The sequence below is a fragment of the Curtobacterium sp. PhB115 genome (assembly GCF_003752025.1).
Taxonomy (GTDB): Bacteria; Actinomycetota; Actinomycetes; order Actinomycetales; family Microbacteriaceae; genus Curtobacterium.
In genome coordinates, this window is record NZ_RJKR01000009.1 from 1 (window position 1) to 56,666 (window position 56,666).

Consider the following 56,666-nt stretch of genomic DNA (forward strand, 5'->3'; position numbering starts at 1 on the left):
CCGGGGGGGGGGGGGGGGGGCCCGGGGGGGGCCCCCCCCCCCCGGGGGGGGGGGGGGGGGGGGGCCCCGGGGCCCCCCCGCCTCCCGTCCGTCGTCCGGGGTGCGTCGAGAGCCGCGACCGGCCTGGCCTGCCTGTCCGGCGGACATCCGCCAGAGGTCACGACATGCCGTGTGCGGAGCGGCGTGGTCGTCCGGCGGACATCCGCCAGTGGTCACGACATGCCGTGTGCGGAGCGGCGTGGTCGCACGAACCGTCGCTCCGGGGCCGGCCGAACGACGGAACGAGCGACCTCGGCGAACGCGAGCGGCGTGTCGTGCGACCTCGGCGAACGCGAGCGAGCGGGCGCGGGCGCGGGCGCAGGCGCAGGCGCGGAGCGCTACTCGGCGGCGGCGAGCAGGGCGTGCACGCGTGACACGCGCTCGAGCCACCACGCCGTCCGCTCCGGCGACGCGGCGTGACGTTCGAGCAACGCTGCGTCGACCTGCACGCGCCGCACGTCGATGCGTCCCTCGACGGGGAGCAGGGGGTCCGTGGTGACGTCGCCGGCGAACATCGCCGCCGTCCCGAGACCGGCCGCGTACCCCGGGGACATCGCCGCGGCCGCGAGGAACGCCCCCATCCCGAGCCCGACCGACGTGTCGAGCGCACTGGAGACCACGCACGGCAGCCCCGCGGCGGCGATGACCTCGCGGGCGGCCGTGATCCCGCCGAGCGGCTGCGCCTTCACGACGAGCACGTCCGCCGCACCGGCGCGTGCGACGGCCAGGGGATCGGAGGCCTTGCGGACGCTCTCGTCCGCGGCGATCCGGACGCCGAGCCCATCGATGCGGACTCGCAGCTCCGCGAGCTCGGGGACCGTCCGGCAGGGCTGTTCGGCGTACTGCAGGTCGAACGGGGCGAGCCGCTCGAGTGCCTCCACGGCGTGCTCGACGTCCCACAGGCCGTTCGCGTCCACCCGGACCGCTGCCGATGGACCCATCGCCCGCCGGACTGCGGCGACCCGGGCGACGTCGTCGTCGATCGTGGTGCCCGGTTCGGCCACCTTGACCTTGGCGGTCGTGCAGCCGGGGTACCGCTCGAGCAGTGCGGGGACGTCGTCCGGCGCGATCGCGGGCACCGTGGCGTTCACCGGGACCGAGTCCGAGGCCGGTGCGTGCTCCGTCCAGCCGAAGTCGACCGTGCCCCGGAGCCACGCGGCCGCCTCGGCGTCGTCGTACTCCACGAACGGCGAGAACTCCGTCCAGCCGGCGGGTCCGCGCAGGACGAGCGCCTCGCGGGTGGTGATGCCGCGGAACCGCACCCGCATCGGCAGGGCGACCACGTGCGCGTCGGAGAGGAGTTCGGCGAGGTCGGGGAGCACGCAGCCATCCTCCCAGCCGCACCCAGGGCACCTCACGGTTCCTCGGAGGGGACCGCCAGGGCAGGGCATTAGCATGCATCGGTCGGCCTCGGTCGGCAACGGGAACGACCGGAACGAGGGAGGCTCGGTGGCGCCGGAACCGCACCAGCGCGCGTCGCAGCGCGCGACGGCTCGTGCCGCCGCACCGTCGCAGCGCCCGACCGGCCCAGCACGCGCCGGTGGCCCGGGTCGTGACACCGACGAGTTCGCCCGGCTCATGCAGCGGAACACCGTGGACGTCCGGCAGACCGGCACCCGCAAGCGCCGCAACCCGGTGGTCGGCAAGATCGCCCTCGGCCTCGCGGTCGTCTCCGCCGCCGTCGATGCGAGTGCCTTCGCGGTGTTCATGGGCGGCGACACGAACTTCGCCTTCGGCATCTGCTTCGTCGTGGTCTTCCTGACGCTCATCGCCGCCGTGCTCGGCTTCGTCGCCGCCGTCGGTGCGTTCGGCCGCTGGTACGGGGCGATCGGGGTCGTCGTCGCGTTCTTCGCGAACCCGGTGATCCTCATCGTGATCCTGGTGTTCGTCGCGCCGGAGGTCCTGACCGACATGGGCGCCTGACGGCACCAGCACGGGCGCCTGACGGCACCAACACGGGTGCCTGACGGCACCAGCACGGGCGCCTGGCGGCGCAGCGGTACGTTGGGAGCATGGCTGCTCCCGTCTCCGACCTGTTCGACCCCGACGTCTGGACCGCGGCTCCGATCGCGGAGCAGTTCACCGACATCACGTACCACAAGCACGTCTCGAAGGGGATCGTGCGGGTCGCGTTCGACCGTCCTGAGGTGCGCAACGCCTTCCGCCCGCGTACGGTCGACGAGCTGTACCGCGCGCTCGACGACGCCCGCCAGGACCCCCGCGTCGGTGTCGTCCTGCTCACCGGCAACGGTCCGAGCCCGAAGGACGGCGGCTGGGCGTTCTGCTCCGGCGGCGACCAGCGCATCCGGGGCCGCAGCGGCTACCAGTACGTCGGTGACGAGGGCGCACCGCCCGAGGGCGTCGACCCGGCGGCGGCCCAGGCGTCGATGGGACGCCTGCACATCCTCGAGGTGCAGCGTCTCATCCGGATGATGCCGAAGGTCGTCGTCGCGGTCGTCCCGGGGTGGGCCGCTGGCGGTGGGCACTCGCTGCACGCGATCTGCGACCTCACCATCGCGAGCGCCGAGCACGGCAAGTTCAAGCAGACCGACGCCGACGTCGGCTCGTTCGACGGCGGGTACGGCAGCGCCTACTACGCCAAGCAGATCGGCCAGAAGCTCGCACGCGAGGTCTTCTTCCTCGCCGAGGAGTACTCCGCCCAACGTGCGTACGAGATGGGTGCCGTCAACAAGGTCGTGCCGCACGAGGACCTCGAGCGCGAAGCGATCCGCTGGGGAGAGACCATCCTCGGCAAGTCCCCGACGGCGATCCGGATGCTCAAGTACGCGTTCAACGCGGTCGACGACGGGATGGTCGGGCAGCAGGTGTTCGCGGGCGAGGCCACCCGCCTGGCGTACGGCACCGACGAAGCCGTCGAGGGCCGGGACTCCTTCCTCGAGAAGCGCGCCCCCGAGTGGTCCTCGTTCCCGTGGCACTACTGAGCACGGCGGTACCGGCATGACCCGTCCGCTGGTCGCGCTGGGCACGTCGGATCCGATCGCGGTGCTCCGCGGCCTGGAGGCAGCACTCGCCGGCGGTCCCGCGCTGCTCCCCGTCGCCGAGGGCGCGCCGGCGCTGCCGACCCCGCCACCGGCCGACGTCCGGCAGCGGGTCGCCCTGGTCGTGGAGACCAGCGGGTCGACCGGCACCGGCAAGCGGGTGGCGCTCTCGTCCGAGGCGCTGCTCGCGGGTGCCGCCGCCGCGGACGCCGCACTCGGCGGCCCCGGCGGGTGGGTCCTGGCGTTGCCGACGCACTACATCGCCGGCCTCAACGTCCTGACACGCTCGATCGCGGCCGGCACCACGCCGGTCGTGGTCGCCCCTGGGCACTTCGAGGCGGCGGCGTTCGCGGACGCCGCGGATCGGCTCGTCACCGGGCCGGGCGCGCCCCGCCGGTACACCTCGCTCGTCCCGGTGCAGCTCGCACGCGTCCTCGACGACGCCCGCGCGACCGCGGCCCTCGGGCGCTTCGACGCCGTCCTGGTCGGCGGTCAGGCCACCCCGGAGGCGCTCCGAGACCGAGCGGTCGCGGCGGGCGTGCGGATCGTGACGACGTACGGTGCGAGCGAGACGAGCGGCGGCTGCGTCTACGACGGCGTCCCGTTCGGCAGCGTCCGCGCCGAGGTCGTCGACGGCGAGCTGTTCCTCGCCGGGCCGATGCTCGCCGAGGGCTACCTCGGCGACGACGAGCGCACCGCGAGGACGTTCGTCGAGCGCGACGGACTCCGGTGGTACCGCACGGGCGATGCCGCGACCGTGGTCGACGGTGTCGTCCGGGTGATCGGACGGCTCGACGACGTGGTGATCTCCGGCGGCGAGAAGGTCCAGCTGGGCGCCGTCGAACGGCTCGTGCGGGAGCTGCCGGGCCACGCGGGCGCCGTCGTCACCCGGCGGGCGTCGGGGGAGTGGGGCGAGGTGCCCGTCGTCGTGACCGAGCACCCGCTCGACCTCGAGACCGCCCGCGCGCACGTCGGCTCGGCGCTCGGCCGTGCGGCTCGTCCCGCGGACGTGCTCGTGGTGGACCGACTGCCGATGCTCGCCTCCGGCAAACCCGACCGGCAGGCGATCCGGGCACTGGCCGAGGCCCCGCGTTCATAGGGGACTGCGAGCGGGCGGGCGCTCCGGCAGGAATATGATCGATGGTCGTGGCACGAACGAAGAACACGACGCACAAGCAGGGCCGCTCGGGCAACCCGGCGAAGGCCGCTGCCCCGGTCCGCACGAAGCGCAGGGCGACCGCGCGCGACTGGATCGGTGGCGCACGCCTCCGCACCCTGACGCTCGGGGTGGTCCCGGTCGTGCTCGGCACCGCCGTCGCCTTCGTGGACAGCGGCATCACCGGTGACTTCGGTGCGTTCCTGGCGCAGGACCGGCACCTCACCATCGCGCTGCTCGCCCTCGCGGTGGCGCTGTTCCTGCAGATCGGCGTGAACTACAGCAACGACTACTCCGACGGGGTCCGTGGCACCGACGAGTTCCGCGTCGGACCGGCACGACTCACCGGCGCCGGCCTCGCGAAGCCCCGGACCGTGCTCACCGTGGCGCTGACGTTCTTCGGGTTGGCTGCGGTCGCGGGGCTCGTCATCGTCGTGCTCACCCAGCTCTGGTGGCTGCTCCTCGTCGGTGCCGCCGCGATCGTCGCCGCGTGGTTCTACACCGGCGGCAAGAAGCCGTACGGCTACAACGCACTCGGCGAGGTCTTCGTCTTCGTGTTCTTCGGGCTCGTCGCCGTGCTCGGGACCCAGTTCGTGCTGATCGACGAGGTCACGATGAACGGCTGGGCCGCCGCCGTCGCCACCGGGTTCTTCGCCTGCGCGGTGCTCATGGTGAACAACATCCGCGACATCGACGAGGACCGTCTGGCCGGCAAGCGCACCCTCGCCGTGGTGGTCGGCCGACCGGTGGCCCGGGTGCTCTACGGCCTGTTCCTGCTGCTGCCCTACGTGGTGCTGCTCTGGTTCGTGCTGCTGTACTTCCGGACCGGCTTCACGTACTTCTCGCTGCTGCTGGCGCTGCCGGCACTGGCCATCGGCGTCTCGTCACGGAAGCCCCGTGAGCTCATCACGGCGCTGCAGCTGTCGTCGTTCGCCTCGCTCGCCTTCGGCGTCGTCCTCGGCATCACCCTGGCCGTCCAGCCGTAGCGGGCGGGTGCGCCGATGCCCGGTCAGGCCGGTGCCGGTCAGTCGGCGTCGGTGTCCCGGCGGGCAGCGTGCCGGTCGGCGTCCGACACCGGGCGCTTGACCGTCGTGTCGTCGGCGTCCGAATCGGCGGCGTCGACGAAGTCGTCCTCGAAGTCGGTGTCGGCGTCCCGCTCGGGGCGACCCCGACGGTTCGCGAGGCTCGTCGCCACCTGCGTGCGGAGCCGCGCGAGCGCGATGTAGGACACGAGCAGCCCGACCAGGGCCGCGACGATCGTCGCCCAGTACCAGGGCATCGGTGTCAAGACCAAGAGGAGCACGAGCGCAGCCGCGAAGATGCCGAGCCGGGCGAGGGTGTACAGGAGCCACGCTTTCACCCGGCAAGTCTACGGACGGCCGACCGGCAGGGTCATCACAGGGTCGCGACCTAGACTCCGGGGCATGGTCCGCTTGTGGTTGATCGTCGTCGTCGCCGCTGTCGCCTTCACGGTGTACGCGGCCATCGACGCGGCGACGATGCCCCGCGAACGTGTCCGATCCCTCAGGCGCGGCATCTGGGTGCTGCTCGTCATCGTCCTCCCCGTGCTCGGCGGCGTGCTCTGGTTCCTGCTCGGACGAGCACCGGCGACTCCGGGCTCGGGCGCCCGGTACCGTGGACCCGAAGACGACCCGGACTTCCTCGGTGGCACACCAGCACCGGGAGACTCCCGCACGGACAAGGACCAGGACGACGCCACCCTCCGAGACCTCGAAGACCAGTTCCACGACCGAGACGACGACGGCCGCACCGATCGCTGACGGTCCGGCCGGATCGGGCAGCCCGGCCACCGACGCCGCACTGGCGCTCCTGCAGGAGCTCGTACGCGCCGGCGTCACCGACGTCGTCGTCAGCCCGGGCTCGCGCTCGCAGGCCCTCGCGCTCGCAGCCGTGGCCCTCGAGCGCGCCGGCGGCCTCACCGTGCACGTCCGCATCGACGAACGGACCGCCGGGTTCTTCGCCCTCGGACTCGCGGTCGAGACGCAGCGCCCCGCCGCCGTCGTGACGACCTCGGGCACCGCCGTGGCGAACCTGCACCCCGCCGTGCTCGAAGCACACCACTCCGGCGTGCCGATGATCGTCCTGAGCGCCGACCGGCCCGACGAACTCCGCGGCATCGGGAGCAACCAGACCACCGTGCAGCCGGGCATGTTCGGCCACGCGGTCGCCTTCGTCCGTGACGTCGAGGCACCCTCGACGCACGGGACCGACGACTCGGTCCGCTCCACGCTCCGCGACCTCGCCCGACAGGCCGTCGCGGCCGCCGCCGGTCACTCCGGGCAGCCCGGGCCCGCACAGCTCAACGTCGCGTTCCGTGAGCCCCTGTCCGCCGGACTCGCCGCCGACCGGGTGCACGGCGTCCCCGACGACGAGGTCGACCTCGCGTTCGCCACCCGTCGTGCGCACGGTGGGCTGCCGGTGGCCGAACTCGCCCCGGACGACGAGCCCGGCACGGTCGTGATCGCCGGACACGACGCCGGCGAGGACGCCGAACGGATCGCGTGGGAGCTCGGTGCGCCGCTCCTGGCCGAGATCACGAGCGGTGCGCGTTTCGGCCGGAACCTGGTCGTGGCCTACCGCGAGCTCCTGCGCGACGCCGACTTCGGCGGGGCCGTCCGCCGAGCCGTGGTGCTCGGGCACCCGACGCTCAGCAGAGAGGTCCCGGCGCTCCTGCAGCGGCAGGGGCTCGAGACGATCGTCGTCCGCGGGCCGGCGGCCGATCCCTTCGACCCGGCCCGCGCCTCCCGGCAGTCCGAGACCACCTTCGTGTCCGACGTCCGCGTGACGGGCCGCACCCGGCCGGAACACCGCGCCTGGGTCGGACGGTGGGTCGGCGCCAGCCGCCTCCTGCTCGGGGACGGCGACGCCGGACCCGACCTCGACGCGAAGCGGTCCGCCGACCGTGCCGAGCGGAACAAGTTCCTGCGCGACGAGGTCGCACTCCGCCGCCGACCCGTCGACCGCGCCATGCTGTCCGACGCCGTGTGGGGCGTGACGTGGCCGCACGACCGTCTGGTGCTCGGCGCGTCGCAGATCATCCGCGTCGCGGACGGGCGAGTGCTCGGCAAGAAGCTGCGGGTGCACGCGAACCGTGGCCTGGCGGGCATCGACGGCACGGTCTCGACGGCGCTCGGCATCGCCGCCGCGCTCGAGCACTCGTCGGCGTCGGTCGGCACCACGCGCGTGCTCCTCGGGGACCTCACGCTGCTGCACGACCTCGGCGCGTTCGTCACCGGCACCGAGGAACGGACGCACCGGGTGCAGGTGATCGTCGGGAACGACGACGGCGGCGCGATCTTCCGCGGGCTCGAGGTCGCGAAGACGACACCGCCGGAGGACATGCGCCGGATGATGTCCACGCCGCAGCACGTCGACATCGAGCGCGTCGTGACCGGGCTCGGGTGGGAGTACCGACGGGCCGCGACGTGGGGCGACCTCGAGCGCGTGCTCACCGATCCGGCCGAACGGGTCGTGATCGAGGTGCCGCTGGCCGACTGACGCGCAGCGGCGTGTGCGTCAGGCCAGTGCGTCTCAGGTCAGTGCGCGTCAGGCCAGTGCGTCGCTGATCGGTCGGAACTTCAGCGCGGTCTCGGCGACCTCGCGTGCCGGGTCCGACCCGGCGACCACGCCGGCGCCCGCCCAGGCGCGGACGGTCCCGTCGTCGTCGATCCGGGCGCTCCGGAGCGCGAGCATCCACTCGCCGTCCCCGGTGGCGCTCATCCAGCCGACCGGCCCGGCGTACCGACCGCGGTCGACGCCCTCGAGCTCGGCGACGAGCCGGACCGCCACGTCGGTGGGGGTACCGGCGACGGCCGCGGTCGGGTGCAGGGCGTCCGCGACGTCGAGCGAGGTGGTGTCCGGCGGCAGGGTGGCCTGCACGTCGGTGGCGAGGTGCCAGAGGTTCGGCAGCTGCAACCGGAACGGCTCCGGGTCGGCGCGCAGCTCGGTGACGAGCGGGCGGAGCGAGGCGAGCAGGCTGTCGATCGCGAACGCGTGCTCCTCGACGTCCTTCGCGCTGGCGGCGAGGGCCTCGGCGGCGGCACGGTCGGACACCTCGTCGTCTCCGCGGGCCGCGCTGCCGGCGAGCACCCGCGCGGTCAGCCGCGTGCCGTCCGTCCGTGCGAGGGTCTCCGGGGTGGCACCGATGAGCCCGTCGACCGCGAACGTGACGCACTGCGGGTACGCGGCGGCGAGGTCGAGCAGCACGGCTCGTCGATCGGCGCCGGACGGCAGCGTGCCGACGAGGTCCCGGGCGAGCACCACCTTCTGCGCGCTCCCCGCCACGATGCGCCGCACGGCCTCGGCCACGTTCGCGGCGTACGTGTCCTCGTCGATGCGCCCCGGACGGAGCGCGACCGAGACGTGCGGGCCGATGTGCGGCACCGGCACGGAGGTCCGGCTGAACGCCAGCGGCTCGGCGCCGACGGTGGTGTCGACGGCGGTCAGCCACGCCTTGCCGCGGCGACGGCCGATCACGACCTGCGGCACGATGAGGACGCTCTCGTCGGCGGAGTCGTCGGCGAACGCGAACGACCCGAACGCGACGAGGCCGGAACCGCGCAGCTGCACGGGGTCGTCGACGACGGCGGACTCGACGACGGCGCGCCAGGTGGCTGCTGCGTCGCGCATCCGGTCGGGGCCGGTGAAGGTGAACCGGAGCGCCTCACCGATCCCGATGATGCCGTCGCCGTTGCGGACGAACGCGAGGGGACGGTCGCGGAGGGTGTGGCGGAGGACGGTTCCCGGGTCGTCGAGGATCCGGGTGGAGACCGTCAGCGGGGGAGCCGCCGTGGTGGTTCGGGTCACGTCCCCGATGCTACGCGCGGTCGGCGGAGCGCCCGGCCCGACGCCCGTCGCACGGACCGTCGCTGCGAGTCCGGTGAACGTACGGTCGGGACCTCTAGGATTGGTCGGGTGAGCAGAGCGGACCTGAACAAGCGGCCGGACGAGGTGGCGGCGATGTTCGACGACGTCGCGGCCAAGTACGACCTCACGAACGACATCCTCTCGGCGGGCAACGCCCCGCTGTGGCGTGTCGCGACGGTCCGCGCGGTCGATCCCCAACCCGGCGAGAAGGTGCTCGACATCGCCGCCGGCACGGGGACGAGCGCCGCCGCGTTCGCGAAGAAGGGCGCAGAGGTCACCGCGCTCGACCTGTCCGCCGGCATGATCGCCGTCGGTCGTGAGCGCCACCCCGAGATCACCTTCGTCGAGGGCGACGCCGAACACCTGCCCTTCGACGACGACACGTTCGACGCCGTCACGATCTCGTTCGGGCTGCGCAACGTCAACGACCCGAAGCAGGCGCTCGCCGAGATGCTCCGCGTCCTGAAGCCCGGCGGCCGGGTCGTCATCTGCGAGTTCTCGACGCCGCCGCGGGCACTGCTCCGCTTCGGCTACGGCACGTACCTCAAGCGGGTTCTCCCGGGCATCGCGCGGCTGTCGAGCAGCAACCCCGCCGCGTACCGCTACCTGGCCGAGTCCATCGACGCGTGGCCGGACCAGCAGGTCCTCACCCAGTGGCTCCGCGGGGTCGGTTTCTCCGTGGTCGCCTACCGCAACCTCACGGCCGGTATCGTCGCACTGCACCGAGGCCGGAAGCCCGTCGCGGGCACCGTCCGCGAATCCGCAGCTCGACGGGCGAAGGCCCGCCGTGACCACCAGACGACCGGCGAGCAGCCGCGCGTCGCACCGGCCGACGACTGACCGGTCACCATCCCCCGAAGACGGAGCAGCACTTGAATCCGAGCGTCCCGGTCGCACGTCGCGCGCCGAGCCTCCGCGCCTCGTTGGGCATCGGCGAGCGGTTGTTCGCCACCCCTGCCGACCGTCGCTTCATCTCGGCCGTCGACGACGGCCTCGAGCTCGTCGAACAGGGGCTCGAGGACGCCATGCGGTCCACGGACACCCTGGCCGACACCACGAGCCGCTACCTGCTCTCCGCGGGCGGCAAGCGGATCCGTCCGACGCTGACGCTGCTCATCGCGCAGCTCGGCGACGGCGTGACCGACGCCGTGGTGAAGGCCGCGGTCAGCATCGAGACGACACACCTGGCGTCGCTGTACCACGACGACGTCATGGACGAGGCGCCCGTCCGCCGCGGGGTCCCCGCCGCGCAGATCACGTACGGCAACAACGTCGCGATCCTCACCGGCGACCTGCTCTTCGCCCGGGCCAGCCTGATCACCGCCGACCTCGGCACCGAGGGCATCCGGATGCAGGCCGAGACCTTCCAGCGCCTCTGCATGGGGCAGCTGCACGAGACGACCGGTCCGCAGCCCGACGACGACCCGGTGCAGCACTACATCCAGGTGCTCAGCGACAAGACCGGTTCGCTCATCGCGACCGCTGCCCGCGCCGGCGTGATGTTCTCCGGCGCGGACCGCTCCTACCTCGACGCCGTCGGCACCTTCGGTGAGAAGGTCGGCGTGGCCTTCCAGCTCGTCGACGACGTCATCGACCTCGCGCCGGCGACGGACAAGACCGGCAAGATCGCCGGCAACGACCTCCGCGCCGGGGTGGACACCCTGCCCGTCCTGCTCCTCCGCCGCCTCGCCACCAGCGACCCGGCGGCACAGGACCTCGTCGAGCGCATCGAACGCGACGTCAACGGCGCCCCGGACGACGCGGTCGGTTCCGTGCCGTACCAATCGGCGGTGGCGGCGCTCCGCGAGCACGAGGCCACCGCGGCCACCCGTGCCGTGGCGGTCCGCTGGGCCCGTGAGGCCGTCGACGCCCTCGCACCGCTGCCCGACGGCACCGTGAAACGGGCGTTGACCCGGTTCGCCGACTCCGTCGTCGACCGCAGCCGCTGAGCACACCCCGCCGCGGTCGGTCCGACGGCCACCGCGCGGGACGCACCACCGGGAGCACCCCACCCGAACGAAACTGGAGACGATCAGTGCCCACCCTCCGAGTCGCCATCGTCGGCGCCGGCCCCGCCGGCATCTACGCCGCGGACATCCTGCTGCGCGAGGCCCACGGCCACGACGTGTCGATCGACCTGTTCGAGCAGCTCCCCGCGCCGTACGGGCTGGTCCGGTACGGCGTCGCGCCGGACCACCCCCGCATCAAGGGCATCGTGAACGCCTTGCGCGACGTGCTCGACCGCGGTGTCGTCCGACTGTTCGGCAACGTGCGCTTCGGTGAGGACATCACCCTCGAGGACCTCAAGAAGCACTACCACGCGGTGGTCTTCTCGACCGGCGCCATCAAGGACGCCGACCTCGACATCCCCGGTGTCGACCTGGACGGCTCGTACGGTGCGGCGGAGTTCGTCAGCTGGTTCGACGGCCACCCGGACGTCCCGCGAACCTGGCCGCTCACCGCGGAGAGCATCGCGGTCATCGGCGTCGGCAACGTGGCACTCGACGTCTCCCGCATCCTCGCCAAGCACCCGGAGGACCTGCTGTCCACCGAGGTCCCGGCGAACGTCTACGAAGGCCTCAAGGCCTCCCCGGTCACCGACGTCCACGTCTTCGGTCGTCGCGGTCCGGCGCAGGTGAAGTTCACGCCGCTCGAGCTCCGCGAGCTGGGCGAGGTCCGCGACGTCGACATGATCGTCTACGACGAGGACTTCGACCACGACGAGGCGTCGAAGAACGCCATCGCCACGAACAAGCAGGTCATGGTGATCAACCGGGTGCTCGAGCAGTGGCGCACCCGCGAGACGGGTCGGGCGAGCCGCCGACTGCACCTGCACTTCTACGCGAAGCCCACCGAGTTCGTCGGTGACGAGGACGGCAAGCTGACCGCGATCCGGTACGAGCGGACCCGTCCGAACGGTGAGGGCGGCGTCGAGGGCACGGGCGAGATCCGGGAGATCCCGATCCAGGCCGCGTACCGCGCCGTCGGCTACTTCGGCTCGCCACTGCCCGGTGTGCCGTTCGACGAGCGGCACGGCGTGATCCCGAACCACGAGGGTCAGGTCCTCGACGACGACAACCAGCAGATCCCCGGCGTCTACGCCACCGGCTGGATCAAGCGCGGGCCGGTCGGGCTGATCGGACACACCAAGTCCGACGCCATGGAGACCGTGCAGCACATCGTCAACGACCAGGCGAGCTGGTGGAGCCCGGAGGACCCGTCCGAGGGTGCGATCCCGGCACTGCTCCGGGAGCGCGGGGTCGACTACACCGACCTCGACGGCTGGCACGCCCTCGACACCCACGAGCTCGCACTCGGTGCCGCCGAGGGTCGCGAGCGCATCAAGGTGGTGCCCCGCGACGAGATGATCGACGTGTCACTCGGACGCGTCGACGCCCCGACCAGCTGACGACCATGACCGACACGCGCCCCGTCCCGCCCACAGCGGCGCGGGGCGCGTCCGCGTCGGGGCCGCGGTTGCAGGGAGTGGACGTCGCCAGGGCCCTCGCGCTCCTCGGCATGATGGCGGCGCACATCGGCGGCATCGCGGACACCCTCGACTGGTCCGACCCCGCGACGTGGACAGCCGTCGCGCACGGCCGTCCGTCGACGCTGTTCGCGGTCCTCGCCGGTGTCTCGATCGGGTTGACGAGCGGACGCACCGACCCGCCGGGTCCGCCGACGATCGGTCGGCTGCGCGCGCGGCTCGCGATCCGGGCGGCGGCGGTGATCGCCATCGGGTTCGTGCTGATCGCGCTCGACACCCCGGTGTACGTGATCCTGCCGACGTACGGTGCGCTCTTCCTGCTGGTGATCCCGGTGCTGCGGTTCCGGTCCGTGCCGTTGCTCGCCATCGCCGCGTCGTGCGCGGTGCTGTCGCCGATCGTCGCGGTGGCGATCGCACCGGCGTACGCCGACGCGGGCATGGTCAGCGTGCAGCTCGGTCTGGTGTACCCCGTCGTCACCTTCCTGGCGTACGTCCTGGTCGGACTCGCGGTCGTCAGGGCCGGCCTGGGTCGGGGTCGGCAGATCGCGCTCCTCGCGTCCGGCGCAGTGGTCGCCACCACCGCGTACGTGGTCGGCTCGGTCCTCGCCCCGCTGCCGGACGACGCCGCGTTCGCGTTTCCGGGCGTGCCGTACGCGGGAGAGGGCTCGACGCCCGCCCAGGCCCTCGCGCAGCTCTTCCTCTCGCCGCGCGACCACTCGTCGTCGATCGTCGACGTCGCCGGGAGCGCCGGGGTCGCCGTCGCCGTCATCGCGCTGTGCACGCTCGTGTTCGACGGGCGCGGACGGGTCGCGGAGCGCATCGCGTTCCCGCTCGCCGCGGTCGGTTCGATGCCCCTGACGATCTACTCGGGGCACCTCGTCGTGATCGCGATGCTGCGGGAGTACCCGGGCTCCGCGGTGGCGTGGTGTTGGTTCGCGCTCGGCTCGATCGTGTTCGCGATGCTCTGGCGGAGGTTCCTCGGGCGGGGCCCGCTGGAACGCGCGGTCGGTGCCCTCGCGGCCCTGGTGCCGGTCCGCTGACAGGCGGGACGACCTGCGGGGCCGACCCGCGCCTCCCGGGCCGGATCGGGGCGCTACTGCAGCGCTGCCGTCAGCCGCGCGACGTTGTCGAGCACCTGCGATCGCCGCGGCCGGTCGAGCCACGCGTCGAGCGTGAGCTCGAAGCTGTGCTCCTTGTAGGCGTCCTGCACCTCGCGCAGGGCGTCGACGAAGCGGCGACCACGGACCATCACCGAGACCTCGAGGTTGAGGCTGAAGGACCGCATGTCCATGTTGCTCGACCCGATCACCGACACCTCGTCGTCGATCGTGAAGTGCTTCGCGTGCAGGATCGTCGGCGCCCGGTACAGCCAGATCTTCACGCCGGCTCGGAGGAGCCCCTCGTAGTAGGAGCGCTGCGCGTGCCACGTCATCGCGTGGTCGCCCATCTCGCCGACGAACAGCTCGACCTCGACCCCGCGCTGCGCGGTCGTGGTGATCGCGTAGAGCATCGAGTCGTCGGGGACGAAGTACGGCGACGTGATCGACACCTTCTCCTGTGCCGAGTAGAGCAGCGCGTTGAACAGGCGGAGGTTGTTCTCACCGTCGAAGCCCGGCCCGGACGGCACCACCTGGCAGTCCAGGGCATCGCCCCGGTCGGCTCGCTGCACCGGATCGCTCTCGCGGAGCAGCAGCTCGTCGGTCTCGCTGTACCAGTCGGTCACGAACAGGGCGTTGAGGCCGGCGACGACCGGGCCCTCGAACCGGGCGAACAAGTCCTTGTAGGCCATGCCCTTGTCGATGTGCGACTTCAGGTCGTACGACTTGTCGATCAGGTTCTGCGAGCCGGTGAACGCCACCGAGCCGTCGATGACCATGATCTTCCGGTGGTTGCGGAGGTCCGGGCGCTGGAACTTCCCCTGCAACGGCAGCAGGGGGAGCATCAGGTGCCACTCGATGCCCGCACGGTCCATGAACGCGAGCGTGTCCTTGTACCCGGGGTACCCGCGGCTGGCCCAGTGGTCGAGCAGCAGACGGACCGTGACACCACGGGACTGCGCCCGGGCGAGCGCCTCGAAGAACGGTCGCGTGGTGTCGTCGAGCGTCGCGATGTAGAACTCGACGTGCACGAAGCGACGGGAGCCGTCGATCGCACGGGCCATCTCGGCGATGGACTCGTCGTAGTCGGGGTAGAGCTCGGCCGAGTTGCCACCGACCAGGGGCATCGCGCCGAGCTCGCGGTTCAGCTTGGTGATGCTCTCGAGCCACGTCGGCCACGGGTGGTCGCGGCGGACCCGCTCGATCCCCTCGGTCTGCTCGAGGATGTACGCGTTGATCTCGGTCTGCTTCTCACGCCGGGCGTGCGGCAGCTTCGTCGACCCGATGACCAGGAAGACGATGAAGCCGATGTAGGGGATGAGGAAGATCGCGAGCAACCACGCGGTCGCCGTCTGGGGCTTCCGGTTGATCGGGACGTAGATGATCGAGAAGACGCGGATCGCCAGGTCCAGCAGGACCAGGAAGACGGTGACCGCGACGGTGAGCCAGTGCTCCACGGGCGTCAGCGGAAGTTGATGAACTGCAGCGGGACGTCGAACTCTTCACCCTTGAGGAGCTGGATCGTGTTCTGGAGGTCGTCGCGGCTCTTCGAGGAGACCCGCAGCTCGTCGCCCTGGATCTGGCTCTTCACCGTCTTCGGGGCGTTCGCACGGAGGAACGCGCCGATCTTCTTCGCGACGTCCTGTTCGATGCCGTTCTTGAACTTCACCTCGATGCGGTACTCCTTGCCCGAGGGGTACGGGTCGCCCGCGTCGAGGCTCTTCAAGCTGATGTTGCGCTTGATCGCCTTGCTCTGCAGGACGTCGAGGACGGCCTTGGCGCGCTCTTCCGAGTTCGCCTTGATCAGGACGTCGTCACCGCTGAACGCGACCGAAGCGTCGGCACCCTTGAAGTCGTACCGCTGTTCGATCTCCTTGGAGGCCTGGTTGAGGGCGTTCTCCGCCTCCATCTTGTCGACCTTGCTGACCACGTCGAAGGAGCTGTCTGCCATGCCGGACAGCCTATCGGCGCTCGGGAGGCCCGGTTCGGCCTCCAGGGACCGGCGCACGATGGTCACGACCACCGTCTCGGATCCGCTATGCTTTTGTGCGCGCCTTCGGTTGGTGATCACACCGGCTGGGTGCGCATGGCAAGTTACCCAAGCGGCCAAAGGGATCTGACTGTAAATCAGCCGGCGTAGCCTTCGGGGGTTCGAATCCCTCACTTGCCACCACCTGGAAGCCCCGTCCGACCCGGACGGGGCTTTCGTCGTCCCTGGCAGGATCGGTGCATGGCATCCGACCTCACACCGTCCCAGTTCGCCGACCTCGCCGAGACGATCGCGCGGGAAGCGGCCGTGCTCGCCGCACGACGACGGGCCGAGGGAGTCGAGGTCGCCGACCGGAAGTCGAGCATCGTCGACGTGGTCACGGCGGCGGACCGCGAGGTCGAGGCGCTCATCCGAGCCCGGATCGCCGAGGCCCGACCGGACGACGCCTTCCACGGCGAGGAGTCCGGCTCCGCATCGGGCGGCTCGGGGATCACCTGGGTCGTGGACCCGATCGACGGCACGGTCAACTACCTCTACGGCAGTCCCGACTACGGCGTGAGCATCGGCGTCGTGCGGGGTTCGTCGGACCCGACGTCGTGGGAAGCGGTCGCCGGCGTCGTCGTGGCCCCGGCGACCACGACCGTGTACCGCGCCGCGGTCGGCCAGGGGGCGACCCGCGACGGCGTCCCGCTGACCGTGAGCGCACCGGCGTCGCTCGCCGAGACCCTCGTGGCCACGGGCTTCGGCTACACCGCCGACCGGCGTCGCGAGCAGGTCGCGGTGCTGGCGGGACTCATCGGCGAGGTCCGGGACATCCGTCGCGGGGGAGCGGCGTCGCTCGACTGCTGTGGGGTCGGCGCGGGCGTGGTCGACGCCTACTACGAGCGGGGGATCAACCCCTGGGACATGGCCGGCGGCTCGGTCGTCGCGCAGGAGGCCGGCGCCGCGATCCGGATCTGGGAGGCCGGCGGCACGCGGTCCTTCCTGTTCGCGAGCCCGGCGGTGGCGGACGAGCTCGAGGCCCTCGTCCGACGGCTGGAGCGCGACACCCTCGCCGACTGAGGACCTCGCCCCCTCGGTCTGGGGGTGCCGGGTGGACATGACCACGACTGGCGGCGTGCGATGTCGTTTGCTACCGTTCTCGGGTCCCGTTATCTGCTCGTTACCAAGAGCGGCCCACCTTCCCCGATCAGGATCGCCACCGCACGCATGCCCCACACCCCACTGCAGTCCGTTCCCACCGACGGTTCCGTCGACGCACCGACCCCGGTCGTCCACCTGACCCGACGCGCACGGATCGAGGCGGAGCGTTCGGCTGCGAAGGGTGCGGTCCTGACCGAGACGGCAGCGCAGGACGGGCTGGCCACCCCGGTGACCCCGGCCGCTCCGGTGTCCCCGATCGACCTCGCCCCGGCATCACCGGTCCGGCCTTCCTCGCGCATCGCGACCCCGCCGGCTCCCACCTCGCCGGTCGTCCGATCGAGCGCGCCGACGACGGCCGCCGCACCCGTTGCACCACAGGCTGCGCAGACCCGTCGCGTCATCGGTCAGATCCCCGCTTCCCGTCGTCGCAGCGGCCGTCCGGCGCCCACGGTCCACGTCGACCGCGCGACGCGCCACATCGCCGCCGCACCCTTCCGGACCGCGACGGCAGCAGGCGCCACGCCGGCAGCGCGCACCACGGTCGCGCGGAGCTCGTCGTTCGGTCGTGCCGCATCGCGCGTGACCGCCGTGGGTGCCCTGCTCTTCGTCGCCGGACTCGTCGTCTCGACCTCGCTCCCCGCACAGGCGCTCTGGGTGCCCGAGACCGGCTCGACCGCCGCGCGCTCCACCGTGGCCGGAGCCACGCAGTCGATGAGCGTCGGAGCCGCAGCCGACGGCTCCACCACCCGCGACGCGTACACGGTGTCCGATGCCACGCAGTACAAGAACGTCGACGCCTCGAGCTTCACGAACGACCCGGCCGGCACCATCCAGTGGCCGTTCCTGACCGGTGTCCCGATCACCTCGGGCTTCGGCGGCCGCCAGGTCGCGGGCTGCTCGTTCTGCTCCACGAACCACATGGGCGTCGACTTCGCCCCGGGCGAGGGCACCCCGATCCGCGTCATCGCCGCCGGCACCGTCATCAAGGTGCAGGCGAACGACGGCGGCTTCGGCAACGACGTCTGGGTGCAGCACGACGTGGACGGCAAGCAGTTCGTCAGCGTCTACGGCCACATGGAGGACAACTCCTTCAAGGTGGTCACCGGTCAGCAGATCGAGGTCGGCGACGAGCTCGGTCTCGTGGGCAGCACGGGCAACTCCACGGGCCCGCACCTGCACCTCGAAGTGCACGTCGACGGGGTCCCGGTGGACCCGCTGGCGTGGCTCGAAGCGAACGCGAACTAGCGGTCCGCGGCGCGGCACGCCCGGGCGTCTCGTCCGGTTCCGGAGCAGCGTCGGAGGTCTGCTATCCTCGTGTGGTGCCGTTCGCGGCACATCGCCCCGATAGCTCAGTGGTAGAGCACCTCCATGGTAAGGAGGGGGTCGTCAGTTCAATCCTGACTCGGGGCTCCGACCCGGTGCGCGTGTCGCTCCGGATCTCTGGCGGGGTAGCTCAGTTGGTTAGAGCACACGACTCATAATCGTGGGGTCGCGGGTTCAAGTCCCGCCCTCGCTACAGCAAGCCCGGCGATCTGTTCGCCGGGCTTTCGTCGTTCCCGGGCTGTGTCTGTTTCGGGCCGTGTCTGTTTCGGGCCGTGTCGTTCCCGGGCTGTGGCGCTTTCGGGCCGTGTCGGTTTTGGGCTGCACGCCCCGCCCCTCCCGCGCCCGTCGCGCATCGCATGACCACAGCGCGTTTGCGCCGCGCACTTGCGTTGTGTGGACGAGCTTGCGTTCTGCGGCGGTCACCTGCGGGCCGGGAGGCGCGTGTCGGGCGTGCGCCGTGCCTCCAGTCCGTCCCGTGGCCGCGTCGCGGTCGGGGGTCGGGACGCGCGCGTCCGCCGCGCGTCCCGACCGCGTCAGGATCAACGCTGCGCGCGCCCGTCCGTCCGCGCCTGCAGCACCCCGGCGGCCCGCAGCGCCCGCTCGAGCGCACTCGTCACCTCGTGCCACGCAGCACGCCGCCGCGTCGCACCGATGCTCCCGCCCGAAACGGCCGTGCCGTGCCCGGAGTGCCGCAACGTGATCGTGGTCGACGTCCCCGTGACGGTCGTCGAGAGCTCGTACCGCCGGAACTCCCGCGACGGGTGCACGAGCGCCCCGAGCAGGATCGTGAGCAGGCGGTTGCCGGTCGTCGCGGTCAGTGTGCCGCCGGTCGACTCGACGTGGTGGCCCGCCTGGCGGAGCGCCGCGCCGGCCACCTCCATCGCGGTGCAGCGATCGCCCGTGTGCACGGCGAACTCGGTCGTGGCGTCCATCGTTCCTCCCCATCCCCGGAGTGCGGTCCCGATTCCCCCGAACCGAGTCGGACCAGGTTAGCCGATGCATTCTCATGAACAACAGACCCCCGGACGGGCGTCGGTAGACTGCCGACGTGTCAGTGAACCCCGAGCTCGTCGGCAGGACGTTCCCGCCGGCCCAGCCCTACCTGGTCGGTCGCGAGAAGGTGCGCGAGTTCTCGCGCGCGGTGTTCGCGACGAACCCCGTGCACCACGAACCCGAGGCCGCGCGCGCCGCCGGGTACGCCGACGTCGTGGCGCCGCCGACCTTCGCGGTCGTCGTGCAGGAAGCCACGCTCGCCCAGCTCCTCGCCGAGCCGGACGCCGGCATCGACTTCTCCCGCGTCGTGCACGGTGAGCAGGCGTTCACCTACGACCGCCCGATCGTCGCCGGGGACGAACTCACCGCGACCCTCACGGTCACGAGCGTGAAGACCCTCGGCGGCAACGCCATGGTCACGGCCCAGAGCACCATGAACGACGCAGCGGGGGAGCACGTCGTCACGGCGACGTCGACCCTCGTGGTCCGAGGAGACGACGCATGACCGCCGCACCCGCACCCACCACCGCGATCGAGGTCGGCACCGTCGTCGCCGAGCGCGAGGTGCACGTCACCCGCGACTCGCTCGTCCGCTACGCGGGCGCCTCGGGCGACTTCAACCCGATCCACTACCGCGACGACGTCGCCGCCTCGGTCGGCCTGCCCGGTGTGCTCGCCCACGGCATGCTCACCATGGGCATCGCCGTCCAGCCGGTGTCCGAGTGGCTCGGCGACCGCGGCTGGGTCGCGGGCTACGGTGTCCGCTTCACCCGCCCCGTCGTCGTGGACCCGGAGCAGGGCGCGACCATCGGGATCGTCGCCAAGGTCGGCACCGTCGACGACGACGGCCGACCGAAGCGCATCGACCTCACCGTGACCGCCGGCGGGCAGACCGTGCTCGGCAAGGCGCAGGTCACGGTGGAATTCCGCTGACCGTGTCGGATCCGGTGCTCGCCGACCTCACGACGCTGCGCGTCGGGGGCCCCGCGACCCGGCTGCTCACGGCCACGACGACGGACGAGCTCGTCGCCCACACGCAGACCGCGTGGGACGACCACGAGTGGCTCGTCCTCGGCGGCGGCAGCAACCTCCTGGTCGCGGACAGCGGTTTCGACGGCACGGTCGTGCTGGTCCGGACGACGGGCGTCACGCACGAGACGGACGCCGACGGCGTCACCGTCCGCGTCGCGGCCGGCGAACCCTGGGACGCGTTCGTCGCGACGACCGTCCGGAACGGCTGGACCGGCCTGGAGGCCCTCAGCGGCATCCCGGGCACCGTCGGCGCCGCCCCCGTGCAGAACATCGGCGCCTACGGGGTCGAGCTCTCCGACGTGCTCACCAGCGTCGAGTTCCTCGATGCGGCCACGGGGGAGCGCACGTGGGTACCGGCGGCCGAGCTGGCGCTCGGCTACCGCACGTCGACCCTCAAGCACGGACGCCGCGGTGTCGTGCTGACGGTCGAGTTCCGGTTCGGCCTCGCCGGTGCGCAGGGCGTGCCGGTGCGGTACGCGCAACTGGCCGGGTCGCTCGGGGTCGAGCTCGGCGCCCTCGTGGCGCCGTCGACGGTCCGCGACGAAGTGCTCCGGCTCCGCGGCACGAAGGGCATGGTCCTCGACGCCGAGGACCCCGACACCTGGAGCGCCGGCTCGTTCTTCACGAACCCGATCGTCTCCCCGGCCTTCGCCGAGACACTGCCCGCCGATGCACCGCGGTGGCCGGCCGGCGCCGACGTGAAGCTCAGTGCGGCGTGGCTCATCGAGCAGGCGGGCGTGCACCGCGGGTACGCGCTCCCGGGCTCCCGCGCGTCGATCTCGTCGAAGCACACCCTCGCGCTGACGAACCGCGGCGGTGCGACCGCCGCGCAGGTGGCGGAGCTCGCACGCTTCGTGCAGGTGACCGTCCTGAACCGTTTCGGGGTCTCGCTCGTGCCGGAACCCGTCGTCGTCGGCGACCTGGTCGACTGACCCAGCCACGGGCCTCCAGGCAGTGAGGACGGGCCGCCTCGACGAGGCGGCCCGTCCTGCGGTCGTGACTAGCTGAAGAACGCCGCGAGGCGGGCGACGCCCTCGGCGATGTCGTCGTCGCCGAGGGCGTACGACAGGCGGAGGTAGCCCGAGGGACCGAAGGCCTCGCCCGGGACGACCGCGACCTCGGCGTGCTCGAGGATCAGGTCGGCGAGCTCGAGCGTCGTCGTCGGCGTCGAACCGGCCCACTCGCGACCGAGCAGCGCCGTGACGTCCGGGTAGACGTAGAACGCGCCCTGCGGGGTCGGGGTGACGACACCGGGGATGGCGTTGAGCCCGTCGACGATGGCCTTCCGGCGGCGGTCGAAGGCCTCGCGCATGGCGGCGACCGGCTCCTGCGGCCCGGTCAGGGCGGCGATCGCGGCGCGCTGGGACACGTTCGACACGTTGGACGACAGGTGCGACTGCAGGTTGGAGGCGGCCTTGACGGCGTCGGCCGGGCCGATGAACCACCCGACGCGCCAGCCGGTCATGGCGTAGGTCTTGGCGACCCCGTTGACCAGGATCGTGGTGTCGGCCAGGGCCGGTACGGCCTCGAGGATGCCGGTGAAGCGGACGCCGTCGTACACGAGGTCCTGGTAGATCTCGTCGCTGATCACCCAGATGCCGTGCTCGAGCGCCCACTCGCCGATGGCTCGGGTCTGCTCGGCCGTGTACACGGCGCCGGTCGGGTTCGAGGGGGAGCAGAACAGCAGCGCCTTCGTCGCCGGGGTGCGCGCGGCCTCGAGCTGCTCGACGGTGACGAGGTAGTCCTGGTCGCTGCCGGCGAAGACCTCGACCGGGACGCCGCCTGCGAGCCGGATGGCCTCGGGGTAGGTGGTCCAGTACGGGGCGGGGAGGATGACCTCGTCACCGGCGTCGACGATCGTCTGGAACGCCTGGTAGACGGCCTGCTTGCCGCCGTTCGTGACGATCACCTGCGACGGGTCGACGGTCGCGCCGGAGACCCGGGCGGTCTTCTCGGCGATGGCCTGCTTCAGCTCGGGCAGACCGGTGGCGGGCGTGTACCGGTGGTTCTTCGGGTCCTGCGCGGCCGCGACGGCGGCGTCGACCACGTGCTGCGGTGTCGCGAAGTCCGGCTCGCCCGCGGCGAAGGAGATGACCGGGCGACCGGCGGCCTTGAGCGCCTTCGCCTTCGCGTCGACCTTGAGCGTCGCGGACTCGGCGATCGCTGCGATCCGGGACGCGATGCGCGGGCGATCGGTCGTCGCGGCGGGGGTGGTTGCGGTGGACTCGGGGCCTGGGGCTGCGGTGCTCACGGGGCCAACCCTACCGGCGCGGCACGCCGTGGCGGCGGTCAAGTGGACACCGTGTGACGGACTCCCGTACACTCGACCACCGGAACACGGATCGGTGACGAACCGCGTCCCGAAGGGCGGTGGCTCAATTGGTAGAGCAGCGGTCTCCAAAACCGCAGGTTGCAGGTTCGAGTCCTGTCCGCCCTGCAAATCTGGAAGGGTAGAAGTTGGCGAGCAAAGACATGGAGACGACGGCGGACGACGTCGTCGCGAAGGCGAAGCAGGACCGGGCCGAGCGCCGTGGTCCGTTCGCTGCCATCGTCCTGTTCATCCGTCAGGTGCTCGGCGAACTCCGCAAGGTCGTGACCCCGACCCGCAAGGAACTCTTCAGCTACACGCTGGTCGTCCTCGTGTTCGTCGTCGTGATGATGATCCTGGTGTCGGTCCTCGACTTCGTGTTCGGTCTCGGCGTCGGCTACGTCTTCGGCAACGGCCCCACGGCCTGACCCTGACATCGGCTGCCCGGTGCGGCCGTGCCCACGAGTAGGGTCTCCCGAGACGGCGGCGATCGTGCGGTGACGCTCGTGACCAGGACCGTCCGCCAATCCGACCCGAACCACCGAACGGAAAGAATCGACTGTGTCTGACTACTCCCGCGACGACATCGACCTCGCGACGGCTGCCGAGCAGTCCTCCGAGGTCGAGGAGAACCAGGAAGGCGACGTCGAGACCGGCGAGGAGCGCTCCGCCGAGTCCGCTGAAGAGCGTGCCATCTCGGTCGAGGGCGACGACGACGAGTCGCTCGGCCTCAGCTCCGAGCCCGACGACGGCACCGTGGACGCCGGCCTCGACGAGGCACTGACCGCGCTGCAGGAGTCCCGCGACCCCGAGGCCGACGCCGTGGTCGACGACGCACTCGAGATCGACACCGCCGACGAGGCCGAGGCCGCCGTCGAGGCCGTCGAGGACGAGGAAGAAGTCGAGCTCGAGGAAGAAACCGCCGCCGAGGCGAACGAGCAGCTCGCCGCGGACGAGGCGCTCGACGCCGCCGAGGACGACGCCGACGAGGCCGAGGTCGACCCGTACGAGGCCTTCAAGGTCGAGCTGCGGATGAAGCCGGGCAAGTGGTACGTCATCCACTCCTACGCGGGCTTCGAGCGTCGCGTGAAGTCGAACATCGAGAACCGCATGGTCTCGATGTCGATGGAGGACTACATCTACCAGGTCGAGGTCCCGATGGAGGACGTCGTCGAGATCAAGAACGGGCAGCGCAAGCTGGTCACCCGCGTCCGGATCCCCTCGTACGTGCTCGTCCGCATGGACCTCAACGAGGACTCGTGGTCCGTCGTCCGCCACACCCCGGGTGTCACCGGGTTCGTCGGCAACGCCCACAACCCCACGCCGCTCCGCTTCGACGAGGCCTTCGGCATGCTCAAGTCCCTCGTGCAGGTCGCCGAGGCTGCTCCGACCAAGGGCGGCTCGAAGTCCGGCGGATCGCTGCAGGCACAGCCCGCGGCCGAGGTCGACTTCGAGATCGGCGAGACGATCACGATCAAGGAAGGCTCGTTCGCGGGCCTGCCGGGTTCGATCTCCGAGATCAAGCCGGAGAGCGGCAAGCTCACGGTCCTCGTCTCGCTGTTCGAGCGCGAGACCCCGGTCGAGCTCAGCTTCGACCAGGTCACCAAGCTGTAGCGCTCACCGAGATCGACTACACTCAAAGAGTTTGGGCCCGCGCGCTTCGTGCGTGCGCGCCTGCACCGCGGTCCGGAACGGCCGGTCCAGCGGGAGAGTGCACGGATCCCCGTGCGTTCGATTCCAGGAGGAAGACAAGTCATGGCACCGAAGAAGAAGGTCACGGGCCTGATCAAGCTGCAGATCAACGCGGGGGCCGCCAACCCGGCCCCGCCGATCGGTCCGGCACTCGGTCAGCACGGCGTCAACATCATGGAGTTCTGCAAGGCGTACAACGCCGCGACCGAGTCGCAGCGTGGCAACGTCGTGCCGGTCGAGATCACCGTCTACGAGGACCGTTCGTTCACGTTCGTCCTCAAGACCCCGCCGGCAGCTGAGCTCATCAAGAAGGCTGCGGGTGTGCAGAAGGGGTCGGCGACCCCGCACACGGTCAAGGTCGCGAAGATCTCGATGGACCAGGTCCGTCAGATCGCCGAGACCAAGCAGGCCGACCTGAACGCCAACGACATCGAGCAGGCCGCGAAGATCATCGCCGGCACCGCACGCTCGATGGGCATCACGGTCGAGGCCTAAGCACCGATCGGGCCCTCGGGCCCACCCCCGTACACCTTTCCGTGGGAGAGCCGCGCCGGCTCGTCAACCACGTATCTCGCAAGGAGACCACCATGGCGAAGAAGTCCAAGGCTTACGAAGCCGCGGCCGCGAAGATCGAGGCCGACAAGTTCTACACCCCGACCGAGGCCGTCGCCCTGGCCAAGGAGACCGGTTCGACCAAGACCGACTCCACGGTCGAGGTCGCGCTGAAGCTCGGCGTCGACCCGCGCAAGGCGGACCAGATGGTCCGTGGCACGGTCATCCTGCCGCACGGCACCGGCAAGACCGCCCGCGTCATCGTCTTCGCGACGGGTGCAGCGGCTGAGGCCGCGATCGCCGCCGGCGCCGACGAGGTCGGTGGCGACGAGCTCATCGCGAAGGTCGCCGAGGGCTACACCGCCTTCGACTCCGCCGTCGCGACGCCCGAGCTCATGGGCAAGGTCGGTCGTCTCGGCAAGGTGCTCGGCCCGCGTGGCCTCATGCCCAACCCGAAGACCGGCACCGTGACCCCGAACGTGGCGCAGGCCGTCAACGACATCAAGGGCGGCAAGATCGAGTTCCGCGTCGACAAGCACGCCAACGTGCACTTCGTCGTCGGCAAGGCCTCGTTCACCCCGGAGCAGCTCGACGAGAACATCTCGACCGCGCTCGAGGAGATCAACCGCCTCAAGCCGTCGTCCTCGAAGGGCCGTTACGTCATGAAGGGCGCCGTCTCGACGACCTTCGGCCCCGGCATCCCGCTGGACGTCAACAGCATCTGAGTCCTGTGACTCCGGGTCCCTGACCCCCAGAAGAGCCCGCACCGGGAACGGTGCGGGCTCTTCTGCATGTCGGGGCCGCTGTCCCACTAGCGTGGTGCCGTGCGCATCTTCGTGAACTCGCTCCGGTTGATCGCCGTCATCGCGGTCGTCGTCGCCATCGTCGGCCAGTGGCTCATCAGCTCGGAGCTCGAGTCGTACAACCCGTGGAACTTCTTCGGGTACTTCACGATCCAGTCGAACGTGATCATCGCCGTCGCACTCGCGGTGACGCTGGTCGTCGGGACCCGGACGAAGGGCACCGACCTGCGGGTGTCCCTGCTGCGGGGCGCCGGCACGGTCTACATCGCGACGACCGGCATCGTCTACAACACCCTGCTCACGAACGTGGACGTGTCCGCTTCGCTGTCCTGGTCGAACGACATCCTGCACAAGGTGATCCCGGCCTACGCCGTGCTCGACTGGTTGCTGTTCTCGGACCGCTCCCGGCTGCTCCTCCGTCACGTGTGGTGGTTCCTGATCTACCCCGCGGTGTGGACGATCGTCGTCCTGATCCGCGGCGCGACGGACGGCTGGGTGCCGTACCCGTTCCTCGACCCGGCCCAGGGGTACGGCGTCGTCGCGATCTACTGCGTCGGGGTCGGTGTCTCGATCGGGCTGCTCGGCGTCCTGGTCGTCGGGATGAGCCGACTCCGCCTGGTCAAGGTCTGACGCGAGGGCTAGGACCGGAAGCCGCGGAGCTTGTCGAGCACCAGGTCGGCGAGCTGGACGAGGCCGCGGATCTGGTCGTCGTCGCGGTCGACCCAGCGGCACTCCGGCTCGTCGGCGACGGGGACGAAGCCGTCGTGGCGCTCCCAGACGAACAGGGTCCGGTCGGCACCGAGCACGTACTGCTGCCACCAGATCTGCCGGAGGTAGTGCCGCGGGATGCTCCGCCAGGCCTTCCCCGTGGTCTTGATCTCGGCGAGGACCACCCGGGAGCCGTCGACGCCGACGCCGTCCGGGGTCGCGAGGTGTGCACGGTTCGCGGCGGCGTGGAACAGGTGCGCTGAGGGCTGGATGCCGTGCGTGGCGGCGACCCAGGCGGCGATGACGGGTTCGCGGTCCTTGCCGTGCTCGGTGAACGCGTTGCCGGAGAACCGGGAGCCGTACCGCTTGTCGGCGACGACCGCCTCGACGGCACGGAGTGACGCGAGCCGGGCGACGTCGGTCGCGGTGATGCCGGCCGCGCGGGCGCGGAGCCACGCGACGCGGTCCGAGGAGTGCGCGACGATGCGCTGGGTGTGGCCACGCAGGCTCGTGAACGAGTCGTGCGCCGGGACCGCAGCCGGCGTGGCGGGGGCAGACACTGCCTCCAGGCCGGGGTCCAGGTCGCCCCACAGGGTGGGCTGCACGATCGTCACCCCACGATTGTCCTCCCGACCACCGGCAAGACCGAATCCGACGCGCTCAGGAGACGAGCTCGCGCCCTTCCGCGAACGCGACCAGCTCGCGCTCAGGAGACCAGCTCGCGCCCTTCCGCGAACGCGACCAGCTCGTCGACGCCGGCGGGGGAGAGCGCGTACCCGATGGCGAGGGCAGCTGCGCCCTGCAGCGCTGCGAGCGACCCGGCCCGGGACTGCGCGATGACGAGGTGCTCCGTCGCGAGCGGCATCGAGCGAGAGTAGACGACCTCGCGGACGCCGGCGAGCAGGTGTTCCCCGGCCTGCGTGATCGATCCACCGAGGACGATCACCGACGGGTTCATCAGCGAGACGCAGGTCGCGAGCACCTCGCCGATGTCACGGCCGGCTTGTCGCACGGCGTAGATCGCGTCGAGGTCGGACCGGTTCACCAGGTCGAGCACGTCCGCGCCGGTGTGCACGTCGTGGCCCTTCGCACGGAGGGCCCGTGCGATCGCCGGCCCGGACGCGACGGCTTCGAGGCACCCGGTGTTGCCGCAGTGGCACGGCACGTCGCCGGCACCGGTGACCCGGACGTGCCCGATGTCCCCGGCGGTGCCCTGCGCGCCGCGCTGCAGGCGGCCCTCGGACACGATGCCGGAACCGATGCCCGTGGCGACCTTGACGAACAGCAGGTGGTCGACGTCCGGCCAGCCGTGCTCCCGCTCGCCGAGCGCCGCGATGTTCACGTCGTTGTCGAGGAGGACGTGCGCTGCGATGTGCTGACGGAGCCAGGAGGGCACGTCGAAGCCGTCCCAGCCGGGCATGATCGGCGGGTTGGCCGGGCGCCCGGTGGAGAACTCGACGGGCCCTGGGACCCCGATGCCGATCGCGATGACGTCCTCGCGGGCACGGCCGACCTCGTCGAGGAGTTCGTCGATCGTCGACACGAGCCAGGACAGCGTCGGGACGGGGCCGGCGGCGATGTCGATGCGGGCCTCGCGGACGGCGAGCGGCGCGGCGACGAGGTCGCTGACCGCGACGCGGCCGTGCGAGGCCCCGAGGTCCGCGGCGATGACCAACCGTGCGCGCGGCTTCAGTGCGACCTGCGCGGGTGGGCGTCCACCGGTGGAGACGGCGGTGTCGACGGGCCCCACGAGACCGACCTCGATGAGGGCGTCGAGGCGCACGCCGATGGTGGAGCGTGCGAGTCCTGTCAGTGCGGCGAGCTCGGCCCGGGTCCGCGGCACGCCGTCGCGGAGGATCTGGAAGAGCTCGCTCGTCCCGACCGGAGGCGACGCTGCCGCCCGGTTCAAGTCGACCATGTGGGGGAGTGAAGCACACATCGAACGCGCCACGCAACGAAGTCCGTCGAAGAACCGGGAACTTCTGCTTGACCGCCGACAAAAGTGGTCATAGTGTGACGCTCGGTCGAAGACGACCCCCCACCATCTCGACGAGGAGAACTCCCGGTGACCCAACCGCTCTCGGTCCAGCTCTACACCGTCCGCGACGCCCTCTCGGCCGACCTCCCCGGCACGCTGCAGCGCATCGCCGACATCGGCTACACGAACGTGGAGGCCTTCGGCTTCGTCGACAACGCCGACGAACTCGCTGCTGCCCTGCGTGACGCCGGGCTGACGGCACCGAGCGGTCACGCCCGTCTCCTCGACGCCGGCGAGCAGGACCTCGAGCGCATCTTCCACGCGAGCGCCACGATCGGCCTCGGCACCCTCATCGACCCGCACATCGACGAGGCCCGCTGGACCACCCGCGAGGACGTCGAGGCGATCGCCCGCGAACTGAGCGCCCTCGCCCCGCGTGCGGCCGACCACGGCCTCGTCCTCGGGTACCACAACCACGCGTTCGAGTTCTCGAACCGCATCGACGGCGTCAGCGCCTACGAGGTCTTCGCCGACGCGCTGTCCGACGACGTCGTGCTCGAGCTCGACACCTACTGGGTGAAGGTCGGCGGCGACGACCCCGTGGCGATCCTCGGCAAGTACGGCGACAAGGTCCAGTTCCTGCACGTCAAGGACGGCGACGGCTCGCACGACGACGAGAAGCAGGTCGCCGTGGGCAACGGCATCATGCCGATCCGCGAGATCATCGCCGCGGCCCCCGACGCCCAGCACGTCGTCGAGCTCGACGGCCACGAGGGCGACGTCCTCAAGGCCGTCGCCGACTCCTACACGTTCCTGCAGGGAGTCCGCGCGTGAGCGACACGAGCAGCGCCCGCGGGACCGGTCCGGTCGGGGTCGGCGTCATCGGCGCCGGGGTCATCTCGGACCAGTACCTCTCGAACCTCACCGTCTTCCCGGACGTCGAGGTCCGGTTCATCGCCGACATCGACCTCCCGCGCGCAGCGGCACAGGCCGAGAAGTGGGGCGTCGCGGCGTCCGGCACCGTCGAGGAGCTCCTGGCCGACGACGCCATCGAGATCGTCGTCAACCTCACGATCCCGGCCGCGCACGTCGAGGTCGCGCTGCAGGTCCTCGCCGCCGGCAAGCACGTGTGGGGCGAGAAGCCCTACGCCCTCGACCGCGAGAGCGCCGCCCAGCTGCGCGATGCCGCTCGCGCCGCCGGCACCACCGTCAGCGTCGCCCCGGACACGTTCCTCGGCGCCGGGCTGCAGACCGCGCTCCGCACCATCCGCGACGGCCGCATCGGCACGCCCCTCAACGGACTGACGCTCTTCCAGAGCCCCGGCCCGGAGTCCTGGCACCCGAGCCCCGAGTTCCTGTTCGCGTACGGTGCCGGCCCGCTGTTCGACATCGGCCCGTACTACATCACGACCCTCGTGCAGGCGTTCGGCCCGGTGGCGAAGGTGACGGCGACGTCGTCGAAGTCCCGCGCCACGCGCACGATCGGTTCCGGTCCGAAGGCCGGCACCGAGTTCCCGGTCGAGGTGCCGACGAACCACTCGGCGCTCATCGAGTTCGAGAACGGCGGGAGCGCGCAGAGCGTCTTCTCGTTCGAGTCCGACCGTGGCCGCACCGGCTTCGTCGAGATCGCGGGCGAGACCGGCACGGTCGTGTTCCCCGACCCGAACGAGTTCGACGGCGACACCGAGCTGTACGCGCTCGGTTCCGACGAGCCCGAGGTCATCCCGGCCGTCGGCTCCACCTACTCGCGCGGCACCGGCGTGGTCGACCTCGCCCGCTCCATCCGCGCGGGCGTCGAGAACCGGGTCCCCGGTGCGCTCGCCTTCCACGTCCTCGACGTGATGGTCTCCATCGCCGAGGCAGCAGAACGTGGCGAGGCGGTGCTCGTCGAGAGCACCGTGTCGCCCTCCCCGACCCTCCCCGAGGGTTGGGACCCCGCGGAGCGAACCCTGGCCTGACCGGCCGGGGGTCACCCGCACCCCACACAGCAGCACCCGACAGCAACACCCCTCACGCACCATCTCAACGACGAGAAAGTAGAGAGTCATGCGCACTGCCATCCGCGCACTGGCCATCACCGCCGCCGCAGCACTCACCGTCACCGGCCTCGCAGCCTGCTCCTCGGGATCCTCCGGCGACGCCGGCGACTCGAAGACGCTCACCTACTGGGCGTCCAACCAGGGCACGTCCCTGCAGAACGACAAGGAGGTGCTGACCCCCGTCCTCAAGAAGTTCACCAAGGAGACCGGGATCAAGGTCAACCTCCAGGTCATCGGTTGGAACGACCTGCAGAACAAGATCCAGACCGCCGTCACCTCGGGCAACGGCCCGGACGTCGTCAACATCGGCAACACCTGGGCGACCTCGCTCCAGGCCACCGGCGCCTTCCAGGAGTTCGGTGACTCGGAGATGAAGGCGATCGGCGGCGAGGACAAGTTCGGCAAGGTCGCACTGTCCACCGGTGGCGCCCCCGGCAAGACCGTCACGAGTGTCCCGCTCTACGGCCTCGCCTACGGCCTGTACTACAACAAGGCGATGCTCGCCGACGCCGGCATCACCCCGCCCACCACGTGGGAGGACCTGGTGAAGGACGCCAAGCAGCTCACCACCGGTGACACGTACGGCTTCAGCCTCGCCGGCGGTTCCTACACCGAGAACTCGCACTTCGCGTTCATCAACTCGGCGCAGAACGGTGGCGAGTGGTTCGACAAGGACGGCAAGCCCACGTTCACGTCGAAGGCGAACGTCGACGGCATCAAGCGCTACCTGGACCTCATGCAGGACGCCAAGGTCGCCAACCCGTCGAACGCGCAGTACGACAACGCGACGCAGTCGGTCACGGACTTCGCGAACAAGAAGGCCGCGTTCATCCTGAACCAGAACAACGCCAACGCGACGATCGAGTCCCTCGGCATGAAGTCGTCCGAGTACGGCGTGGTCGCCCTGCCCGCACCGAAGGGTGGCGAGGAGATCGCTTCCTTCCCCGCCGGCATCAACCTGTCGATCTTCAAGAACACGAAGAACAAGGACGGCGCGCTCAAGTTCGTCAAGTACATGACGAGCATGGACACGCAGACGACGCTCGACAAGCCGTACTCGGCCCTCCCGGTGCTCGCCGCCGCGGCTGACTCGGTCACCGACGAGCAGACGAAGACGTTCCTCGACATCTACAACAACAAGGCCAAGCCGCTCCCGCTCGTGCCTGCCGAGGACCAGTTCGAGTCCACGGTCGGCAAGGCGATGAACGACATGTTCGCCAAGATCGCGACCGGTTCGAAGGTGTCCGACGCGGACATCAAGTCGGCGCTCCAGACCGCCCAGGACCAGGTGTCCCAGGCTGCTGGTTGATCCACCCTGGAGGCCCGGGTCGCGTCCGCAGGACGCGCCCGGGCCTCCGCCCCTCCTCTCCAGACCGGCCACCAGCCGGTCGTGAGCCTCCGGTCTCACGCACGCCGCGCCTCCAGTCCGCTGCCACGGACGGACGTGTGAAGCACCCGATCCCCCTCCTGCCGAAAGGCCCCCGCCCATGTCCACGACGGTCCTGCCCGATTCGGAGCGCATCGACCTGACGCACACGAAGGGCTCGACGATGTCGGGCCGTCCGCCAGGTCGCAAGCGCAAGACCCACTGGCTGCCCTACGCGCTCGTCGCGCCGGCCATCCTCTTCGAGCTGCTCATCCACATCGTCCCGATGCTCACCGGCATCTGGATCTCGTTCATCCAGCTCACCAAGTACTTCATCGCGAACTGGGGCGCAGCGCCCTTCGCCGGGTTCCGGAACTACTCCGTCGTCATCGACTTCGACCAGGCCATCGGTCGCGGTGTCCTGAACTCGTTCCTGATCACCTGCGCCTTCACGGTCCTCGTGGTCGGGCTCTCCTGGACCTTCGGCATGGCCGCGGCCGTGGCACTGCAGAAGCCCTTCGCGGGCCGCGGACTCTTCCGCACCCTGTTCCTCGTGCCGTACGCGCTGCCCATGTACGCCGGTGTGATCACCTGGAAGTTCATGTTCCAGCGCGACTCCGGGGCGTTGAACCACCTGCTGGTGGACCAGTTGCACCTGTTCGGCGGGAACGCCCCGTTCTGGCTCATCGGCAACAACGCGTTCGTCGCAGTGGTCGTCGTGGCGATCTGGAAGACCTGGCCCTTCGCCTTCCTGATGCTCATGGCCGGTCTGCAGTCCGTCCCGAACGACGTGTACGAGGCCGCATCGGTCGACGGCGCGAAGCCGTTCCGCCAGTGGCGCTCGATCACCCTGCCGATGGTGCGTCCGGTCAACGTGACGCTCGTGCTGGTGATGTTCCTCTGGACGTTCAACGACTTCAACACGCCGTTCGTCCTGTTCGGCTCGACCGCGCAGCCACCCGCGGCCGACCTGTTGAGCTTCCACATCTACAACGCGTCGTTCATCACCTGGAACTTCGGCTCCGGCGCCGCGATGAGCGTCCTGCTCCTCCTCTTCCTGCTCGTCGTCACCGGCATCTACCTCGCCGTGACCAACCGGAGGTCCGTCCGTGCGTGAGACAACTGGCGCCAAGTCCTTCAAGATCGTCACCCTGGTCGTCCTGACCCTGTTCACGGTCGTTCCGCTCTACGTGATGATCACCACGGCCATCAAGCCGCTCGGTGACGTGCAGAACAACTTCACGTGGATCCCGACGAACATCACCTTCCAGCCGTTCATCGACATGTGGTCGACGGTCCCGCTCGGTCGGTACTTCATCAACTCGCTCGTGGTGTGCACGGTGGCCACGGTGTTCTCGCTGATCATCGCGACCTTCGCCGCCTACGGTGTCTCGCGCTGGAACTTCAAGGGCAAGAGCACCTTCACCACCGCGGTGCTCTCCACCCAGATGTTCCCCGGCGTGCTGTTCCTGCTCCCGCTGTTCCTCATCTTCACGAACCTCGGGAACACGCTCGGCATCCAGCTCGTCGGGTCGTGGCTCGGCCTGATCATCACGTACCTGACGTTCACGCTGCCGTTCTCGATCTGGATGCTCGCGGGCTACTTCGAGACGATCCCGCGTGAGCTCGACGAAGCAGCGATGGTCGACGGCTCCGGTCCGATGGGTGCCCTGTTCCGGGTCATCCTGCCCTCGGCTCGCCCGGGTCTGGTCGCGGTCGGCATCTACTCGTTCATGACGGCCTGGGGTGAGGTCCTCTTCGCCTCGGTCATGACGAACGGTCTCGGCTCGACGCTCGCGGTCGGTCTGCAGCAGTACTCGACGCAGACGAACGTGTACTGGAACCAGGTGATGGCGGCGTCCCTCGTCGTGTCGATCCCGGTCGTGGCCGCGTTCCTCGTGGTCCAGCGCCAGTTCGTGGCCGGCCTGACCGCAGGTGCCGTGAAGTAGCGGTTCCTTTCTCTGCTCTGCTCTGCCGGACTTTCGGGCTGAGCGACATCCCACGCGGCGAACTGCCCGTGAGATGTCGCTCAGCCCGAAGTCTGTTCCGGGCCTCTCCGACCCGACAGGATGGAGCCATGAGCGACGCGCGCGGACGGCAGCTGCTGCCGGGACAGACCAGCCGGGTGCACGTGTACGACGTCGCATCCCGCAGCAGCCGCCTGGTGTTCGAGTCGACCACCGTGCTGGTGGAGGCACCGAACGTCCTCGACGACGACACCCTCGTGCTCAACGGCAACGGCGACCTGTGGCTGCTCCCGCTGCCGCCAGCCGACAGCGGCACGGTGCTCGACGCGTCCGCGCTGGTCCCGGTGCCGATGGACGGCGCGCCGGAGATCAACAACGACCACGTGCTCGACCCGTCCGGGTCCTCGGTGGTGGTGACCGGCAGGGACGGCGAGCTGTACCGCGTCCCGCTGCCCGACGGCGGCACGGCGACGCGGATCACCGACGTGGCCGCCGCGCTCCCGGTGCGCCGCAAGTTCTACCTGCACGGCATCGCCGCGGACGGCAGCGCGCTCGCGGCGATCGTGGGGGAACTGTCCGAGGACGGCGTCTGGACCACCGACGTCGCGCGCGTCGACCCGGACACGGGCGAGCCGACCTTCCTGACGCGCGACGAGTACGCCGACGACGGCTGCACGTTCGCGGGGGAGTTCGTGGTCTTCAACACCGAGCGCTTCACACCGGGGACAGCCCAGCTCGCGGCGCTGTGGCCCGGGTCCGACCAGCCGGTCCGGATCACGAACGACGACCGGGTGAACTGGTTCCCGCACGTCGCACCGGACGGGGAGCACCTGCTCCACCTGTCCTACGAGCCCGGTGTCCAGGGGCACCCGGCCGACCACCGCGTGGAACTCCGTCTGCTGCCAGGGGCGCTGGTCCGTGGCGCCCGGATCGCCGTCGTGCCGGAGACCCTCGTGGTGCTCGACGGCGGTCAGGGAACGATCAACGTCCCACCGTGGTCGCCGGACTCGACCTGGTTCGCGTACTGCGACTACCCGGTCACGGCGTAGCGGCCGGTGGCCGCCGCGGGTGGCCGCGGCGGGCGGTCGCCGCGAACACTCGCGCTCAGCGACAGTTCACGCGCTGTGGGAGCCGTGAACTGTCGCTGAGCGCGAATGCTGCGCGCGGACGCTGCGCGGAGAGGGGAGGCAGAACCGCCCCTCAGACCTCGCGGACCTGCCCCTGCTTGATGTGGAGGCGACGCTCGGCCCGCTTCGCCACCCACGAGTCGTGCGTGACGATGACGACCGTCAGGCCGCGTTCCTTCCACTGCTTCTCGATGAGCCCCATGATCTCGTCACGGGTGCCCTCGTCGAGCGCTCCGGTCGGCTCGTCCGCGAGCAGCACGCTCGGGTTCTTCACCAGCGCTCGGGCGATCGCCACGCGCTGCTGCTGTCCACCGGACAGCTCCGCGGGCAGGTGGTCGAGCCGTTCGCCGAGGCCGACCTCCTTGAGCGCGGAGGTCGCGCGCTCCCGGATCTCGGTGCGCGAGCGGTTCGCCAGCGACCCGGCGAACGCGGTCTCCACGTTCTCGAGCGCCGTCAACGTCGGGATGAGGTTGAAGCTCTGGAACACGAAGCCGATCTCGGTCGCCCGCAGGTCGGTGAGCGCGCCGTCGCCGAGCTTCGCGACGTCCCGGTCACCACCGAGGTGGATCGAGCCGGCGGAGGGCCGGTCGAGCGCGCCGAGCATCTGCAGCAGCGTCGACTTACCGCCACCGGTCGGCCCCTGGATCGCGACGAGCTGCCCCTGCGGGATCGTCAGGTCGACGTTCGTCAGGGCGGTGATGGTCCGGTTCTTCTGCTTGTACGTCTTGCTCACGTTGGTCAGCCGGTACATCGGACTGGAGGCGCGGGTCGCCTCCGCCGCGGAGGGTGCGGTCTCGGTGCTGGTCACGGTTGCTCCTGTCGTCGGTTCGGTCGTGTCGGTGCTGCCGGTCATCAGGCCACGCTCCGCAGTGCCTCGGCCGGACGCAGCTTGCTCGCGCGCCAGCCGCCGAGGGCGCCGGCGATGAGACCGCCGAGGATCGCCAGGCCGATCGCGAGGAGGATCACCTCGACGGTGACCGGGGCGTGCAGCACGACGTCGGTCGTGGACGCGGTGCTGGCACCGCCGCCGAAGCCGCCGGCCGGGGCGCCGCCCGTGGTGCCGGTCCCGGCAGCTGCGGTGGCCGCGCCGCCGGGCATGCCGCCCGTACCGCCGGCGCCGCCGGCTCCGCCACCGGTGGTGCTCGAGGCGCTCGCCGAGATCGTCGGGCTGATGACGTTCACGACGAGGATGCCGATCAGGCCGGCCGCGGCGCCGAGGACACCGCCGATGAGGCCCTGCACGAGCGATTCGCCGGCGACCTGTCGCGTGATGCGGCCGTTCGACCAGCCGATCGCCTTGAGCGTGCCGAACTCGCGGGTGCGTCGGGTGACGCCGGAGATCGTGAAGAGGATCGCGATGAGGAACGCCGCGGCCAGCACGACGATCGACAGCCACGTGCCGAGGTTCGAGACGAGGCTCGACGCGGTGCTCAGCGAACCGGAGACGCTCGAGGCCAGGTCGGCCTCGGTCGAGACGGTCGCGCTCGTGAGCTGCTTCTGCAGGGCGGTCTTGATCGTGCTGACGTCGGAGGACGACTCGGCGGAGACGTAGATCGAGGTGACCTTGCCGTCGAGGTCCGCCAGGGCCTGCGCGGTGTCGAGCGGGATGTACGTGTTCGAGCCGGTGGTGGACGAGGACCCCGTGGAGGTCACGATGCCGATGACCGTGAAGTCGGTGCCGCCGATGTCGATCGTGTCGCCGACCGCCTTCGACTCGCTCTTCGCGTAGGACGAGTCGAGCACGACGACGTCCTTGCCGGCGTCCTTCGCGGTGAAGGTGCGGCCCTTGGTGAGCTCGGTGCTGGTGAGGGGGCCGACCGCGTCGCCGGAGACCGGGATCCCGGTGACCGAGAACGAGTCGACGTTGAACGATCCGCCACCGAAGCCGCCGCCGCCCGTGCCGCCGCTCGGCGGACCCTGCTGGGTGGAGCTGTCGGAGCTGCTGCTGTCGCTGCTGTCCGTGCTGCTGCTGTCGTCGGTCGACTGCTGGACCTGGCCCGAGAAGGTGCTGTTCTCGAGGGTCAGGACGCCGGTCGCCGCCTTGACGCCGTCGGTGCTCGTGATCGTCGACAGGTTCGACGCGTTGAGCGTGCTCGTGCCGCGAGCGACCGCGAGCTTCGACTGCGACAGGTCGGTCGAGCCGCTGTCGTCGGTGCTGCTGTCGCCCTGGCTGCCGAAGTCGAAGCTCGGTCGGCCGCCGTTCGTGGACGCCGTCGCGGTCTTCGTCACGGTGATGTCGGTGCCGACGCCATACACGGACTGCAGGACGCTCGACTGCGCGGCCTTCACGCCGCCCGCGATCGAGGACACGATGACCACGAGTGCGATGGCCAGCGCCATGCCGATCGCGATGATGACGGTCTGCTTCTTGCGGTTCGTGAGTTCGCGCCTGAGGTAGGTCAGGAACATGGTTCTCCTCGGTGGTGGCCGGCTGGGGTCACCGGCCGTGCAGTGCGCACGGCGGGGCCGACGGAGGAGAACCTAGGCAGCGGCGTTGTGGTCGGCCCATCGGCTTCCTATGACGTCCCTAAGGACGCTCCCTCCGCTGTTGTGCAAGCATGTGATATTTTGGTACTCGTGATGATGGCGCGGAGCGGACTGATGAGTCTCGGGGGGACGGCAGTCCGGGCGACCGTGCAGATCGCCTCGAACGTGGTGGTGGCACGGATCCTCGGGCCCGACGCGTACGGGGCGGCAGCAGTGGTGCTCGCCCTGGCGATCGTCCTCGAACTCCTGCGCAACAGCGGGTTCGCCGCGGTCGTGCTGCGCTCCGGTGACCAACCGCCCGAGGTCCTCGTGACGCTCCACCGGATGAGCGCCCTCGTCGGGTGCGGGCTCGGCGTCGTCGTCGCCGGCGCGGGTGGCGTCGTGCTCTGGGCCGCCCCAGCCGCACCGTACGGCGTGCTGCTGCTCGTGATCGCGATCGCCTTCCCGCTCGCCGGCTCCGTCTCCGTGCCGATCGCATCGATGGTGCGGCGCCACACGATGGGGCGGGTCGTCGTGGTCGAGTCGATCGCCGTCGTGGTCGGTGCCGGCACCGCGGTCGGGCTGGCGCTCGCCGGCGTCGGGTCCGTGGCGATGATCGTGCAGGTCGTGCTCCTCTGGACGGGCGTCGCGATCGGAGTGGTCCTGCTCCGCGCCGTGCCCCGGGGTGTCGCCGCACCGCGGTCCGCCGTGCGGTCGATGGTCGGGCTCGCCCGGGACGTCTCCGTCGTGCAGCTCGTCTCCCTCGTCGCCCGCGCCGGTGACCGGGTGCTCGCGGCCGCGGTCTGCGGCCCTGCAGCGTCCGGGCTCTACGTCCAGGCGATGCAGCTGATGTCGCTGCCGCTCGAGCAGATCGGCGCGGCGGTCCAGCGCGTCGCGGTCCCGGCCCTCGCGGCTGCGGACACCGAGACGCTCCGGGCGCGGTACCGGCAGCTCATCGGGGTGGTGTCGCTGCTGGCCTGGCCCGTGCTGGCGGTGCTCGGGGCCCTCGCCGAACCGGTCGTCCGACTGCTCTTCGGGCCCGAGTGGACAGGGTCCGCCGCGGTCTTGCCGTTCCTCGTCGTGGCCGGTGCCGCACAGTCACTCGGGTTCGTCGCCGTCTGGTACTTCGTCGCGAGCGGCCGGTCCGGGCGCCAGGTCCGGTGGGCGCTCGTCTCGCAGCCCGTCATCGTCGTCGCCGTCGTCATCGGGACGACCTGGGGGATCTCCGGCATGGCCGCCGGGTACGCCGTGGCCTGCGTCGTACTCGTGGTGCCGTCGTTCCTCGTCTCGACGCGGGGGACCGGGCTCCGACTCCGTGACGTCGTCGTCCCGGCACTGCCGGCGGCGTCGGCGTCCGTCGTGGCGGTCCTCGTGGCGGCGACGGTGTCGGCCTGGTGGTCACAGCCGGACGGCCCGGTGTCCGCCGTCGTCGTACCGGGGCTGGCCGCTGCACTGTGCGGCGGAGTCGTGGCCCTCGCGTTCACCCACGTCCGCGCACGTCTGCCGGGCACTCTCATCCCGATCGGACGACGACCGTGAACCACCTCGAGCAGCCCCTCCCGCCGATCCGCACGATCGGGGTGGTGATCCCCGTCGGGAACCGGTCGACGACGGACCTCGGGCCGCAGTTGCAGGCGCTGGCGTCGCAGACCTGGAGCGGACCGGTCTCGGTCGTCATCAGCTGCAACGGGGAGCCCGTGCACCTGGTCGAGGGCCTCGTCGCGACGGTCGACTGGCCCGACGGCTGGTCGGTGACGGCGATCGACTCGTCGGCGGTCCGCGGGCCGAGCGCCGCGCGGAACACCGGCTGGCGAACGCTCGACACGGACGTCGTGTTGTTCTGCGACGCCGACGACGTCGTGGCCGACACGTGGATCGCAGGGCTGGTGCAGGGCCTCGAGCACGCCGGGGTCTGCACCGGCCCGATGCTGCTCGATGCGCTCAACGAGGCGTGGATGACCGAGTCCTCGGAGCAGCCGTGGCCGATCGTGCGGTTCGGGCACCTCCCGCACACGTGCTCCGCCAACCTGGGGGTGCGTCGGGTCGTCCTCGACCTGACGGACGGCTTCGACACCACCCTCGGTGCGGCGGAGGACACGGACTTCGCCTGGCGAGCGACCTACGCGGGGTTCCCGACGCGCTTCGCGACCGCGGCGGTGGTGCAGTACCGCCTCCGTCCCCGAGCGGCCGACCTGTTCCGGAACAACCGCCACTACGCCAGGTGGGACCGCGTGCTCGTCGACAAGCACCGCCGGCACGGGGCACGGTGGCGACGACGGGAGGTCATCCGGCACGTCCTCTCCACCGCGGTGGCCGTCGTCCGGGCACCGTTCGGCCGCCGTCGCCGCCGGATCGCAGCGAACCGGCTGGGCACGCTCGTCGGCTGGACCGAGCGGTACCTCGGCAAGCGCCCCACGTCGACGTGACGCCGGCGCTCAGGACGCGTCGCCGTACTGCTGCCGCAGGTGCTCCGCGTAGCCGCCGGGGGTCCGTCCCGCGAACCGCCCGCTCGTGACCACCGGGAGCTCGATCGTCGCATCGACGACGAACCCGGTCGCGCGGGCCCGCTCGACGAGCCGGACGTCCTCGTGCTCGGGCACCGGGTCGAACCCGCCGAGGGCCGTGTAGACCGCGGCGAGCACCCCGAGGTTCGCGCCGTGCACGTGGCCGAGCGCCGCTCCCGGCGGGTGGGCCCGTCTCCACCGTGCGAGCACCACGGGGTCGAGGTCGTCCGGGTCCGGCACCACTGCGCCGACGAGCACGTGCGTCCCTGCCGCGAGCGCGTCGGCCTGCTGGACGAGCCAGCGCTCCGGCACCCGCGAGTCCGCGTCGGTGTGGGCGAGCCACCGGTGCGACGGATCCCCGGGGTGTGCGCGCAGCGCGTGGGCCGCGCCGATCGTCCGCGCGCGACCGACGCCCACGTGCTCGGTCTCGACGACGGACACCGGGTACCCGGCGACGACCGCCGAGGTGCCGTCCGTGCAGCCGTCGAGCACGACCGTCACGGCGACGTTGGTTCCCGGGCGGTCGACGGCGAGCCGCTCGCACGCCACGAGCAGGGCGTCGAGACAGGCCCCGATGCGGTCCTCTTCGTCGTGTGCGGGAACGACGACGTCGACGCGGGGCCGGGCCGCCGTCACCGGACGAGTCCCTCGGCGCGGCCGACCGACGTCACCGCGGGTCCGGGCAGGACGCTCAGCACGAAGTCCTCCTCGACGTGCCGGACGAGCGCCGGCCGGGGCCACAGCTCCGCGAGTCGGGCATCGACCACGTCGCCGCTCGACACCGCCTCGTCGTCGGGGTGCCGCCAGTGGCAGGCGACCAGCACGCCGTCGTCGTCGAGGGACGCGAGCACCCGATCGATCGTGGCGTCGAGGTCGGCCGCGGACAGGTAGTAGCCGACCTCCGACATCACCACGAGGTCCCACCGTCCAGCCGGCCACTCCTCGGGCAGCGCGGCCTGCACGAACCGGGCGGTCGGCACGCGGCGTTCCGCCTGCGCCAGGGGTGCGGCCGAGATGTCCGTCCCGAGCACGGCGTCGGCGCGTTCGGCGAGCGCTGCCGTCAGCACGCCGGTGGCGCACCCGAGTTCGAGCGCGGACCGGAAGCGTTCACGGGGGAGCGCGGCGAGGGTCACGGCGCGCTTCCGTCGCTCGTACCAGGACCCCTCGAAGTCCCAGCCCTCGGGCTTCCGCGCGTAGTGCGCGTCGAAGGACTCCCGCGACCGCGAGGCAGCGGGCGCGGGTGCCACGGCGAAGAGGACCTCACTCGTGCGGAGGTGGTGTGCGGCGTGCCGGTCGTCCACGATCGCCTCGTCCCCGGCGGCCGACGACAGAGGCCGGGTCTGTGACCGGTACGCGTCGAGGGCTGCGCGCTTCCGTGCGAGGACGGCGTCGGTCAACCGCAGGGCCCTGGCTCGCTCCCACGGCTGGGCCGACGCGGACGGGTCGTCCCAGTGCCACGCCCAGATCGGGTAGGCGAGCAACGACACGTCGGTGGTCGCGGCCACGGCCTCCTCGGCGACCTCGCCGGCGATGCGGTGGTCCCGGTGGCCGTCCCCGCGCCACGGTGCGACGACCAGGGTCGGGCGGGCGGCGTCGGCGAGGGCGCTCCGGAGCGCCGCCGTGACCGCGTCGCGGTGTTCGCGCGTCGCGCCGTCCGGGATGCCGACCGACGTGGCGGTGGCCCCCGGGTGCAGGACCGTGAGCGCCGCGGCGAACTCGTCGTCGCGGACGCCGGCGAGCTCCGCGGCCGTCGTCGTGGGGGAGTCCGGGTGGGAGCGCTCGCCGCGGGTGAGGAGCAGCACGTGCACCGGGACCCCGGCGTCGGCGGCACTCGCGATCAGTCCGCCCGCGCCGAGGGTCTCGTCGTCGGGGTGCGGCGCGACGACGACGACGGAGCGCACACCGTCCAGCTCGACGGGGGACACCTCGGCCCCGTCGAGGAACGCACTCCACGCGGCCGGGTCGGTCCCCGGTTCGCGGTGGTCGAAGCTCACCACGCGACACCGCCGCGCTCGAGGACCTTCCGGCCGATCCGCGCCAGGTCCCGTTCGCCGTGGTCCTGCAGGACGTAGAGCTCGAGGTCGGCGACCCGAGCAGCGACGGCTGGGTCGGAGGTCAGGGGCGCCGGACCGATCGTCGCGACGACCCTGGTGCGCACGGCGTCCACCGCGCGGCGCACCCGTGAGCGGACGAGCTGGGCGAGCAACGACCAGTCCACGTCGTCGTGGGCGCGGCCGTCGATGCGCGAGGCCGCGTCGGCGAGGGCGTCCTCGGCGTCGGCGAGGTCGGCGACCGTCGCCCCGAGCGCCGCCTGCAGGAGCTCCGAGTCGGGGTGGGCCTCCGCCGTGGCACGGAGCACCCGGGCCAGTCCGACGGCACCGCCCCACCAGCACGCGGCGACGCCGATGCCGCCCCAGGCGAACCCCGGACGCCCGAGGTACCAGCCGGGTTCGCCGACGGGGACCGCGGGGACGTGGTCGAAGTCGACGGGGCCGCTCGGGACGTCGGGCATGCCGCGGGCGACCCAGGCCTCGTCGTGGGCTGTGACGCCGTCCTGCCGGAGGTCCACCGCGAACAGCTGTCGTGCGTCACCGACCGTCGCCGTGACGAGCGCGTGCGAGAGCGTCGAGGCGAGCGAGCACCACGGCTTCGTCCCGTCGAGGACGACGGAACCGTCCGAACCGTCCGAACCGCCGGAGCCGTCGGAACCGGCAGGACCCGCCGTCAGGGACACCCCCGGCCCCTCGGCGGCGAACACGCCCCACGTCGACCCCTCCGGTGCGGACACGCCGGCCTGCGCCAGGATCCCGGTCGCGTCGAGGTGCGGTTCGACGGTGCGCGCGAGCGCGACGTCCGCCGCCGCGACCGCGGCGAGCGTCGCGAAGAACCCGCCGGCCGACCCGGCGGAAAGTGGTGGGGTGGTGGAGGCGACCGAACGGGCGAAGGCGAGGCGATCTGCCGGGGCAGCGCCGAGCCTCCCGGCCGACCGCTCGATCAGGGCCGTGTCGACGCCGGAGGCGGACGCGGGCCAGGCGGAAGAACGCAGCATGCCCGCCACGCTACGGATCGGCACCCGAGAGCGCGCACTGGCGATGGAGACGAGGCGGATCGGCGATCCACAGATCGACGAGGGGCGCTCCACAGACCACTCATAGGAAACTCTCGATACTCGAAGACGTGACCATCTCCCAGCCTGCAGCAGCCCCGCGCCTCACCCGTGCCGACGGAACCCCGTTGCGCATCCTGGTCGTCGACGACGAAGCCAGCCTCACCGACCTCCTGTCCATGGCGCTCCGCTACGAGGGCTGGGACGTCAAGAGCGCGAACGGCGGACAGGACGCCCTGACGACGGCGCGGGAGTTCAAGCCGGACGCGATGGTGCTCGACGTGATGATGCCGGACCTCGACGGTCTGCAGGTCCTCAGCCGGCTGCGGCAGAACAACGACGACACCCCGGTGCTGTTCCTCACCGCGAAGGACTCGGTGGAGGACCGCGTCACCGGGCTGACCGCCGGTGGCGACGACTACGTCACGAAGCCGTTCTCCCTCGAAGAGGTCGTGGCGCGGCTCCGCGGCCTCATCCGCCGTTCGCAGATCTCGATCTCCGAAGCCGGTGACTCGCGCATCGTCGTCGGCGACCTGGTCCTCGACGAGGAATCCTACGAGGTGTCCCGCGCCGGTCGGCCGATCGAGCTGACCGCCACCGAGTTCGAGCTCCTCCGCTTCCTCATGCGCAACCCCCGTCGCGTGCTGTCGAAGGCGCAGATCCTGGACCGGGTGTGGTCGTACGACTTCGGTGGCAAGTCCTCCGTCGTCGAGATCTACATCTCCTACCTGCGCAAGAAGATCGACGCCGGCGAGACCCCGATGATCCACACGGTGCGCGGCGTCGGGTACGTCATCAAGCCGACCTCGTGACCCTTCGGCGCCGGCTCGTCCTGAGCATCGTCGCCCTCGTCGTCGCCGTCAGCGCGGTGATCGGGGCGGGCAGCATCATCGCGCTCTCGTCGATCCAGACGGGTGCGATCGACAAGCAGATCACCAGTGCCACCCACCGGGCGCAGCGCTACCTGCAGCAGAACCAGTCCGGGCAGCCCGGCATCGACCTCTCGCGGCCGTCCGGGCAATCCGCCGGCACGCTGACGGCGTACTTCGTCGACGGCCAGGTCGTGGTCGCGAGCGTGCTCGACGAGTACGGTCGCCCCGGCGCGATCACGCAGTCCAGCGCGGACGCGCTCGACAAGGTGCACGTCGACGGGGATCCGCAGACCGTCGACCTCGGTTCCGGCATCGGTCGGTACCGGGTCTCCGCCGTGAACGTCGGCCCTGCGGTCCTGGTCGTCGGCCTGCCGATGGCGCCGGTCTACTCGAGCGTCTGGTCGCTGTTCTGGGTGGTCGTCATCGTCGTGGGCGCCGCACTCCTCGCCGCCTCGATCGTCGCCGCCGTCGTGGTCCGGCGCTCGCTGCGGCCGCTCGAGCGCGTCGCCGAGACCGCCTCCACCGTCGCGCGGATGCCCCTCGACCGCAGCGACGCCCTGGACGACGTCCGCGTGCCGGACACCGACCCCCGCACCGAGGTCGGCCGGGTCGGCAGCGCCTTCAACCGGATGCTCGGCCACATCGGCAGCGCCATGCAGGCACGGGAACGCTCGGAGCAGAAGGTGCGGCAGTTCGTCGCGGATGCCTCGCACGAGCTCCGGACACCGCTCGCCTCGGTGCGCGGGTACGCCGAACTCACCCGACGGATGGGCGGCGACCTGCCGAAGGACGTCGTCTACGCGATGAGCCGCATCGAGTCCGAGTCGATCCGGATGACGTCGATGGTCGAGGACCTGCTGCTCCTCGCCCGCCTCGACGAGGGTCGGGAGATCCAGTTCGCCGACGTCGACCTCACCGGACTCGTGCTCGACGCCGTCAACGACGCGCACGCCGCCTCGCCCGACCACGTCACCGAGGTCGACGTGCCGTCCTCACCCGTCGTGGTCGTGGGGGACGCCGCACGCCTGCACCAGGTGATCGTGAACCTCGTCACCAACGCCAGGACCCACACACCAGAGGGCACCCGCATCACCGTGGGTCTCGCGCCGTCGCAGTCCGGCCCCGGCGTGGACCTGACCGTGCGGGACACCGGCCAGGGCATCGACCCGGAGTTCCTGCCGAAGCTGTTCGAGCGGTTCGCCCGCGCCGACAGCTCCCGGTCCCGCACCGTGGGGTCGACGGGGCTCGGGCTCGCGATCGTGGACGCGGTCGTGCAGGCGCACGGCGGGAGCGTCGAGGTGACGAGCGAGCCGGGCGACACCGTGTTCACGGTGCACCTGCCGATCGACCCGGCGGCTGCTGTGTCGGCTGGACCCGACGTGCCTGCTGGGTCCGCTGGCCGTGCCGCGTCCGCCGGGGCTGCCGACTGGTCGGCGACACCCGCTGCGGTGGACACGACCCACTGACGGCTGGGAGGCGCGGGGCGGGCCCGCACCGCGCCTCCAGACCGGTGTTTGGTCTCGTCCACGGCGTCTGCTACAGTTCTCGAAGCCAAAGACCGCCGGATGTCGTGCTGCTCGCAGCGTGACCGAAGGTCCTCACTCGTGAGGCATCCCGCGCAGGTGTTCCGAACCACTCCCACCATCTGGTGAGAGCAGCTCCGAGCCTCTGCGCCGGAGCTTTTTTCGTTCGTGGACCTGGGGCTACCGGCAAGAAACCCCAAGGAGAACCATGGCGAACAAGGAAGCTGCGGTCGCCGAGCTCACGGAGTCCTTCCGTAGCTCGAACGCCGTTCTGCTCACCGAGTACCGCGGTCTCACGGTCGCGCAGCTCAAGGAGCTCCGCAACTCGATCCGTGAGCACGCCACGTACGCCGTGGTGAAGAACACGCTGACCAAGATCGCGGCGAACAACGCCGGCATCTCCTCGTTCGACGAGGAACTCGCCGGTCCGTCCGCTCTCGCCTTCGTCCACGGTGACACCGTCGCCGTCGCGAAGTCGCTGCGTGCATTCGCCAAGGCGAACCCCGAGCTCGTGGTGAAGGGTGGTTACTTCGACGGTAACCCGCTCTCCGCGACCGAGGTGGACAAGCTCGCCGACCTCGAGTCCCGTGAAGTTCTGCTCGGCAAGCTCGCCGGCGCCTTCAAGGCCTCGCTGTTCGGTGCTGCGTACCTGTTCCAGGCCCCCCTCTCGCAGGCCGTCCGCACCGTGGACGCCCTTCGCGAGAAGCAGGAGTCCGCGGCCTGATCAGGCTCGCGTTCCACAACCACACGTATTACTGAGTAGTAGGAGAAAATCATGGCGAAGCTTTCGCAGGACGAGCTCATCGAGGCCTTCAAGGAGCTCACGCTCATCGAGCTCTCGGACTTCGTGAAGAAGTTCGAAGAGGTCTTCGAGGTCACCGCGGCCGCCCCGGTCGCCGCTGCCGCTCCGGCCGGTGCCGCTGCTCCGGCCGAGGCCGCTGAGGAGAAGACCGAGTTCGACGTCATCCTCAAGTCCGCTGGTGACAAGAAGATCCAGGTCATCAAGGAGGTCCGTGGCCTGACGTCGCTCGGCCTCGGTGAGGCCAAGGCGCTCGTCGAGACCGCCGACGCCAAGATCCTCGAGGGTGCGAACAAGGAGACCGCCGAGAAGGCGAAGGCGACCCTCGAGGCCGCTGGCGCCACGATCGAGCTCGCGTAGTCTCGACCGTTCGGTTCACGAAGGCCGCTGCCCCTCGGGGTGGCGGCCTTCGTCGTGCGCGGGGTGCGCGCGGCGCGGGGCGCGGCGCGGGTGCGGGTGTGCGCGGCGCGGGTGTTTTCGCGGTGAGCGACACTTCACGGGCGGTTCGCCGCGTGAACTGTCGCTGAGCGCGTGAACTCGTCGCGGCCGACGGGGATGCCGTGCGAGCGGAACAGCGCTCGGAGGCGGTCGGGCTCGACGAGGTGCCACCAGGTCGGTCTGACGAAAGCACGGACCGGGGGCAGGGCTCGGAGCCGGTCCTCGCGCCGCTTCTCTTCCCAGAGCACATCGGCCGGATCCCGCCCGCGCAGCATCGCGGGATCGACGTACTTCTGTCTGCCGTCGAACTCCACGATGACCCCGAGGGTCGGGAACCAGAAGTCGACGCGGTCCACGGTGCCGTCACGGTGTCGGAACGCGACCTGCGGTTCGCACGGCGGGAGCCCGAGTTGCACGAACCGGATTGCGGCGAACGACTCGCCCACGGACTCGTGCCGCGCATCGAGGGCCGCGAGCACGGTCTGCGCGCGCAGCGAACCGCGTGCTGGTCGAACCGGGACGGCCTGGTGGAGTTCGCCGACGAGCAGCGTGCCCTGACGGACGGCCGCGTCGACGGCGACGGCGGCGACGTGTGGCGCTGCTGAGCTGACGAGCGCGACCGCGGTGTCCGATTGAGCGGTGACGGGGACGCCGTCGAACTGGACGGCGTCGATCTGGGGCGCTCGGGCGCTGGGGTGTCGGACCAGTCCGGCGCGCTGCTGGATGACCGAGACGGATCGGTCGACCACGTGGACGCGATCAGGCGGATGCCCGATGAGGGGCCAACCGTGGATGAGCGCGGCGGTGACGTGCGAGAAGACGGATCCGGGTCGGAGCCGCGGAGCGACCGCCCGGGCGCGGGCGAGGTGCTGGCCGTCGGCGCTGAGCGCGTCCCATTCGTCCGTGGCGATGTACACGCCCGCAAGGAGCCTGACCAACGTGCCCGCACTGTGCCTGCGCTGCAGGAGTCTGGCGTGGCTCGGGTCCTGCGCGGTGGCACGGAGCAGGTGCGGCCGGTGTGTGCTCGCGTTCATGTCGCGAGCATGGCCGCCCGGGGTCAGCGGTGGGTCGAGCCACAGGCATCTGTGGACAGCCGGTGGTGGTCCGCGCGCCTGTGGACGGATGAGTTCACGCGCTCACCGACAGTTTTCGTGTGTTCGGGCGCGTGAAGTGTCGCTGAGCGCGTGAGGTCGCCTGGGCTCGCGGTCCGGGAGCACCGGGCAGCCGCCGGCGCGCGGGTCACCGCAAGGTGCTGTGGCGGCGGCCGTAGGCCAGGTAGAGCGCGGCGCCGGCGACCATCCAGATGCCGAAGGCGATCCAGGTCGTCGCGCCGAGGAACACCGCGAGCAGCACACAGCTCAGGGCGCCGAGGATCGGCACGACCGGGAAGAGCGGCACCCGGTAGGACCGCTCGAGGTCCGGCTGCGAGCGACGGAGCACGATCACGGAGACGTTGACGAGGGCGAACGCGACGAGGGTCCCGATGCTCGTCGCGTCGGCGAGTTCGCCGAGGGGCACGAGCGCTGCGACGACCGTGACCGCGATGCCGATGATCAGGGTGTTCGCGATGGGGGTGCCGGTGCGGTGCGAGACCTTGCCGAAGACCTTCGGCACCAGACCGTCGCGGGCCATCGTGAGCAGGATGCGGGTCTGACCGTAGAGCACGGTCAGCACGACGCTCGCGATGGCGATCACGGCGCCGACGGAGAAGACGAGGGCGACGAGGGGCTGGCCGGTGACATCGACGACGATGCGGACGAGCGAGGCCTCGGACGACGAGAACGAGGTCCAGGAGCGAGCACCGATCGCGGCGATGGCGACCAGGATGTAGAGCGTGGTGATGAGCGCGATCGAGCCGATGATCGCGCGCGGCAGGTCGCGGCGGGGGTTCTTCGCCTCTTCTCCGGCGGTGGACGCGGCATCGAACCCGATGTAGGAGAAGAAGAGCCTGGATGCGGCAGCGGTGACACCGGCGGCACCCATCGGTGCGAGCGGCTCGAAGTTCTGTGCCTGGAAGGCCGAGAACGCCACGATGACGAAGAACACGAGCAGGGCGATCTTCACGACGACCATCACGGTGTTCACCCAGGCGCTCTCACGGGCACCGGGGATCAGGACGACGGTGGCGAGCAGGACCAGGACGGCCGCGGGCAGGTTCACGACGCCGCCGTCACCGGGAGGTGCCGACAGGGCGGTGGGCAGGTGCAGGCCGAACACCCGCAGGGTCTCGTCGACGTACTCGCTCGCGCCCACCGCGACGGCGGCCACGGAGACGGCGTACTCGAGGACCAGGCACCAGCCGCAGACCCACGCGATGCCCTCGCCCATCGTCGCGTAGGTGTACGAGTAGCTCGATCCGGAGGTCGGGACGGCGCCGGCCATCTCGGCGTAGGACAGCGCTGACAGCAGCGCGGCGATCCCGGCGACGACGAACGAGATCCACACCGCCGGACCGGCGAGCGGCACGGCGGTGCCGAGCACCACGAGGATCCCGGTGCCGAGGGTGGCGCCGACGCTGATCATGGTGAGGTGCCAGACGCCGAGCGAGCGGCGGAGCGGTTCACCGTTGACGCCGACGGCGGCCTCGGACTGCAGCTGCTCGATCGGCTTGCGCCGGGCGAGCTGCTGACGGAGGGACGTGGGACGGGACGGCGCGGACGTCATGGGACCTCGGTGGTGCGGGGGCGGGGACGGCACATGGTCGCATGCCCCCTGAACGGGGTCAAATACGCCGCGGACTGCACCGCGGAACGCTCGGCCCCCGGCGCGCGCCGATGTCCGGGCGCGGGGATACCTTTGCTCCATGAGCATGGGCGGCGGGATGCGTGGCGGTGGTGGCGGCGGCGGCCCGCGCGGTGGTGGACGGATCTCCAGCGGCGACTTCCGCGCGCAGAAGGCCGCCAACGCCGAGGCGCCGAAGATCCCGCACCTGGTGAAGCGGATCGCGGGGCTGTTCGTCCCGCACCGCAGGTCGATCATCCTGACCGTCGTGCTCGTGCTCATCGGCGCCGCGATCTCGGTGATCCCACCCCTGCTGACGCAGCAGGCGTTCGACCGCGGACTCTTCCCACCGTCCGGCACCCCGGACGTGCCCGTCCTGGTCGAGCTGGTGTCGTTGATGGTCGCGCTCTGGATCGCGAGCGCCGGCGTCGGGGTGTGGCAGACCTACCTCACGGCGACGGTCGGCAACAAGGTGATGGGGGCGATGCGGATGCGCCTCTTCGGACACTTGCAGCGCATGGAGCTCGCGTTCTTCACCCGCACCAAGACCGGCGTGATCCAGTCCCGCCTGCAGAACGACGTCGGCGGCGTCGCGAGCGTGCTGAACAACACGATCTCGTCGGTCCTCGGCAACACCGTGACGGTGATCGCTGCGATCGTCGCGATGCTGCTGCTGAGTTGGCAGATGACCCTGGTCGCCGTGGTCCTCCTGCCGCTGCTCGTGATCGCCCAACGACGGGTGGGTCAGGTCCGTGCGCGCATCGCCGGGCAGACCCAGGAATCGCTCTCCGACATGACGGCCATCACGCAAGAGGCACTGAGCGTCTCCGGCATCCTGCTCGCGAAGAGCTTCAACCAGCAGCGGAGTGAGACCCGGCGCTACGGCGACGAGAACCGCAACCAGATCCGGTTGCAGGTACGGCAGCAGATGTCCGGGCAGTGGTTCTTCGCGATCGTGCAGATCTTCCTGTCGATCATCCCGGCGATCATCTACCTGGTCGCGGCCTGGCTGATCATCGGCGACGTCCCGATCACCGCCGGCACGATCGTCGCCTTCACGACCGTGCAGTCGCGCCTGCTGTTCCCGACAGTGGGACTGCTCCGGGTCGTGCTCGACCTGCAGACCTCCGGTGCGTTGTTCGCGCGGATCTTCGAGTACTTCGACCTCAAGCCGGCGATCACGGACTCGCCGACCGCGAAGCCCGTCGACGAAGCCCTGGTGGGGCACGTGGCCTTCGATGACGTCACGTTCACGTACCCGGACGGCGAAGCGGACAAGCCGACGCTCCGCGGGGTCTCCTTCGAACTGCGGCCCGGCCAGTTCGCTGCGTTCGTCGGGCCGTCGGGTGCGGGCAAGACGACGGTGTCGTACCTCGTCCCGCGCCTGTACGAGGCGACCGAGGGTTCCGTCCGGTTCGCCGGCCAGGACGTCCGGGACATCGCGCACGAGGACCTCATGGCGCACGTGGGAATCGTGAGCCAGGAGACCTACCTGTTCCACGCCACGATCGGCGACAACCTGCGGTACGCCAAGCCGGACGCGACCGAGGAGGAGCTCGAACGGGCGGCCCGCGCAGCGAACATCCACGAGACGATCGCCTCGTTCCCGGACGGCTACGACACCGTGGTGGGCGAGCGGGGGTACCGGCTGTCCGGGGGCGAGAAGCAGCGCATCGCGATCGCCCGGGTGCTGCTGAAGGACCCGCCGGTGCTCGTCCTCGACGAGGCCACGAGTGCGCTGGACTCGATCTCGGAGCGGGTGGTGCAGACCGCGCTGGACACGGCGGCTGCGGGCCGGACGACGATCTCGATCGCGCACCGGCTGTCGACGATCCGCGACGCCGACGTGATCTTCGTGCTCGACCACGGTCGGATCGTCGAGCAGGGGACGCACGACGAACTCCTCGCGCTCGACGGTACCTACGCGCTCCTGCACCACCAGCAGAACGCTCCCGCCGACGCGGTCGACGCTGGCGGGATCGGCGGCTGAGGCGGGCACCGCTGGCGGGATCGACGGCTGACGCGGGCACCGCTGGCGGGATCGGCGGCTGACGCGGGCACCGCTGGCGGGATCGGGGGCTGACGCGGGCACCGCTGGCGGGATCGGCGGCTGGGGCGGGCACCGCTGGCGGGATCGGCGGCTGACGCGGGCACCGCTGACGGGGTCGACGGCCGGCACCTTCAACGGCTGGCCCAGCGGGGCACGGGACGTGACCAAGTGCCGGACAGGAGGCCCGGGGCGGGCCCGCACCGCGCCTCCAGTCCGACACGTGTCGCGTCTCCACCACGACACCGGTCGCGTCCGGAACCGACGCGACCGACCACGCACACGCGTGCCGCCGTGGTACGAGTGGTGCACGCGTCCGCGTCCCACAGCCTCCTGAGCGGAGTTCGAAGTGACTGCAGTCCCACCGACGTCCGACACCAGCGGCACCGAGGCCGATCCGATCCCGCCGGCAGCCGACGTCGGAGCGGACGCCCCGCGCGTGATCGCGGAAGCGCCGCGCAGGAAGGGCAAGTTCCGCGCCTTCCTGACCAGCGGATCCCTCGACATCCAGTCGAAGCTGCTGGTGATGCTCCTCGCGGTGAGCATCGTGGCCGCCCTGGTCGTGGGCGCGGTCGGGTACCTGAACGGACGGAGCTCGCTCGAGGCCGCGGCGTTCAACCAGGTGACGTCGTTGCGCGAGTCCCGGATCACCGAGCTGAAGCGCTCGTTCTCGCAGTTCACGCAGACCGTGGTCTCGCAGACCCGGAACGCGAGCGTGGTCGGCGCGACGAAGGCGTTCACCGCCGGGTGGGACGACCTGCAGTCGCGACCGGTGTCCGACTCGGACCACACGAAGGTCGAGGACTGGTACGACGACACGTTCGTGCCACAGCTCGACGCGCGGAGCGGGGGCACGGCGGACCCGGACCAGTTCGCGCCGACCACCGACCCGCAGGCGTACCTGCAGGCGCGGTACACGGCACCGTTCAGCGACTACGACAAGGCCATCCAGCAGGACGATGCCGGTGACGGCAGCCAGTGGTCGGCGGCGCACGCCGAGTACCAGCCGTACTTCCGGCAGGCGGTCGAGTCGGCCGGGTACGAGGACCTGCTCCTGATGGACACGGACGGGGACGTCGTGTACTCGGCGTACTCCGGCGCCGATCTCGGCACGAACCTCGAGGACGGCCCGTACCGCGATCCGAACCTCGCGTCCGGGTACCAGCAGGCACTGCAGTTGACGACCTCCGACGGGTTCGTGGTGACGGACTTCGGCCGGTACACGCCGAGCCTCAACGTGCCGACGCTCTGGGCGCTGTCGCCGGTGGGCGACGACGGGAAGATCATCGGCGTGATGGCGGTGCAGGTGCCGGTCGAACTCATCAACCAGGTCATGACGGGCAACGAGCAGTGGGCGGACGACGGCCTCGGTGACACGGGGGAGTCGTACCTCGTCGGCGACGACCACCAGATGCGGTCGTACCCCCGGCAACTCATCGAGCACCCGAAGCAGTACCAGCGTGACGTGATCGCGGCGGGGACTGCGCCGTCGACGGCGGCGCGGCAGCTCGCGGTGCAGGGTTCCGTGCTGTTGCAGGAGGTGAACACCACCCCGGTCGACCGTGCGTTGCAGGGCAAGTCCGGCACGGTGATCGGCTCCGACTACCGGGGCAAGGAGGTGCTCGCCGCGTACGCCCCGCTCGAGGTCGACGGTCTGCGCTGGGTGGTGGTGGCGCAGATGGACACCTCCGAGGCCTTCGCGCCGGTGAACGAGTTCGCACGGAACATCGGCCTCTCGCTGGTGGCGATCATCGTGCTGGTCAGCCTGCTGTCACTGCTCCTGGCCCAGGTCTTCGTCCGACCGATCCGACGCCTGCAGACCGCGGTGAACCGGGTGAGCTCCGGTGACCTCGGCGTCGAGGTCAAGACGAAGGCCGGTGACGAGATCGGGGACCTCGGGCTCGCGTTCAACGACATGAGCCGGAGCCTGCAGGTGAAGCAGGACCTGCTCGACGAGCAGCGGCGGCAGAACGACACGCTGCTCCTGACGCTGATGCCCGAGGAGGTCGCCCGCCGGTACAAGCAGGGCGACGAGACCATCGCGGCCGACCACCAGGACGTCGCGGTCGTCTACGCCGACATCATCGGATTCGACGACTTCGCCTCCGGGCTGACCGCCGAGGAGTCGCTGTCGCTGGTGAACGACCTCTGGCGGTCCCTCGACGAGGCGGCGATCCGACACGGGATCGAGCGGGTTCGCACGACGCGGAGCGGGTACCTCGCGAGCTGCGGGCTCAGCGTGCCGCGGGTCGACAACGTCCGACGGGTGGTCGACTGGGCGGAAGAGGCACAGCGCGTCCTCGAACGCTTCAACGCGCAGCACGGTTCGAAGGTCGGCCTCCGCGCCGGCATCGACACCGGCCAGGTCACGAGCGGGTTGGTCGGCCGGTCGAGCATCGTCTACGACATGTGGGGCGACGCGGTGAGCCTGGCGTACCGGGTGCAGGGCATCGCACCGGCGCCAGGCGTCTACGCGACGCAACGGGTGGTCGACAAGCTCGGCGACCGTGCCGGTATCCAGAACGCGGGTGAGGTCCAGACCCAAGCCGGCCCGCAGCGGATCTGGAAGCTCGAGCGGGTGTCGTCGTGACCGCGTGGTGGGAGCAGTCCTGGTTCTGGCCGTCGATCGCGGTGATCGTCGGGCTGCCCGTCCTGCTGCTCGTCCTGACGGAGCTGCAGTCCGCCCTCGAGCGACGGCACAACCCGATGCACAAGGTCGTCGGGCTGTTCCGGAACGCCGTGGTGCCGCTCATCGCGATCTTGGTCCTGTCCGTGCAGGTCACGGACGCGGTCGACCCCGGCAAGCCCGTGGTGAACCAGGTCATCGGCACGGTGCTCGGCTTCCTGGTGATCCTGTTCGTGCTGAACGGGCTGAACATCATGTTGTTCGCGAACGCTCGTGAGGGCACGTGGCGCGAGAAGATCCCGTCGATCTTCGTCGACATCGCCCGGATCGTGCTCATCGCGCTCGGCCTCGCCCTGGTGTTCAAGATCGTCTGGGGAGCCGACGTCGGTGGGATCTTCACGGCGCTCGGCGTCGGCTCGCTCGTGATCGGCCTCGCGCTGCAGTCGGCCCGGTCATCGCCGGGTTGTTCCTGCTGTTCGAACAGCCGTTCCGGCTCGGGGACTGGCTGGACACCGGCGGGACACGGGGACGGGTGGTCGAGGTGAACTGGCGCTCGGTGCACATCGACACCGGCGCCGGGATCCTGATCATGCCGAACTCGTCCCTCGCGGGTGCGTCGTTCACGAACCTCAGCCGCACCGGCGGCACGTTCCCGGTCACCACGACCGTGACGTTCACGACGGACGACGCCCCCGCGGCCGTCGTCGCGCTGCTGCAACGCGTCGCGGGCGGTCTGCCCCAGCTCCACCCGGGCACGCAGCCCGTGGCGGTCCCCGCCGGCGGCGCCGCGTACGACCTGTCGTTCGAAGTGCGCGGGCCGTCGCAGGAGGGCGAGGCGCTCGCCCAGCTCCGGATGTGGCTCTGGTACGCAGCTCGCCGTGCGGGCCTCGGCCTGGACGGCGACACGACCGACGACTTCGTCACGGACGCCCGGCGTCAGGACGCGCTCGCCTCGATCGCGGCGACGCTCTACCTGACGGGCGACGACACCGCCGCACTCGCGCCGGTCGTCCGGCTGGAGCGCTACGCGGCGGGCGAGGTCGTGCACCGTGTCGGGAGCGTCCCCGACGCGGTCCGGTTCGTCCTGTCCGGCAGCGTCGACCTCCGGGTTCCGTTCGAGGATGCCGAGTTGCCGGCGACCCGCGTCGAGGCCGGCGACTACATCGGGCAGACGGCGCTCACCCGGGAGGCACTGCTCACGACCGCCATCGCCCTCACCGAGGTCGCGGTGCTGGTCGTGCCCGCCACGGCGCTCGACGCGATCGTCCGGTCCACCCCGGCGCTGGCGCGCGACATGGGCGACGTCATCGACCGGCGTCGGGCCGAGGTCTCGGCGGCGGTGTCCGCGCACGTCGCGTCCCAGCAGAAGGCGGTGCAGGCGTCCTAGACTCGGGTCCGTGCGTTACGCGAACTCCGTCGTCGACCTCGTCGGCGACACCCCGCTCGTCAAGCTCAACTCGGTGACCGAGGGGGTCCGGGCGACCGTCCTCGTGAAGGTCGAGTACCTAAACCCCGGCGGCTCGTCGAAGGACCGCATCGCCACACGGATCATCGACGCGGCCGAGGCGTCGGGCGACCTCCGGCCCGGCGGCACGATCGTCGAACCGACGTCGGGCAACACCGGCGTGGGGCTCGCGCTCGTCGCCCAGCAGCGCGGCTACCGCTGCGTCTTCGTGCTGCCGGACAAGGTCGGCGAGGACAAGCGCAACGTGCTCACCGCGTACGGCGCCGAGATCGTCGTCACGCCCACCGCGGTCCCGCCGGAGCACCCGGAGTCCTACTACTCGGTGTCCGACCGACTCGTCCGCGAGATCCCCGGCGCCTACAAGCCGAACCAGTACGCGAACCCGAACGGCCCACGCAGCCACTACGAGACCACCGGTCCGGAGATCTGGCGCGACACCGACGGGCGCATCACCCACTTCGTCGCCGGCGTCGGCACCGGTGGCACCATCTCCGGCACCGGCCGTTTCCTCAAGGAGGCATCCGACGGTGGCGTCCGGATCGTCGGCGCCGACCCCGAGGGTTCGGTGTACTCGGGCGGCACCGGTCGGCCGTACCTGGTCGAGGGCGTCGGTGAGGACTTCTGGCCCAGCGCCTACGACCCCGAGGTGCCGGACGAGATCATCGCGGTGTCGGACGCCGACTCCTTCGCGATGACCCGGCGGCTCGCACGCGAGGAAGGGCTGCTCGTCGGCGGGTCGAGCGGCATGGCCGTCGTCGCAGCGCTCCGTGCCGCACGCGACCTGACCGAGGACGACGTCGTCGTGGTGCTGCTGCCCGATGGCGGCCGCGGCTACCTGGGCAAGATCTTCAACGACCGCTGGATGCGCTCCTACGGGTTCGCCGAGACCGACGACGAGCGCACCGTCGGGTCGCTCATCGCCGGCAAGGACGGCCGCCTGCCCGACCTGGTGCACGCGCACCCGGCGGACACCGTGCGTGAGGTCGTCGACATCATGACGAAGTACGGCGTCTCGCAGATGCCCGTGCTCAGCGCAGAGCCGCCCGTCGTCATCGGCGAGGTCATCGGCGCGGTCGCCGAGAAGGACCTGCTCGAGCAGGTGTTCACCGGGGCCGCGAAGATGGCGGACGCGCTGTCCGGCTTCGTCGGCGAACCGCTGCCGCTGATCGGCGTGGGGGAGTCGGTGTCCTCGGCCCGTCGCGCGCTCGAGTCGGTGGACGCCCTGCTCGTCGTCGAGGACGGCAAGCCCGTGACCGTGCTCACCCGCCACGACCTCCTGACCTACCTCTCCGAGTAAGGACGACCGCCAGCATGACCGAGTTCAGCACCCGCGCCATCCACGCCGGCCAGGAGCCCGACGGCCCCACCGGCGCCGTCATCCCGCCGATCCACCTGACGTCGACGTACGTGCAG

54 protein-coding genes and 4 tRNA genes (1 of these 58 running past the window's edge) are annotated in these 56,666 nt (G+C 70.8%); 42 read left to right on the plus strand and 16 right to left on the minus strand.

Annotated features, from left to right (window positions below):
* Window positions 1-377: 377 nt before the first annotated feature.
* Window positions 378-1,361, minus strand: coding sequence for an o-succinylbenzoate synthase (locus tag EDF19_RS12975; RefSeq protein WP_260217166.1), 984 nt, complete (start codon window positions 1,359-1,361; stop codon window positions 378-380).
* Window positions 1,362-1,488: 127 nt separating this feature from the next.
* On the opposite strand from EDF19_RS12975, the gene EDF19_RS12980 reads away from it, so the two are divergent.
* From EDF19_RS12980 to EDF19_RS12995, 4 genes are all read left to right on the plus strand, one after another.
* Window positions 1,489-1,962, plus strand: coding sequence for a hypothetical protein (locus tag EDF19_RS12980; protein ID WP_148071101.1), 474 nt, complete (start codon window positions 1,489-1,491; stop codon window positions 1,960-1,962).
* 89 nt (window positions 1,963-2,051) lie between these two features.
* Complete coding sequence (locus tag EDF19_RS12985) at window positions 2,052-2,981, plus strand: 1,4-dihydroxy-2-naphthoyl-CoA synthase (protein WP_123681317.1); 930 nt, start codon at window positions 2,052-2,054, stop codon at window positions 2,979-2,981.
* Window positions 2,982-2,997: 16 nt separating this feature from the next.
* A complete protein-coding gene (locus EDF19_RS12990) occupies window positions 2,998-4,137 on the plus strand; it encodes an AMP-binding protein (protein WP_123681318.1) in 1,140 nt (379 codons plus the stop codon).
* Window positions 4,138-4,178: 41 nt separating this feature from the next.
* On the plus strand, window positions 4,179-5,180 hold the full coding sequence (locus tag EDF19_RS12995) for a 1,4-dihydroxy-2-naphthoate polyprenyltransferase (RefSeq protein WP_123681319.1): 1,002 nt from the start codon (window positions 4,179-4,181) through the stop codon (window positions 5,178-5,180).
* Window positions 5,181-5,218: 38 nt separating this feature from the next.
* Here EDF19_RS12995 and EDF19_RS13000 read toward each other — a convergent pair whose 3' ends face one another.
* Entirely contained in the window at window positions 5,219-5,554 is a 336-nt protein-coding gene (locus EDF19_RS13000) for a DUF4229 domain-containing protein (RefSeq protein WP_123681320.1), read from the minus strand.
* Window positions 5,555-5,618: 64 nt separating this feature from the next.
* On the opposite strand from EDF19_RS13000, the gene EDF19_RS13005 reads away from it, so the two are divergent.
* Window positions 5,619-5,975, plus strand: a complete 357-nt coding sequence (locus tag EDF19_RS13005; RefSeq protein ID WP_185022841.1) for a PLDc N-terminal domain-containing protein — start codon at window positions 5,619-5,621, stop codon at window positions 5,973-5,975.
* A complete protein-coding gene (gene menD / locus EDF19_RS13010; protein WP_260217168.1) occupies window positions 5,860-7,713 on the plus strand; it encodes a 2-succinyl-5-enolpyruvyl-6-hydroxy-3-cyclohexene-1-carboxylic-acid synthase in 1,854 nt (617 codons plus the stop codon). The genes EDF19_RS13005 and menD overlap by 116 nt, the downstream gene beginning before the upstream one ends.
* A 48-nt stretch (window positions 7,714-7,761) precedes the next feature.
* On the opposite strand, the gene EDF19_RS13015 is transcribed toward menD, so the two are convergent.
* Window positions 7,762-9,021 carry an isochorismate synthase MenF gene (locus EDF19_RS13015; RefSeq protein WP_123681321.1) on the minus strand — a complete coding sequence of 420 codons (1,260 nt, stop codon included), beginning with the start codon at window positions 9,019-9,021 and terminating at the stop codon, window positions 7,762-7,764.
* A gap of 108 nt (window positions 9,022-9,129) precedes the next feature.
* Between EDF19_RS13015 and EDF19_RS13020 the strand changes: the two genes are divergently transcribed.
* The 4 genes from EDF19_RS13020 to EDF19_RS13035 all read left to right on the plus strand — a co-directional run bounded on the left by EDF19_RS13020 (window position 9,130) and on the right by EDF19_RS13035 (window position 13,608).
* Window positions 9,130-9,921, plus strand: a complete 792-nt coding sequence (locus tag EDF19_RS13020; RefSeq protein WP_123681322.1) for a demethylmenaquinone methyltransferase — start codon at window positions 9,130-9,132, stop codon at window positions 9,919-9,921.
* 32 nt (window positions 9,922-9,953) lie between these two features.
* A complete protein-coding gene (locus EDF19_RS13025; RefSeq protein WP_123681323.1) occupies window positions 9,954-11,030 on the plus strand; it encodes a polyprenyl synthetase family protein in 1,077 nt (358 codons plus the stop codon).
* Between the two features lie 86 nt (window positions 11,031-11,116).
* Window positions 11,117-12,490 carry an FAD-dependent oxidoreductase gene (locus tag EDF19_RS13030; protein ID WP_123681324.1) on the plus strand — a complete coding sequence of 458 codons (1,374 nt, stop codon included), beginning with the start codon at window positions 11,117-11,119 and terminating at the stop codon, window positions 12,488-12,490.
* A 5-nt stretch (window positions 12,491-12,495) separates the two neighbouring features.
* Window positions 12,496-13,608 (plus strand): heparan-alpha-glucosaminide N-acetyltransferase domain-containing protein, encoded by a 1,113-nt coding sequence (locus tag EDF19_RS13035; protein WP_123681325.1) that lies wholly within the window; start codon window positions 12,496-12,498, stop codon window positions 13,606-13,608.
* 53 nt (window positions 13,609-13,661) lie between these two features.
* On the opposite strand, the gene cls is transcribed toward EDF19_RS13035, so the two are convergent.
* Together cls and EDF19_RS13045 are read right to left on the minus strand one after the other, a co-directional pair.
* Window positions 13,662-15,122: a cardiolipin synthase gene (gene cls / locus EDF19_RS13040; protein ID WP_123681326.1), complete on the minus strand. Its 1,461-nt coding sequence runs from the start codon at window positions 15,120-15,122 to the stop codon at window positions 13,662-13,664.
* A gap of 5 nt (window positions 15,123-15,127) precedes the next feature.
* Window positions 15,128-15,616 (minus strand): YajQ family cyclic di-GMP-binding protein, encoded by a 489-nt coding sequence (locus EDF19_RS13045; RefSeq protein ID WP_123681526.1) that lies wholly within the window; start codon window positions 15,614-15,616, stop codon window positions 15,128-15,130.
* Between the two features lie 137 nt (window positions 15,617-15,753).
* Between EDF19_RS13045 and EDF19_RS13050 the strand changes: the two genes are divergently transcribed.
* The 5 genes from EDF19_RS13050 (at window position 15,754) to EDF19_RS13070 (ending at window position 18,314) form a co-directional block, all read left to right on the plus strand.
* Window positions 15,754-15,838, plus strand: a tRNA-Tyr gene (locus tag EDF19_RS13050).
* 57 nt (window positions 15,839-15,895) lie between these two features.
* Window positions 15,896-16,717: an inositol monophosphatase family protein gene (locus EDF19_RS13055; protein WP_123681327.1), complete on the plus strand. Its 822-nt coding sequence runs from the start codon at window positions 15,896-15,898 to the stop codon at window positions 16,715-16,717.
* A 147-nt stretch (window positions 16,718-16,864) separates the two neighbouring features.
* A complete protein-coding gene (locus EDF19_RS13060; protein WP_123681328.1) occupies window positions 16,865-18,043 on the plus strand; it encodes a M23 family metallopeptidase in 1,179 nt (392 codons plus the stop codon).
* 93 nt (window positions 18,044-18,136) lie between these two features.
* Window positions 18,137-18,208, plus strand: a tRNA-Thr gene (locus tag EDF19_RS13065).
* 32 nt (window positions 18,209-18,240) lie between these two features.
* Window positions 18,241-18,314 (plus strand) — tRNA-Met (locus EDF19_RS13070).
* Window positions 18,315-18,660: 346 nt separating this feature from the next.
* Here EDF19_RS13070 and EDF19_RS13075 read toward each other — a convergent pair.
* Complete coding sequence (locus EDF19_RS13075; RefSeq protein ID WP_123681329.1) at window positions 18,661-19,053, minus strand: hypothetical protein; 393 nt, start codon at window positions 19,051-19,053, stop codon at window positions 18,661-18,663.
* 116 nt (window positions 19,054-19,169) lie between these two features.
* Between EDF19_RS13075 and EDF19_RS13080 the strand changes: the two genes are divergently transcribed.
* The 3 genes from EDF19_RS13080 to EDF19_RS13090 are packed head-to-tail and all read left to right on the plus strand — an operon-like array spanning window position 19,170 to window position 21,078.
* On the plus strand, window positions 19,170-19,619 hold the full coding sequence (locus EDF19_RS13080; protein WP_123681330.1) for a MaoC family dehydratase N-terminal domain-containing protein: 450 nt from the start codon (window positions 19,170-19,172) through the stop codon (window positions 19,617-19,619).
* On the plus strand, window positions 19,616-20,047 hold the full coding sequence (locus EDF19_RS13085; protein ID WP_123681331.1) for a MaoC/PaaZ C-terminal domain-containing protein: 432 nt from the start codon (window positions 19,616-19,618) through the stop codon (window positions 20,045-20,047). The genes EDF19_RS13080 and EDF19_RS13085 overlap by 4 nt, the downstream gene beginning before the upstream one ends.
* A gap of 2 nt (window positions 20,048-20,049) precedes the next feature.
* A complete protein-coding gene (locus tag EDF19_RS13090) occupies window positions 20,050-21,078 on the plus strand; it encodes a UDP-N-acetylmuramate dehydrogenase (protein ID WP_185022842.1) in 1,029 nt (342 codons plus the stop codon).
* A 68-nt stretch (window positions 21,079-21,146) separates the two neighbouring features.
* On the opposite strand, the gene EDF19_RS13095 is transcribed toward EDF19_RS13090, so the two are convergent.
* Entirely contained in the window at window positions 21,147-22,328 is a 1,182-nt protein-coding gene (locus tag EDF19_RS13095) for a pyridoxal phosphate-dependent aminotransferase (protein WP_123681528.1), read from the minus strand.
* 182 nt (window positions 22,329-22,510) lie between these two features.
* Here EDF19_RS13095 and EDF19_RS13100 point away from each other — a divergent pair.
* From EDF19_RS13100 to EDF19_RS13125, 6 genes are all read left to right on the plus strand, one after another.
* A tRNA-Trp gene (locus EDF19_RS13100) sits at window positions 22,511-22,583 on the plus strand.
* Window positions 22,584-22,618: 35 nt separating this feature from the next.
* Window positions 22,619-22,882 (plus strand): preprotein translocase subunit SecE, encoded by a 264-nt coding sequence (secE, locus tag EDF19_RS13105; RefSeq protein WP_395860321.1) that lies wholly within the window; start codon window positions 22,619-22,621, stop codon window positions 22,880-22,882.
* A gap of 133 nt (window positions 22,883-23,015) precedes the next feature.
* Window positions 23,016-24,068 (plus strand): transcription termination/antitermination protein NusG, encoded by a 1,053-nt coding sequence (nusG, locus tag EDF19_RS13110; protein ID WP_123681333.1) that lies wholly within the window; start codon window positions 23,016-23,018, stop codon window positions 24,066-24,068.
* Window positions 24,069-24,209: 141 nt separating this feature from the next.
* Window positions 24,210-24,641, plus strand: coding sequence for a 50S ribosomal protein L11 (rplK, locus tag EDF19_RS13115; RefSeq protein WP_022906459.1), 432 nt, complete (start codon window positions 24,210-24,212; stop codon window positions 24,639-24,641).
* Between the two features lie 92 nt (window positions 24,642-24,733).
* The gene (gene rplA, locus EDF19_RS13120) at window positions 24,734-25,423 is read left to right on the plus strand and encodes a 50S ribosomal protein L1 (protein WP_123681334.1); all 690 of its coding nucleotides are present in this window, start codon (window positions 24,734-24,736) and stop codon (window positions 25,421-25,423) included.
* 99 nt (window positions 25,424-25,522) lie between these two features.
* The gene (locus EDF19_RS13125; protein ID WP_123681335.1) at window positions 25,523-26,131 is read left to right on the plus strand and encodes a Pr6Pr family membrane protein; all 609 of its coding nucleotides are present in this window, start codon (window positions 25,523-25,525) and stop codon (window positions 26,129-26,131) included.
* Between the two features lie 8 nt (window positions 26,132-26,139).
* Here the strand turns inward: EDF19_RS13125 and EDF19_RS13130 are convergent, their stop codons facing one another.
* Both EDF19_RS13130 and EDF19_RS13135 read right to left on the minus strand, forming a co-directional pair.
* Entirely contained in the window at window positions 26,140-26,823 is a 684-nt protein-coding gene (locus tag EDF19_RS13130; RefSeq protein ID WP_123681336.1) for a YqaJ viral recombinase family protein, read from the minus strand.
* A gap of 92 nt (window positions 26,824-26,915) precedes the next feature.
* Window positions 26,916-28,127: an ROK family transcriptional regulator gene (locus EDF19_RS13135; protein ID WP_123681337.1), complete on the minus strand. Its 1,212-nt coding sequence runs from the start codon at window positions 28,125-28,127 to the stop codon at window positions 26,916-26,918.
* A gap of 147 nt (window positions 28,128-28,274) precedes the next feature.
* Here EDF19_RS13135 and EDF19_RS13140 point away from each other — a divergent pair, with 147 nt between their 5' ends.
* From EDF19_RS13140 to EDF19_RS13165, 6 genes are all read left to right on the plus strand, one after another.
* A complete protein-coding gene (locus EDF19_RS13140) occupies window positions 28,275-29,021 on the plus strand; it encodes a sugar phosphate isomerase/epimerase (protein WP_123681338.1) in 747 nt (248 codons plus the stop codon).
* A complete protein-coding gene (locus EDF19_RS13145) occupies window positions 29,018-30,145 on the plus strand; it encodes a Gfo/Idh/MocA family protein (RefSeq protein ID WP_123681339.1) in 1,128 nt (375 codons plus the stop codon). The genes EDF19_RS13140 and EDF19_RS13145 overlap by 4 nt, the downstream gene beginning before the upstream one ends.
* An 88-nt stretch (window positions 30,146-30,233) precedes the next feature.
* Window positions 30,234-31,535, plus strand: a complete 1,302-nt coding sequence (locus EDF19_RS13150) for a sugar ABC transporter substrate-binding protein (RefSeq protein ID WP_123681340.1) — start codon at window positions 30,234-30,236, stop codon at window positions 31,533-31,535.
* 178 nt (window positions 31,536-31,713) lie between these two features.
* Window positions 31,714-32,709, plus strand: coding sequence for a carbohydrate ABC transporter permease (locus tag EDF19_RS13155; RefSeq protein ID WP_123681341.1), 996 nt, complete (start codon window positions 31,714-31,716; stop codon window positions 32,707-32,709).
* Complete coding sequence (locus EDF19_RS13160; protein ID WP_123681342.1) at window positions 32,702-33,541, plus strand: carbohydrate ABC transporter permease; 840 nt, start codon at window positions 32,702-32,704, stop codon at window positions 33,539-33,541. The genes EDF19_RS13155 and EDF19_RS13160 overlap by 8 nt, the downstream gene beginning before the upstream one ends.
* Before the next feature lie 128 nt (window positions 33,542-33,669).
* Entirely contained in the window at window positions 33,670-34,608 is a 939-nt protein-coding gene (locus EDF19_RS13165) for a hypothetical protein (protein WP_123681343.1), read from the plus strand.
* A 151-nt stretch (window positions 34,609-34,759) separates the two neighbouring features.
* On the opposite strand, the gene EDF19_RS13170 is transcribed toward EDF19_RS13165, so the two are convergent.
* A complete protein-coding gene (locus EDF19_RS13170; RefSeq protein ID WP_123681529.1) occupies window positions 34,760-35,437 on the minus strand; it encodes an ABC transporter ATP-binding protein in 678 nt (225 codons plus the stop codon).
* A gap of 101 nt (window positions 35,438-35,538) precedes the next feature.
* The gene (locus EDF19_RS13175) at window positions 35,539-37,095 is read right to left on the minus strand and encodes an ABC transporter permease (RefSeq protein ID WP_123681344.1); all 1,557 of its coding nucleotides are present in this window, start codon (window positions 37,093-37,095) and stop codon (window positions 35,539-35,541) included.
* A 192-nt stretch (window positions 37,096-37,287) separates the two neighbouring features.
* Here EDF19_RS13175 and EDF19_RS13180 point away from each other — a divergent pair, with 192 nt between their 5' ends.
* Window positions 37,288-38,691 carry an oligosaccharide flippase family protein gene (locus EDF19_RS13180; protein WP_185022843.1) on the plus strand — a complete coding sequence of 468 codons (1,404 nt, stop codon included), beginning with the start codon at window positions 37,288-37,290 and terminating at the stop codon, window positions 38,689-38,691.
* Window positions 38,688-39,578 (plus strand): glycosyltransferase family 2 protein, encoded by an 891-nt coding sequence (locus EDF19_RS13185; protein ID WP_185022844.1) that lies wholly within the window; start codon window positions 38,688-38,690, stop codon window positions 39,576-39,578. The genes EDF19_RS13180 and EDF19_RS13185 overlap by 4 nt, the downstream gene beginning before the upstream one ends.
* 9 nt (window positions 39,579-39,587) lie before the next feature.
* On the opposite strand, the gene EDF19_RS13190 is transcribed toward EDF19_RS13185, so the two are convergent.
* From EDF19_RS13190 to EDF19_RS13200, 3 genes are read right to left on the minus strand one after another with little or no spacing between them, the layout of a single operon-like run.
* Complete coding sequence (locus EDF19_RS13190) at window positions 39,588-40,292, minus strand: glycosyltransferase family 2 protein (protein ID WP_260217172.1); 705 nt, start codon at window positions 40,290-40,292, stop codon at window positions 39,588-39,590.
* Window positions 40,289-41,650, minus strand: coding sequence for a bifunctional PIG-L family deacetylase/class I SAM-dependent methyltransferase (locus tag EDF19_RS13195; protein WP_260217174.1), 1,362 nt, complete (start codon window positions 41,648-41,650; stop codon window positions 40,289-40,291). Before EDF19_RS13195 ends, EDF19_RS13190 begins: the two co-directional genes overlap by 4 nt.
* On the minus strand, window positions 41,647-42,705 hold the full coding sequence (locus EDF19_RS13200) for an acyl-CoA/acyl-ACP dehydrogenase (RefSeq protein WP_148071102.1): 1,059 nt from the start codon (window positions 42,703-42,705) through the stop codon (window positions 41,647-41,649). The genes EDF19_RS13195 and EDF19_RS13200 overlap by 4 nt, the downstream gene beginning before the upstream one ends.
* 128 nt (window positions 42,706-42,833) lie before the next feature.
* Here EDF19_RS13200 and EDF19_RS13205 point away from each other — a divergent pair, with 128 nt between their 5' ends.
* The 4 genes from EDF19_RS13205 to rplL all read left to right on the plus strand — a co-directional run bounded on the left by EDF19_RS13205 (window position 42,834) and on the right by rplL (window position 46,316).
* On the plus strand, window positions 42,834-43,574 hold the full coding sequence (locus EDF19_RS13205; protein WP_110861513.1) for a response regulator transcription factor: 741 nt from the start codon (window positions 42,834-42,836) through the stop codon (window positions 43,572-43,574).
* Window positions 43,571-45,100, plus strand: coding sequence for a cell wall metabolism sensor histidine kinase WalK (locus EDF19_RS13210; protein WP_123681350.1), 1,530 nt, complete (start codon window positions 43,571-43,573; stop codon window positions 45,098-45,100). Before EDF19_RS13205 ends, EDF19_RS13210 begins: the two co-directional genes overlap by 4 nt.
* 265 nt (window positions 45,101-45,365) lie before the next feature.
* Window positions 45,366-45,881, plus strand: a complete 516-nt coding sequence (rplJ, locus tag EDF19_RS13215; RefSeq protein ID WP_111084245.1) for a 50S ribosomal protein L10 — start codon at window positions 45,366-45,368, stop codon at window positions 45,879-45,881.
* A gap of 51 nt (window positions 45,882-45,932) precedes the next feature.
* A complete protein-coding gene (gene rplL / locus EDF19_RS13220; protein WP_123681351.1) occupies window positions 45,933-46,316 on the plus strand; it encodes a 50S ribosomal protein L7/L12 in 384 nt (127 codons plus the stop codon).
* 134 nt (window positions 46,317-46,450) lie between these two features.
* Here the strand turns inward: rplL and EDF19_RS13225 are convergent, their stop codons facing one another.
* Together EDF19_RS13225 and EDF19_RS13230 are read right to left on the minus strand one after the other, a co-directional pair.
* Window positions 46,451-47,428, minus strand: a complete 978-nt coding sequence (locus EDF19_RS13225) for a hypothetical protein (RefSeq protein WP_148071103.1) — start codon at window positions 47,426-47,428, stop codon at window positions 46,451-46,453.
* A 205-nt stretch (window positions 47,429-47,633) separates the two neighbouring features.
* Window positions 47,634-49,058: an amino acid permease gene (locus EDF19_RS13230; RefSeq protein ID WP_123681353.1), complete on the minus strand. Its 1,425-nt coding sequence runs from the start codon at window positions 49,056-49,058 to the stop codon at window positions 47,634-47,636.
* A gap of 157 nt (window positions 49,059-49,215) precedes the next feature.
* On the opposite strand from EDF19_RS13230, the gene EDF19_RS13235 reads away from it, so the two are divergent.
* From EDF19_RS13235 to EDF19_RS13255, 6 genes are all read left to right on the plus strand, one after another.
* Window positions 49,216-51,105 carry an ABC transporter ATP-binding protein gene (locus EDF19_RS13235; protein WP_123681530.1) on the plus strand — a complete coding sequence of 630 codons (1,890 nt, stop codon included), beginning with the start codon at window positions 49,216-49,218 and terminating at the stop codon, window positions 51,103-51,105.
* A gap of 406 nt (window positions 51,106-51,511) precedes the next feature.
* Entirely contained in the window at window positions 51,512-53,752 is a 2,241-nt protein-coding gene (locus EDF19_RS13240) for an adenylate/guanylate cyclase domain-containing protein (protein ID WP_123681354.1), read from the plus strand.
* Window positions 53,749-54,333, plus strand: a complete 585-nt coding sequence (locus EDF19_RS19195) for a mechanosensitive ion channel family protein (protein ID WP_185022845.1) — start codon at window positions 53,749-53,751, stop codon at window positions 54,331-54,333. The genes EDF19_RS13240 and EDF19_RS19195 overlap by 4 nt, the downstream gene beginning before the upstream one ends.
* The gene (locus EDF19_RS13245) at window positions 54,252-55,175 is read left to right on the plus strand and encodes a mechanosensitive ion channel domain-containing protein (protein ID WP_185022846.1); all 924 of its coding nucleotides are present in this window, start codon (window positions 54,252-54,254) and stop codon (window positions 55,173-55,175) included. The genes EDF19_RS19195 and EDF19_RS13245 overlap by 82 nt, the downstream gene beginning before the upstream one ends.
* Window positions 55,176-55,185: 10 nt before the next feature.
* Window positions 55,186-56,550, plus strand: a complete 1,365-nt coding sequence (locus tag EDF19_RS13250) for a cystathionine beta-synthase (protein ID WP_123681356.1) — start codon at window positions 55,186-55,188, stop codon at window positions 56,548-56,550.
* A 14-nt stretch (window positions 56,551-56,564) separates the two neighbouring features.
* Window positions 56,565-56,666: the 5' end (the start) of a cystathionine gamma-synthase gene (locus tag EDF19_RS13255; protein WP_123681357.1), read on the plus strand. 1,044 nt of this gene lie beyond the right edge of the window; only the first 102 of its 1,146 coding nucleotides appear in the window; it begins with the start codon at window positions 56,565-56,567; its stop codon lies off the right edge, out of view.

What these genes read in the sequence shown, in the direction of transcription:
- EDF19_RS13175 (WP_123681344.1), bottom strand. Translation starts at nt 37,095, where the DNA reads ATGTTCCTGACCTACCTCAGGCGCGAACTCACGAACCGCAAGAAGCAG.
- secE (WP_395860321.1), top strand. Translation starts at nt 22,619, where the DNA reads ATGGAGACGACGGCGGACGACGTCGTCGCGAAGGCGAAGCAGGACCGG.
- EDF19_RS13085 (WP_123681331.1), top strand. Translation starts at nt 19,616, where the DNA reads ATGACCGCCGCACCCGCACCCACCACCGCGATCGAGGTCGGCACCGTC.
- EDF19_RS13005 (WP_185022841.1), top strand. Translation starts at nt 5,619, where the DNA reads ATGGTCCGCTTGTGGTTGATCGTCGTCGTCGCCGCTGTCGCCTTCACG.
- EDF19_RS13165 (WP_123681343.1), top strand. Translation starts at nt 33,670, where the DNA reads ATGAGCGACGCGCGCGGACGGCAGCTGCTGCCGGGACAGACCAGCCGG.
- EDF19_RS12995 (WP_123681319.1), top strand. Translation starts at nt 4,179, where the DNA reads ATGGTCGTGGCACGAACGAAGAACACGACGCACAAGCAGGGCCGCTCG.
- EDF19_RS13060 (WP_123681328.1), top strand. Translation starts at nt 16,865, where the DNA reads ATGCCCCACACCCCACTGCAGTCCGTTCCCACCGACGGTTCCGTCGAC.
- EDF19_RS13225 (WP_148071103.1), bottom strand. Translation starts at nt 47,428, where the DNA reads ATGAACGCGAGCACACACCGGCCGCACCTGCTCCGTGCCACCGCGCAG.
- EDF19_RS13055 (WP_123681327.1), top strand. Translation starts at nt 15,896, where the DNA reads ATGGCATCCGACCTCACACCGTCCCAGTTCGCCGACCTCGCCGAGACG.
- EDF19_RS13230 (WP_123681353.1), bottom strand. Translation starts at nt 49,058, where the DNA reads ATGACGTCCGCGCCGTCCCGTCCCACGTCCCTCCGTCAGCAGCTCGCC.
- rplJ (WP_111084245.1), top strand. Translation starts at nt 45,366, where the DNA reads ATGGCGAACAAGGAAGCTGCGGTCGCCGAGCTCACGGAGTCCTTCCGT.
- EDF19_RS13170 (WP_123681529.1), bottom strand. Translation starts at nt 35,437, where the DNA reads ATGTACCGGCTGACCAACGTGAGCAAGACGTACAAGCAGAAGAACCGG.
- EDF19_RS13200 (WP_148071102.1), bottom strand. Translation starts at nt 42,705, where the DNA reads ATGCTGCGTTCTTCCGCCTGGCCCGCGTCCGCCTCCGGCGTCGACACG.
- EDF19_RS13075 (WP_123681329.1), bottom strand. Translation starts at nt 19,053, where the DNA reads ATGGACGCCACGACCGAGTTCGCCGTGCACACGGGCGATCGCTGCACC.
- EDF19_RS13155 (WP_123681341.1), top strand. Translation starts at nt 31,714, where the DNA reads ATGTCCACGACGGTCCTGCCCGATTCGGAGCGCATCGACCTGACGCAC.
- EDF19_RS12990 (WP_123681318.1), top strand. Translation starts at nt 2,998, where the DNA reads ATGACCCGTCCGCTGGTCGCGCTGGGCACGTCGGATCCGATCGCGGTG.
- rplA (WP_123681334.1), top strand. Translation starts at nt 24,734, where the DNA reads ATGGCGAAGAAGTCCAAGGCTTACGAAGCCGCGGCCGCGAAGATCGAG.
- EDF19_RS13235 (WP_123681530.1), top strand. Translation starts at nt 49,216, where the DNA reads ATGCGTGGCGGTGGTGGCGGCGGCGGCCCGCGCGGTGGTGGACGGATC.
- EDF19_RS13045 (WP_123681526.1), bottom strand. Translation starts at nt 15,616, where the DNA reads ATGGCAGACAGCTCCTTCGACGTGGTCAGCAAGGTCGACAAGATGGAG.
- rplL (WP_123681351.1), top strand. Translation starts at nt 45,933, where the DNA reads ATGGCGAAGCTTTCGCAGGACGAGCTCATCGAGGCCTTCAAGGAGCTC.
- rplK (WP_022906459.1), top strand. Translation starts at nt 24,210, where the DNA reads ATGGCACCGAAGAAGAAGGTCACGGGCCTGATCAAGCTGCAGATCAAC.
- EDF19_RS13150 (WP_123681340.1), top strand. Translation starts at nt 30,234, where the DNA reads ATGCGCACTGCCATCCGCGCACTGGCCATCACCGCCGCCGCAGCACTC.
- EDF19_RS13035 (WP_123681325.1), top strand. Translation starts at nt 12,496, where the DNA reads ATGACCGACACGCGCCCCGTCCCGCCCACAGCGGCGCGGGGCGCGTCC.
- EDF19_RS13135 (WP_123681337.1), bottom strand. Translation starts at nt 28,127, where the DNA reads ATGGTCGACTTGAACCGGGCGGCAGCGTCGCCTCCGGTCGGGACGAGC.
- EDF19_RS12985 (WP_123681317.1), top strand. Translation starts at nt 2,052, where the DNA reads ATGGCTGCTCCCGTCTCCGACCTGTTCGACCCCGACGTCTGGACCGCG.
- EDF19_RS13180 (WP_185022843.1), top strand. Translation starts at nt 37,288, where the DNA reads ATGAGTCTCGGGGGGACGGCAGTCCGGGCGACCGTGCAGATCGCCTCG.